This is a genomic window from Sagittula sp. P11, from assembly GCF_002814095.1.
In the GTDB taxonomy this organism is placed as follows: domain Bacteria; phylum Pseudomonadota; class Alphaproteobacteria; order Rhodobacterales; family Rhodobacteraceae; genus Sagittula.
Map to the genome: position 1 here is coordinate 1 of NZ_CP021919.1, position 49,149 is coordinate 49,149.

Annotated in this window: 50 protein-coding genes and 1 pseudogene; 19 read left to right on the forward strand and 32 right to left on the reverse strand. The window is 67.8% G+C overall.

Translation table 11 applies throughout. The features are described 5' to 3' along the window. Positions 1–131 precede the first annotated feature (131 nt). Positions 132–710, forward strand: coding sequence for a substrate binding domain-containing protein (locus CDO87_RS26365; RefSeq protein ID WP_254698532.1), 579 nt, complete (start codon positions 132–134; stop codon positions 708–710). A gap of 66 nt (positions 711–776) precedes the next feature. On the opposite strand, the gene CDO87_RS26370 is transcribed toward CDO87_RS26365, so the two are convergent. Further along, the gene (locus CDO87_RS26370) at positions 777–1,634 is read right to left on the reverse strand and encodes an SDR family oxidoreductase (protein WP_100931610.1); all 858 of its coding nucleotides are present in this window, start codon (positions 1,632–1,634) and stop codon (positions 777–779) included. 109 nt (positions 1,635–1,743) lie between these two features. Here CDO87_RS26370 and CDO87_RS26375 point away from each other — a divergent pair, with 109 nt between their 5' ends. The 3 genes from CDO87_RS26375 (at position 1,744) to CDO87_RS26385 (ending at position 3,589) form a co-directional block, all read left to right on the forward strand. Then, complete coding sequence (locus CDO87_RS26375; protein WP_100931611.1) at positions 1,744–2,133, forward strand: helix-turn-helix domain-containing protein; 390 nt, start codon at positions 1,744–1,746, stop codon at positions 2,131–2,133. A gap of 176 nt (positions 2,134–2,309) precedes the next feature. After that, on the forward strand, positions 2,310–2,474 hold the full coding sequence (gene hemP / locus CDO87_RS26380) for a hemin uptake protein HemP (protein WP_100931612.1): 165 nt from the start codon (positions 2,310–2,312) through the stop codon (positions 2,472–2,474). After that, on the forward strand, positions 2,471–3,589 hold the full coding sequence (locus CDO87_RS26385; protein ID WP_100931613.1) for an alpha-hydroxy acid oxidase: 1,119 nt from the start codon (positions 2,471–2,473) through the stop codon (positions 3,587–3,589). Before hemP ends, CDO87_RS26385 begins: the two co-directional genes overlap by 4 nt. Here the strand turns inward: CDO87_RS26385 and CDO87_RS26390 are convergent. The 13 genes from CDO87_RS26390 to CDO87_RS26445 all read right to left on the reverse strand — a co-directional run bounded on the left by CDO87_RS26390 (position 3,555) and on the right by CDO87_RS26445 (position 14,352). Next, complete coding sequence (locus CDO87_RS26390; RefSeq protein WP_100931614.1) at positions 3,555–4,409, reverse strand: energy transducer TonB; 855 nt, start codon at positions 4,407–4,409, stop codon at positions 3,555–3,557. The two genes, CDO87_RS26385 and CDO87_RS26390, sit on opposite strands and share 35 nt — an antisense overlap. Further along, positions 4,406–4,873, reverse strand: a complete 468-nt coding sequence (exbD, locus tag CDO87_RS26395; protein WP_100931615.1) for a TonB system transport protein ExbD — start codon at positions 4,871–4,873, stop codon at positions 4,406–4,408. Before exbD ends, CDO87_RS26390 begins: the two co-directional genes overlap by 4 nt. Positions 4,874–4,877: 4 nt before the next feature. After that, positions 4,878–5,669, reverse strand: a complete 792-nt coding sequence (gene exbB, locus CDO87_RS26400; protein ID WP_254698533.1) for a tonB-system energizer ExbB — start codon at positions 5,667–5,669, stop codon at positions 4,878–4,880. Positions 5,670–5,671: 2 nt separating this feature from the next. Further along, positions 5,672–6,355: a Fe2+-dependent dioxygenase gene (locus tag CDO87_RS26405; protein WP_100931617.1), complete on the reverse strand. Its 684-nt coding sequence runs from the start codon at positions 6,353–6,355 to the stop codon at positions 5,672–5,674. Positions 6,356–6,434: 79 nt separating this feature from the next. Next, positions 6,435–8,345 carry a TonB-dependent siderophore receptor gene (locus tag CDO87_RS26410; RefSeq protein WP_254698534.1) on the reverse strand — a complete coding sequence of 637 codons (1,911 nt, stop codon included), beginning with the start codon at positions 8,343–8,345 and terminating at the stop codon, positions 6,435–6,437. Next, positions 8,342–8,836 (reverse strand): hypothetical protein, encoded by a 495-nt coding sequence (locus CDO87_RS27425; protein ID WP_254698535.1) that lies wholly within the window; start codon positions 8,834–8,836, stop codon positions 8,342–8,344. Before CDO87_RS27425 ends, CDO87_RS26410 begins: the two co-directional genes overlap by 4 nt. 328 nt (positions 8,837–9,164) lie before the next feature. Next, positions 9,165–9,755: a zeta toxin family protein gene (locus CDO87_RS26415; RefSeq protein WP_100931618.1), complete on the reverse strand. Its 591-nt coding sequence runs from the start codon at positions 9,753–9,755 to the stop codon at positions 9,165–9,167. Continuing rightward, positions 9,752–10,111, reverse strand: coding sequence for a TA system antitoxin ParD family protein (locus CDO87_RS26420; protein WP_100931619.1), 360 nt, complete (start codon positions 10,109–10,111; stop codon positions 9,752–9,754). Before CDO87_RS26420 ends, CDO87_RS26415 begins: the two co-directional genes overlap by 4 nt. A gap of 57 nt (positions 10,112–10,168) precedes the next feature. Beyond that, positions 10,169–10,912, reverse strand: a complete 744-nt coding sequence (locus CDO87_RS26425) for an SDR family oxidoreductase (RefSeq protein WP_100931620.1) — start codon at positions 10,910–10,912, stop codon at positions 10,169–10,171. Beyond that, positions 10,899–11,834, reverse strand: a complete 936-nt coding sequence (locus CDO87_RS26430) for a 3-keto-5-aminohexanoate cleavage protein (protein WP_100931621.1) — start codon at positions 11,832–11,834, stop codon at positions 10,899–10,901. Before CDO87_RS26430 ends, CDO87_RS26425 begins: the two co-directional genes overlap by 14 nt. Before the next feature lie 23 nt (positions 11,835–11,857). Continuing rightward, entirely contained in the window at positions 11,858–12,802 is a 945-nt protein-coding gene (locus CDO87_RS26435) for a 3-hydroxyacyl-CoA dehydrogenase (protein ID WP_100931622.1), read from the reverse strand. After that, positions 12,802–13,581, reverse strand: a complete 780-nt coding sequence (locus CDO87_RS26440; protein ID WP_100931623.1) for an SDR family oxidoreductase — start codon at positions 13,579–13,581, stop codon at positions 12,802–12,804. Before CDO87_RS26440 ends, CDO87_RS26435 begins: the two co-directional genes overlap by 1 nt. A gap of 51 nt (positions 13,582–13,632) precedes the next feature. Next, positions 13,633–14,352: a GntR family transcriptional regulator gene (locus CDO87_RS26445; protein ID WP_100931624.1), complete on the reverse strand. Its 720-nt coding sequence runs from the start codon at positions 14,350–14,352 to the stop codon at positions 13,633–13,635. Between the two features lie 171 nt (positions 14,353–14,523). On the opposite strand from CDO87_RS26445, the gene CDO87_RS26450 reads away from it, so the two are divergent. Genes CDO87_RS26450 through CDO87_RS26470 form a run of 5 tightly spaced genes read left to right on the forward strand, consistent with a single transcriptional unit; the run spans position 14,524 to position 19,574 of the window. Further along, positions 14,524–15,558, forward strand: coding sequence for a TRAP transporter substrate-binding protein (locus CDO87_RS26450; protein WP_100931625.1), 1,035 nt, complete (start codon positions 14,524–14,526; stop codon positions 15,556–15,558). 7 nt (positions 15,559–15,565) lie between these two features. Continuing rightward, positions 15,566–16,165 carry a TRAP transporter small permease subunit gene (locus tag CDO87_RS26455; protein WP_100931626.1) on the forward strand — a complete coding sequence of 200 codons (600 nt, stop codon included), beginning with the start codon at positions 15,566–15,568 and terminating at the stop codon, positions 16,163–16,165. Further along, on the forward strand, positions 16,158–17,501 hold the full coding sequence (locus CDO87_RS26460) for a TRAP transporter large permease subunit (protein WP_100931627.1): 1,344 nt from the start codon (positions 16,158–16,160) through the stop codon (positions 17,499–17,501). The genes CDO87_RS26455 and CDO87_RS26460 overlap by 8 nt, the downstream gene beginning before the upstream one ends. A gap of 8 nt (positions 17,502–17,509) precedes the next feature. After that, positions 17,510–18,274, forward strand: a complete 765-nt coding sequence (locus CDO87_RS26465) for an SDR family NAD(P)-dependent oxidoreductase (RefSeq protein WP_100931628.1) — start codon at positions 17,510–17,512, stop codon at positions 18,272–18,274. 28 nt (positions 18,275–18,302) lie between these two features. Continuing rightward, complete coding sequence (locus CDO87_RS26470) at positions 18,303–19,574, forward strand: hydroxymethylglutaryl-CoA reductase, degradative (protein ID WP_100931629.1); 1,272 nt, start codon at positions 18,303–18,305, stop codon at positions 19,572–19,574. 48 nt (positions 19,575–19,622) lie between these two features. On the opposite strand, the gene CDO87_RS26475 is transcribed toward CDO87_RS26470, so the two are convergent. Genes CDO87_RS26475 through CDO87_RS26490 form a run of 4 tightly spaced genes read right to left on the reverse strand, consistent with a single transcriptional unit; the run spans position 19,623 to position 23,541 of the window. Then, the gene (locus CDO87_RS26475; RefSeq protein WP_100931630.1) at positions 19,623–20,465 is read right to left on the reverse strand and encodes a sugar phosphate isomerase/epimerase; all 843 of its coding nucleotides are present in this window, start codon (positions 20,463–20,465) and stop codon (positions 19,623–19,625) included. Further along, positions 20,465–21,616, reverse strand: coding sequence for a dihydrodipicolinate synthase family protein (locus tag CDO87_RS26480; RefSeq protein ID WP_100931631.1), 1,152 nt, complete (start codon positions 21,614–21,616; stop codon positions 20,465–20,467). Before CDO87_RS26480 ends, CDO87_RS26475 begins: the two co-directional genes overlap by 1 nt. Positions 21,617–21,628: 12 nt before the next feature. Then, the gene (locus CDO87_RS26485) at positions 21,629–22,399 is read right to left on the reverse strand and encodes a 3-ketoacyl-ACP reductase (protein ID WP_100931632.1); all 771 of its coding nucleotides are present in this window, start codon (positions 22,397–22,399) and stop codon (positions 21,629–21,631) included. Then, positions 22,396–23,541 (reverse strand): acyl-CoA dehydrogenase family protein, encoded by a 1,146-nt coding sequence (locus CDO87_RS26490; RefSeq protein ID WP_100931633.1) that lies wholly within the window; start codon positions 23,539–23,541, stop codon positions 22,396–22,398. The genes CDO87_RS26485 and CDO87_RS26490 overlap by 4 nt, the downstream gene beginning before the upstream one ends. 130 nt (positions 23,542–23,671) lie before the next feature. Between CDO87_RS26490 and CDO87_RS26495 the strand changes: the two genes are divergently transcribed. Together CDO87_RS26495 and CDO87_RS26500 are read left to right on the forward strand one after the other, a co-directional pair. Then, positions 23,672–24,685 carry an aldo/keto reductase gene (locus CDO87_RS26495; RefSeq protein WP_100931634.1) on the forward strand — a complete coding sequence of 338 codons (1,014 nt, stop codon included), beginning with the start codon at positions 23,672–23,674 and terminating at the stop codon, positions 24,683–24,685. After that, the gene (locus CDO87_RS26500; RefSeq protein WP_100931635.1) at positions 24,682–25,137 is read left to right on the forward strand and encodes a MaoC family dehydratase; all 456 of its coding nucleotides are present in this window, start codon (positions 24,682–24,684) and stop codon (positions 25,135–25,137) included. The genes CDO87_RS26495 and CDO87_RS26500 overlap by 4 nt, the downstream gene beginning before the upstream one ends. Before the next feature lie 21 nt (positions 25,138–25,158). On the opposite strand, the gene CDO87_RS26505 is transcribed toward CDO87_RS26500, so the two are convergent. The 3 genes from CDO87_RS26505 to CDO87_RS26515 are packed head-to-tail and all read right to left on the reverse strand — an operon-like array spanning position 25,159 to position 27,836. Beyond that, entirely contained in the window at positions 25,159–25,470 is a 312-nt protein-coding gene (locus tag CDO87_RS26505; protein WP_100931636.1) for a Dabb family protein, read from the reverse strand. A 3-nt stretch (positions 25,471–25,473) separates the two neighbouring features. Then, positions 25,474–26,259: an enoyl-CoA hydratase/isomerase family protein gene (locus tag CDO87_RS26510; protein ID WP_100931637.1), complete on the reverse strand. Its 786-nt coding sequence runs from the start codon at positions 26,257–26,259 to the stop codon at positions 25,474–25,476. Then, on the reverse strand, positions 26,256–27,836 hold the full coding sequence (locus CDO87_RS26515) for an acyl CoA:acetate/3-ketoacid CoA transferase (RefSeq protein WP_100931638.1): 1,581 nt from the start codon (positions 27,834–27,836) through the stop codon (positions 26,256–26,258). The genes CDO87_RS26510 and CDO87_RS26515 overlap by 4 nt, the downstream gene beginning before the upstream one ends. Before the next feature lie 123 nt (positions 27,837–27,959). On the opposite strand from CDO87_RS26515, the gene CDO87_RS26520 reads away from it, so the two are divergent. Continuing rightward, positions 27,960–28,778, forward strand: coding sequence for an aldo/keto reductase (locus tag CDO87_RS26520; protein WP_100931639.1), 819 nt, complete (start codon positions 27,960–27,962; stop codon positions 28,776–28,778). Between the two features lie 62 nt (positions 28,779–28,840). Here CDO87_RS26520 and CDO87_RS26525 read toward each other — a convergent pair whose 3' ends face one another. From CDO87_RS26525 to CDO87_RS26560, 8 genes and pseudogenes are all read right to left on the reverse strand, one after another. After that, positions 28,841–30,445: a GMC family oxidoreductase gene (locus CDO87_RS26525; protein WP_100931640.1), complete on the reverse strand. Its 1,605-nt coding sequence runs from the start codon at positions 30,443–30,445 to the stop codon at positions 28,841–28,843. Then, on the reverse strand, positions 30,429–31,958 hold the full coding sequence (locus tag CDO87_RS26530) for an aldehyde dehydrogenase family protein (RefSeq protein WP_100931641.1): 1,530 nt from the start codon (positions 31,956–31,958) through the stop codon (positions 30,429–30,431). The genes CDO87_RS26525 and CDO87_RS26530 overlap by 17 nt, the downstream gene beginning before the upstream one ends. A gap of 31 nt (positions 31,959–31,989) precedes the next feature. Continuing rightward, positions 31,990–32,559, reverse strand: coding sequence for a hypothetical protein (locus tag CDO87_RS26535; RefSeq protein ID WP_100931642.1), 570 nt, complete (start codon positions 32,557–32,559; stop codon positions 31,990–31,992). 19 nt (positions 32,560–32,578) lie between these two features. After that, positions 32,579–33,607, reverse strand: coding sequence for a zinc-binding dehydrogenase (locus tag CDO87_RS26540; protein WP_100931643.1), 1,029 nt, complete (start codon positions 33,605–33,607; stop codon positions 32,579–32,581). After that, entirely contained in the window at positions 33,604–34,545 is a 942-nt protein-coding gene (locus CDO87_RS26545; protein ID WP_100931644.1) for an ABC transporter permease, read from the reverse strand. The genes CDO87_RS26540 and CDO87_RS26545 overlap by 4 nt, the downstream gene beginning before the upstream one ends. A 10-nt stretch (positions 34,546–34,555) precedes the next feature. Next, positions 34,556–36,060 (reverse strand): annotated as a pseudogene (locus CDO87_RS26550) (sugar ABC transporter ATP-binding protein). An 11-nt stretch (positions 36,061–36,071) separates the two neighbouring features. Continuing rightward, on the reverse strand, positions 36,072–37,076 hold the full coding sequence (locus CDO87_RS26555) for an ABC transporter permease (protein ID WP_308213937.1): 1,005 nt from the start codon (positions 37,074–37,076) through the stop codon (positions 36,072–36,074). Between the two features lie 102 nt (positions 37,077–37,178). Beyond that, the gene (locus CDO87_RS26560) at positions 37,179–38,291 is read right to left on the reverse strand and encodes a sugar ABC transporter substrate-binding protein (protein ID WP_100931645.1); all 1,113 of its coding nucleotides are present in this window, start codon (positions 38,289–38,291) and stop codon (positions 37,179–37,181) included. A gap of 258 nt (positions 38,292–38,549) precedes the next feature. On the opposite strand from CDO87_RS26560, the gene CDO87_RS26565 reads away from it, so the two are divergent. Continuing rightward, positions 38,550–39,191: a TetR/AcrR family transcriptional regulator gene (locus tag CDO87_RS26565; protein WP_100931646.1), complete on the forward strand. Its 642-nt coding sequence runs from the start codon at positions 38,550–38,552 to the stop codon at positions 39,189–39,191. 3 nt (positions 39,192–39,194) lie between these two features. On the opposite strand, the gene CDO87_RS26570 is transcribed toward CDO87_RS26565, so the two are convergent. Next, on the reverse strand, positions 39,195–39,626 hold the full coding sequence (locus CDO87_RS26570; RefSeq protein WP_100931647.1) for a heme-binding protein: 432 nt from the start codon (positions 39,624–39,626) through the stop codon (positions 39,195–39,197). 422 nt (positions 39,627–40,048) lie between these two features. Here CDO87_RS26570 and repA point away from each other — a divergent pair, with 422 nt between their 5' ends. The 3 genes from repA to repC all read left to right on the forward strand — a co-directional run bounded on the left by repA (position 40,049) and on the right by repC (position 43,433). Then, positions 40,049–41,230 carry a plasmid partitioning protein RepA gene (gene repA, locus CDO87_RS26575; protein ID WP_100931656.1) on the forward strand — a complete coding sequence of 394 codons (1,182 nt, stop codon included), beginning with the start codon at positions 40,049–40,051 and terminating at the stop codon, positions 41,228–41,230. 1 nt (position 41,231) lies between these two features. Continuing rightward, a complete protein-coding gene (repB, locus tag CDO87_RS26580; protein WP_100931648.1) occupies positions 41,232–42,194 on the forward strand; it encodes a plasmid partitioning protein RepB in 963 nt (320 codons plus the stop codon). Between the two features lie 177 nt (positions 42,195–42,371). Continuing rightward, on the forward strand, positions 42,372–43,433 hold the full coding sequence (repC, locus tag CDO87_RS26585) for a replication initiation protein RepC (protein WP_100931649.1): 1,062 nt from the start codon (positions 42,372–42,374) through the stop codon (positions 43,431–43,433). 64 nt (positions 43,434–43,497) lie between these two features. On the opposite strand, the gene CDO87_RS26590 is transcribed toward repC, so the two are convergent. Together CDO87_RS26590 and CDO87_RS26595 are read right to left on the reverse strand one after the other, a co-directional pair. Then, on the reverse strand, positions 43,498–44,220 hold the full coding sequence (locus CDO87_RS26590) for a response regulator transcription factor (RefSeq protein WP_100931650.1): 723 nt from the start codon (positions 44,218–44,220) through the stop codon (positions 43,498–43,500). Then, positions 44,217–45,383, reverse strand: a complete 1,167-nt coding sequence (locus tag CDO87_RS26595; RefSeq protein WP_100931651.1) for a GAF domain-containing sensor histidine kinase — start codon at positions 45,381–45,383, stop codon at positions 44,217–44,219. Before CDO87_RS26595 ends, CDO87_RS26590 begins: the two co-directional genes overlap by 4 nt. Positions 45,384–45,623: 240 nt before the next feature. Here CDO87_RS26595 and CDO87_RS26600 point away from each other — a divergent pair, with 240 nt between their 5' ends. From CDO87_RS26600 to CDO87_RS26610, 3 genes are all read left to right on the forward strand, one after another. Beyond that, positions 45,624–46,643, forward strand: a complete 1,020-nt coding sequence (locus tag CDO87_RS26600; protein ID WP_100931652.1) for an ABC transporter substrate-binding protein — start codon at positions 45,624–45,626, stop codon at positions 46,641–46,643. A 79-nt stretch (positions 46,644–46,722) separates the two neighbouring features. Beyond that, complete coding sequence (locus tag CDO87_RS26605; protein ID WP_100931653.1) at positions 46,723–48,135, forward strand: sugar ABC transporter ATP-binding protein; 1,413 nt, start codon at positions 46,723–46,725, stop codon at positions 48,133–48,135. After that, complete coding sequence (locus tag CDO87_RS26610; RefSeq protein ID WP_100931654.1) at positions 48,135–49,058, forward strand: ABC transporter permease; 924 nt, start codon at positions 48,135–48,137, stop codon at positions 49,056–49,058. Before CDO87_RS26605 ends, CDO87_RS26610 begins: the two co-directional genes overlap by 1 nt. Positions 49,059–49,149: the final 91 nt, after the last annotated feature.

A 49,149-nucleotide genomic window follows, 5' to 3' on the forward strand; every position in this document is an offset into this window, starting at 1 on the left:
AGGACCTGCTGGCCCGCGCGCCCGCGCTGCTGGACGATCTCGACGCGCTTCTGGCCGAGGTCTCCGACAGCTCGCGCGGGTTCACCGGCGTCATCCGCATCTCGGCCCCCGTCACGTTCGGAGAGGTCTACGTGGCGGACATGCTGGCCCGCTTCGCCGCCCGCAATCCGGAGCTGACCTTCGACCTGCGCCTGCACGACGGGTTTGTCGACCTCGCCAGCGAGGGGATCGACCTGGCCTTCCGCGTCGGACAGTCGGACATGCGGTCGCTGAAATCCCGCAAGCTGGGAGAGATGCGTTCGGTCGTGGCGGCCAGCCCCGATTACATCGCCGCGCAGGGCGCCCCCGCAACCCCGGACGACTTGCGCCACCATGCCTGCATCCTCGACACGAACCGCCGTACGCCGCGCCGCTGGGTGTTCCTGAAGAATGGCAAGGAGCAGGCGGTGGACGTGCAGGGCCGGCTCCACGTCAACTCCGCCCGCGCGGCGGTGGAACTGGCGGCCGCCGGGCTGGGCATCTGCTACGTCCCGCGCTTCGCCGTGACGGAGGCGATGGCCGCGGGCCGCCTTGTGCCCGTCATGGAGGGCTACGACGGCAGCGCGATCCAGGTCAGCGCCGTCTACCTCGAAGGGCGCAGCCTGCCCCGCAAGATCCGCGCCCTGATCGACTTCGCGGTGGAGGACAGCCGCGCCGCCGCCCTTCTCTGACCGATCCCTGCATAAAAAGGGCGACCCCGCAGGGCCGCCCTTCGGACGTCGGAACAGGCCGGGCGTTCAGCCCAGCACGGCCTTCAGCGTGTCGCGCATCGGGGTTGTCGGGCGGCCGATCAGGCGGCTCAGGTCGCGGGACTGCGTGGCCAGAGCACCCTGCCCCGCCTTAGCGTCGCTGTCGGCCAGGATGCCGGCGAACCCTTCGGGCAGGCCCGCGCCCACCAGCGCGGCCGCATAACCCGCCTGGTCCATGTTCACATAGGCCACGTCCTTGCCGGAGACTTCGCTCAGCAGTGCTGCGTATTCGGTCAGGGAAAAGTCGCTGTCGCCGCCCAGTTCATAGACGTCACCGGCCTGCCCTTCGCCCGCCAGCACCACCGCCGCCGCTTCGGCATAGTCCTGCCGCGACGCGGTGTTGAAGCGTCCCTCGCCCGCGGCCCCGAAGTGCTGGCCCATGCCCACGGCCTGCGGTGCGGTCCCGGCGATGTTCTCCGAATACCAGCCATTGCGCAGAAGCGCGTGGGGAAGGCCGCTGTCACGCAGCATCGCCTCGGTCTGAAGGTGCTCTTCGGCGAGTGCCATGCCGCCCGTTTCGGCGTTCAGGATCGAGGTATAGGCGACGAACCCGACGCCCGCGGCCTTTGCCGCCTCGATCACGTTGCGGTGCTGCGCGGCACGTTTGCCGATCTCGGACGACGAGATCAGCAGCAGCCGGTCGATCCCGTCGAAGGCCGCGCGCAGCGCCTCGGGGTTTTCGTAGTCGGCCTGCCGTGCGGCAATGCCCTTCGCCTCGAACGCCTCGCGCGCAGAGTCGGAGCGCACCAGCACGACGATGTCGCTTGCGGGCACAAGCGTGGCGAGGTGATCGACCACCTTCTGCCCCAACTGCCCCGATGCGCCGGTCACCAGATACTTGGTCATGATCTTTCCTTTCAGGTATAGAATCGGATACAGGTCTCATTTAGAGACTTACCCCTTGCCCCGAAAGGAGGCAGTTTTTCGGGACAAGGTAACAGAAAGGGAACCGCCCATGGTATCGACCGTCACCGACCGGCTGCAGGACTGGAAAACACAGGGATTCGATCCCACCAACTGCCCGGTGCGGCAGGTGCTTGACCACGTGTCCGCCAAGTGGCCCGTCCTGATCCTGATGGAGCTGGAACCAGGGCCGGTGCGCTTCAACGCCCTGCTGCGCGCCCTGCCCGACATCTCGAAACGGATGCTGACCCAGTCGCTGCGCAATCTCGAACGCGATGGAATCATCCGGCGCGAGGTCTTTGACACCAAGCCGCCCAGCGTCTGCTACAGCCTGACCGAGCTGGGAGAGGGCCTGCTGCCCCACATCATGGCCATGGTGGACTGGGCTACGCAGGGCATGCCCCACATCGCAGCCGCGCGCGCCGCCTTCGACCGCGCCTGAGGTCCGGCGCCCGTTCTTTCGGCACGCAGGCCGGGCGCGGCGGCGTCAAAGGTGACTGCGCGACAAATTAATTGACAATTTTTGTCGAGTTAGGCTATCCGGGTCGGGACAAGCCCGCCAACCCGTGGTGAGGCATTTGAAAAGACGGCACAAAAGACCTGTCGAAGGATCGTGACATGCCCCAGGGCCAACTTCCGCAACCCGAGATCACAGACGATGGAACCACCCGCTACGATGCCCGCAGCCTGATCCCCGGAGGCGTCAAGGCCGAGATCGAGCTGAACGGTCAGGTCTACACCCTCCGCATCACACGGGCCGGCAAGCTCATCCTGACGAAATGACCGATCAGGCCCGTGCCCTGCCCGGCGGGCTGGCCGGTTACGCCACCCGGGCCGAGGCCCTCCTGCCGCCCGCAACCGCCGCTTATTTCCTGCGCGGCGCCGGGCGCGAGGAAACCTGCCGGGCCAACCTGCGCGACCTCGAACAGATCCGCATCTGGCCCCGTGCGCTGGCGCCTCTGGCCGGGGGGCACACGCAGCGGACCCTGCTCGGACGACGCCTCGACGTGCCGATGCTGATCGCGCCCATGGCCTACCTGCCGGTGCTGGACGCAGAGGGCGAGGCAGGCGTCGCGGCGGCCGCCACCGCGCAGGGTGTCGGCATGTGCCTCAGCGCCCAGGCCGGCCAGCCGATGGAGACGGTGCGCGAAGCAGGCACCGCCTGCCAGTGGATGCAGCTTTACTGGCAGGCCGGGCGCGCGCCCACCATGGCGCTGGCCGAACGTGCCGCCCGCGCCGGGTTTGCAGCTCTGGTCCTGACCGTCGATGCGCCGGTGAACGGCATCCGCGACGCGGAGATCGCCAGCGGCTTCACCCTGCCCGCGGGCATCCGCGCCGTGAACCTCGACGGTCTGCCGCGGCCCCAGTTCGCCCCTTTGAAGGACGGCGAGTCGGTGCTTTTCGACCGGGTCGCCCATGTTCTGCCCGACTGGGAGGACGTGGCGTGGTTCTGCGCCAATGCCCCCCTGCCCGTCCTGCTGAAAGGACTCCTGCACCCTGCCGACGCGGCACAGGCTGTCGTTGCCGGGGCGGCGGGCGTCATCGTCTCCAACCACGGCGGGCGGGTGCTGGACGGTGCGCCCTCGGCGATCTCCGCCCTGCCCGGCGTCGTGGCGCAGGTGTGTGGCGCGGTGCCGGTGCTGATGGACGGCGGCATAAGGCGCGGCGCCGACGTGTTCAGGGCGCTGGCGCTCGGCGCCTCTGCGGTGCTGATCGGCCGCCCGGTGTGTCACGGTCTGGCCGTGGCGGGCGCGCTGGGGGTCAGCCATGTGCTGCGCCTTTTGAGGGATGAGCTTGAAGTGACCATGGCGCTGGCGGGATGCCGGACGCTGGAGGACATCTCCCCCGCCTGCGTCCAGCCCCCTACCCTTTCCGGATCGTGTAGTTCAGAGGGATGACCAGCGTGAAGCTGTCGCCCGTCAGGTGGTTCGGCGGCGTCGGCAGCCGGTCGAGCTTGTCGAAGACCTCGAGCGCCGCTTCGTCCAGCACGGCCGCCCCGGACGACTGCTCCACCTCCCGCGCGGTCACGGCGCCGTAGCGGTCGATGGTGAACTTCACGCGCACCTCGCCTTCCAGCCCCTTCTTGCGCGCGGACGGCGGGTAGGCCTTGGCCTTGGCGATGCGCAGCACGACGGCTTTCTGCCATTCGGTGATCTCGGCCATCTGTTCGGCAGTCAGGCCCTCGCTCTCGGCCTGCGCGGTTTCGGCCTGCGCCTCCGCATCGACGCCGGAGACGGAGGCCTCCGACGCCTCCGCCTCTACCGCGCCGGTCTGGCTGGCCTGGTCGATCTGCTCTTCCTCGAACTCCTGCGCGACCTCTTCGGCGATCTCTTCGGTTTCCTGCTCCGGCTCGGGCGTGGCGATGCCGAATTTCAGCTCCTCGTCCTGCACCTCGTAGGGCGTCTGGTTGAGGATCGGCTCGTCCGCCGCGCGCGCCGCATGGACGGCCTCGGGCGATTCCGTGACGGTCGGGGCTTCAACCGCTTCCTCGACGGCGGTGCTGTCCTCGCCCGCGTCGGAGGGGGCGGCGATGATGTCGGAGAGGTCGAACATGATCGCGCCCTGCACGCCGGTGTCCTCGCGCCGCACCTCTGGCTCCGGCTCCGGCGCGCGGGCCAGGAGGCTCGCGGGCAAGGCGACATGCACGGCCAGGCTGACCGCCACGCCCGCCACCACCATCGGCAGAAGGCCCGCCGCCCCGCGGTAGGCTAGGCTCATTCCACGGCCTCCCCTGCGCCGCCGGCCTCTGTCCCCTCGGGCGCCGCGGCCTCGTCCAGACCCACCAGCCCGACCTTCAGGTATCCGTCGGCGCGCAGCACGTTCATCACGCGGATCAGCTCTCCGTAGGGCACCGCCTTGTCGGCGCGGATATAGAGCCGCTCGTCGCGGTTCAGCATGGTGGCGATGCCGATCTCCATCACCAGCGCGTCGAGCGTGGTTTCCACCTCGCCCACGGCAAGCGACAGGTCTTCCTTCAGGGTGATGAACACCGGCTCGGACGGGCGCTGCGGCGCTTCCGCCACGGCGACCGGCAGTTCAACCGGAATGTCCACGGTCGACAGCGGCGCCGCCACCATGAAGATGATCAGCAACACCAGCATGACGTCGATGAAGGGCGTGATGTTGATGTCGGCGTTTTCCGCCATGTCATCGTCATCGCCACCCGAAAGCCTTGCCCCCATCGGATCACTCCGCCGCCTGATGCTGCGCCACGTCGCCGAAGGTCTCGGGCCGCGCCATCCTTGGCCGCATGGCCAGATCCAGATCGCGGGACAGGGTCCGCTGCACCAGCGCCGAGGCATCGCCCAGCATGACCTTGTACCCGCCCAGCATCCGCGCCAGCAGGTTGTAGAAGATCACGGCGGGTATTGCCGCGACAAGGCCGATGGCCGTGGCCAGCAGTGCCTCTGCGATGCCGGGGGCGACGACGGCCAGGTTCGTCGTGTTGGTCTCGGCGATCGAGATGAAGCTGTTCATGATCCCCCAGACCGTCCCGAAGAGGCCGATGAAAGGCGCGGTGGAGCCGGTGATCGCCAGGAGGGCCGAGCCGCGCTGCTGGCTGCGCGCCGCTCCGACCTCGACCCGCGACAGCGCGCTTTCGGCCCGTTCCTTGATGCCGGCACCGGGCGCATTGCCTGAGCGCTGACGTTCTGCCAGAGCCGCCCGGACCATGGCGCCCATGACGCCGCGCCGCTTGCGGAACCGCGCTGCGGCGGTTTCAAGCGTTCCGGCCCGGTCGAGCGCGCGGTAGTTCCGCGCCAGCCGCCGCCGCGCCAGCATCAGCAGCACGACCCGGGCCAGGAAGATCGCCCAGACCAGTACCGAGGCCACGGCCAGCGCCACCATCACCGATTTCACGACGATGTCGGCGGCAAGGTACATGCCGACCGGCGACATGTGGTCCTGACCGGCCTCCGACAGCCAGGCAAGCAGCTCTGCACGCAGAGCGTATACATACGGTATGTTCAGAAAATCCATGGTCAGACGTCCGTCCATTGGCGGATCATGTTGTGGTAGATGCCGGTCAGGGTGACGACCTCCGGGTCATCGACACCGACCCGCCCGGCCAGCGCCTGGATCGCCTGGTCCATATCGAAGAGGATCGTGCGCTGCTCGTTCGAGCGGACCATGCTTTGCAGCCAGAAGAAGGACGACACCCGCGCGCCCTTTGTCACCGGCGTCACCTCGTGCAGAGAGGTCGAGGGATAGAGCACCATGTCGCCCGCAGGCAGCTTCACCTCCTGCGTGCCGTAGTGGTCCTCGACGATCAGTTCGCCGCCCTCGTATTCCTCCGGTTCCGAGAAGAAGATCGTCATCGACAGGTCGGTGCGCAGCCGCTCGCCGCTGAAGGGGTTCACCCGGATGGCGTTGTCGACATGCACGCCGAAGGTCTCGCCGCTTTCGTAGCGGTTGAACATCGGTGGCAGGATGCGCAGCGGCAGCGCGGCGGACAGGAACAGCGGCGTCTGGTGCAGCCGCTCCATGATGCGCTGGCCGATGGCCTGCCCCGCCTGCGACCGAGGGTCGAGCTGGCGGTTGCGCTTCACGCCCTGCGACTGTGCCCCGGCAGAGGCGCGCCCGTCCTGCCAGTCGGCGGCGTCCAGCTCTGCCCGGATCGCCTGCACCTCGTCCTTGGCGAAGAGCTCGGGGATGGTGATGAGCATGTCGTCCTCTTCGATGAATGGCCCCGATGAGTGGCGGGGACGGCGCAAACGCCGCCCCCGCCGGTGAAAGTCCCGTGCCTCAGAACTTCATGTCGATGGCGACCCATGCCTCGCGCCCGGGGGCGACGTAGGTGAAGGGTTCACCCGAACGGTAGGCGGTGTCGTAGTAGACCTCGTCGCCCGCGTTCTTCACGCCGAACCGCACGTCCATCCGGTCGTTGATGTCGTAGGAGCCGACAAGGTCGAACGACCAGTAGGACGGAAGCCGGTTGTCGTTGGGCGCCAGGGAGCCCAGCTTGACCTCGCCCTTCCAGTTCGACTGCACGCCCAGCATCAGCCTGTCGGTGACATCGTAGGTGGTCAGCAGGTTGAACTGCTGGTGCGCGATGGTGGCCAGTTCCTTGCCGACGACGCTGGAGTCCGCGGAGTCGAGGATTTCGCTCTCCATGAACACCGCGCCACCGTACAGGCCGAACCGGTCGACCTTGCCCGCAACGCCCAGCTCGATCCCGCGCAGGCGGTATTCAAGCGTGTCCTGCGTGACCGCGGACCCGCGCGGACCAACGTCCTCGCGCGCGTTCTGCTTGGTGGTCTGGAACAGCGCCGCCGTCAGAAGCAGATCGTCCATGAGCTCGTATTTCGCGCCAAGCTCGTAGGCGATGTTGCGTTCCGGCTTCAGCGTTTCGCCGCCGGTGTCGAGACCGCCGTAGAACCCGCCGCCCGCGGCGACCTCTGCCCCCATCGGGGTGGTGGACGTGGCCGCGCTGCCGTACAGCGTCAGCGCCTCGGTCGGCTTGTAGGTCAGGCCGAGGTTGCCGTTCCACATCACGTCGTTCCGGCTGAGCGTCGAGCCGGAACTGGTCCGCTCGATGTCATAGGAGTCCACACGCACGCCCGCATCCAGCGCCCACTGCGGCGAGAACTCGATCCGGTCGACGAAGTAGGCCGACAAGGTCTGAACCTCGGTGACGGTCTTGTCGTGGTTGCGCGACGGCATGTTGCCGTCCCAGCATGGTGAGGTGTCCGGGTCCTCGACGTCGACCGTGCATCCGCGTCCGCCCCCCGGGAAGTCTTCGGTGGAGCCGGGGTAGCGGTCGGCCATCACCTCCTCCTTCTGCACCATCACGCCGGCGACGAAGTTGTGCCCCACTCCGAACCATCCGGCCTCGCCCGTCACTTCGGTGGTGTTCGAGATCACGTCCGTCACCTGGTAACGCGACTTGTCGCTGATCCCGGTCGTCCAGTCGGACGGATCGTTCGACCCGTTTTCCGTCGTGCTCGACGGTGCGGTCAGGATGTAGTCGTTGATCGTCTCCGAGGCCCGCAGAGTGTTGGTCAGCGTCAACCCGTTGCCCATGTCCCAGGTCACGCGCCCTGTCGCGACGTGGCGGGTGGCTTCCTGGTAATCGCGATCCGCGATGCCGTAGAAGGTGTCCCGGTCGACACCGAACTCCGTCACCGGGCCGGTCTTGCCGTCCGGACGTCCGGTGGTGAAGGGCACACCCCAGTCCGGTGTCTGGTCGAAGCGGGTGAAGGAGTAGGACGCATCCACCGTCACGTCGTCGGTCAGCTTGTAGCGCAGCGCCACTGCCGCCCCCTGCCGGTCGTCACGCACGTCGTCGCGCCCGGCCACCCAGCCTTCCTGCAGCATGGTGTTGAACCGCAGTTGCAGACGGTCGTTGGTGGCAAGGTTGATGTCCGCCGTCGCCCGCACGGTGCCCGCGCTGGTCGCCTCGAACGAGTAGTGCTGGAAGTCCACGTCCTGCGGCTGCTTCGTGGTCAGGTTGATGGTGCCGCCCGTGGCGCCCCGCCCGCCGACCGACCCGGACGGGCCTTTCATGATCTCGACCTGCTCGGTGTCGAAGGTCTCACGGACCGAGGTGCCTGGATCGCGCACGCCGTCGACGTACACGTCGTTGTTCGCCTTGAAGCCGCGGATGTAGATGTTGTCGCCAAAGGCATTGCCGCCCTCGCCGAAGCCGAGGCTCATCCCGGCGTGTTGCGCGCCAGTTGCCGGACGGAGGTGGTGTTGGTGGTTTCCAGCACCTCTTTCGTGACGGCTGTCACGGTGCGCGGCATGTCCGCGATCTCGCCCCTGAGCTTGGAGTTCGCGCTGGTCACGGCGCGGAACGGCGCGTCTGGGTCGGCGTTCGGGTTGGTGCCTGCGGTGGCCTGACGTGCGGCCTCTGCTGCGGCCGCGGCTTCGGCGGCTGCCTGTGCAGCGGCAGCTTCTGCGGCCTCCTGCTCGGCACAGACCGGGGTGCCCGCCAGTTCCGGCGTGCAGACCTGCGGCGCGGGTGCGCGGCGCGGGGCCGAAGCGGTACGGCGCGGTGCGGGCGCCACACGGGCCGGAGCCGGTGCCGGCTCTGCCGTCGTCTCCACCTCGAGCGTCGGCAGGACGATCGTGGCTCCGTCAGCGGCGGTGTCCTGGGCATAGGCGAAACCGGCCAGGCAGGCGGCGGTCAGGGAGGTCCCGACCATCAGGTTTCTTTGCCCCACGGAAGTTCGGGCGGCCGCAGCGGGCCGCTGTCTCAGACTGCGCATTTCCAATGTCCCTCAGGTTCGTGATTTTTTGACGCTGCGAAGCTGTCTGGACACGGAAATCTGGATGGCGCAGCAAGTAGCTGTCTCTTATCCGAGTGATTTAATCAGTTAAAGATGCGAAAGGATTGCCGGGATTTCTGTGTCGCAAATACCACGCGCGTCCCCTGCATCGTCCGGACGCTAACCGGTGCCAGCGAACGGGGCATCGTGCGTTCGAGGTGGACCGCAGGGAATGCGGACGTCCGCAAACCGTTGAAAACCCGCACTAGCACCTCGTCAGGTCCGCCGCATAGGTCCCGCGAATCCAGCTCGGAGGGTTCGGGCGCACGGTCTCCAGCGCGCCGCGCCGGAAGGTCAGGACCAGCTTCGGCGGCTGCCCGGCCACCGAGTTGTCGTAGACCAGCCCGGTGTCGGCCATGCGCACGGCCTCGCGGATCAGCGGCGCCGACCGGTCGTAGCGGGCGCGGATCTTGTCCTCCGGCACGCAGTGACCGCCCTGTTCCACGCGGAAGGCCACGCGCGCGACGGAGAGGTCGGCGCTGTCGACGCCCACGTGCATCACCCAGACGTCATATCCCCGCGCCTGCGCATCCCGCAGGAGGTCGAGCTTGGAGGGATGGGAAAACACCGTCTCGGTCACGAGGTCACCACCCCGGGCGATGATCTCGGCCCGCCGGGTGTCGGCGATGCGGGCGGCTTCGTAGGAGGCCTCGGGGCCGGGATCGCGCAGTTCGTCGCGCTGGATCAGGTCGGCATTGACGAAGGGACCCGCGAAGGCCGGCGCCACGCGGGTCTGGTAGAGGGTCGACTTGCCCGCCCCGTTGGGGCCGGCCAGCAGGATCATCGTTGGGGTCATTCGCCGGGCGACGGTTCCGCCCGGACAATGGTGCCCGATGCATCAAGGCCCACGGCCCCGCCGGTGTTGCGCAGCGCGTCGAAGTGCGCCTCTTCCCCGGGGCCGGGCGCGTCCATCCGCGCAAGGAAGCGTTCGGTCCAGACGGCCTTTTCCTCGGCGGTGAGGGTCGAGGTCTCCGCCTCTCCGGCCAGGACCCGCGACAAACGCGCGTGATCGAAGGTTCCGGAGCGTTCGATGGCGCGGCCGATGCGGGCCCAATGGGTGATCTGGCCGGCCAGCGAGCGGCTTTGCAGTTCGGATTCGACGCGGGCGTCTTCCACCAGCGTTTCGTCTGCGAATTTCACGGATCTGGCCATGGGGCACCTCCTGCACCTAAAGGTGGCAATTTGCCACCCCGTTGTCAAGACAGCCGCTCAGCGCCCGCCGCTGATGTCTACAATCGTTCCGGAGATATAGGAGGCGTCGTCGGACATAAGCCAGACCACTGTGCGCGCGACCTCCTCCGCCGTGCCGGTCCGGCCCAGCGGCACGGCAGTTCCGGCGGTCTTCAGCCGGTCGCCCCGGCCTGCGGCGGCGTGGATCTCCGTCTCGATCAGGCCGGGCGCCACGGCGTTCACGCGGAAGCCCTTCGGTCCGGCCTCCTGCGCGAGCCCGACGCAGAGCGTGTCGATGGCGCCCTTGCTGGCGGCGTAATGCAGCCATTCGCCCGCGCCGCCCAACCGGCCCGCGCGGCTCGACATCAGGACGATGGCGCCGCCGTCGGGCATGGTGCGCAGGGCCGCCTGCGCTGTCAGGAAGGTGCCCGCGACGTTCACATCCAGCACCCGGCGCAGATCGTCGGCGGAGAGGTCGCCCAGACCGCAGGCCGGGCCGGTGATGCCGGCGTTGGCAAAGACGCCGCCGGGCGCGCCGAAGCGGTCGACGCAGGTGGCGAAGAGCGCGGCAACCGCGCCCTCGGCCGCCGCATCGCCCTTGCAGGCGACGGCGTGACCGCCCTCCTCCGCTACACGGTCGCACAGCGCCCGAGCGGCAGCGTCGTTGGAGGCGTAGGAGAACACGACCGGATGGCCGCGTCCTGCGAGCAGGGCGACCGTGGCCGCCCCGATGCCCCGGCTGCCGCCCGTGACGACAACCGGGAAGGCTTCAGAACGCGACATTGTCGGCGCCCTTGAGGTCCAGCATGCCGCGCGCCTCGTCCGGTGTCGCGACCTCCAGACCCAGCCCTTCCAGCAGGAGCCGCGCCTTGCGCACCTGGTCGGCGTTGCTTTCCGCCAGCTTGCCCTTCGAGATCCAGAGCGAATCCTCCAGCCCGACGCGGACGTTGCCGCCCTGTGCCGCAGCCTGCGCCGCGACGTTCATCTGGTTGCGGCCCGCGCCCAGCACCGACCACACGTAGTCGTCGCCGAACAGCCGGTCTGCGGTGCGCTTCATGTGCGCCACATCCTCGGGGTGCGCGCCGATGCCGCCCAGCAGGCCAAAGACCGTCTGGACGAGGAACGGCGCCTTCACCAGCCCACGGTCCACGAAATGCGCCAGGTTGTAGAGATGCGAAGTGTCGTAGCACTCGAATTCGAAGCGCGTGCCATTGGCGTTGCCGACCTCGAGGATGTGCTGGATGTCCGCGAAGGTGTTCTTGAACACCAGGTCGCGGCTGTTCTCGAGGTGCTGGCGTTCCCACTCGTGCTTGAACTCGGTGAAGCGGTTCAGCATCGGGTAGAGGCCGAAGTTCATCGAACCCATGTTCAGGCTCGCCACCTCGGGCTTCAGCTCGGCCGCCGGGCGCATCCGTTCGGCCACGGTCATGTGGGGCGAGCCGCCGGTGGTCAGGTTCAGCACCGCGCCGGTCGCCTGCTTGAGCTGCGGCAGGAAGGCGCGGAAGGCGTCCGGGTCCTGCGTGGGCTTGCCGGTTTCCGGGTCGCGCGCGTGCAGGTGCAGAATCGTCGCGCCCGCCTCGGCGGCGGCGAGGCTGTCGGTGATGATCTCCTGCGGTGTCACCGGCAGATGCGGCGACATCGAGGGGGTATGGATCGCGCCGGTGACGGCGCAGCTGATGATGATCTTGTTGCTGGTTCTGGGCATGCCCGTTCTCCTCCGGGGAAATCTCAGGCGCGGCTCTGGCCGCGCAGGAATTGCATAAGGGCCGTCAGGCGGCTGTCGCGCCGGGCTTGGGCCTTCGGGATATCTTCGAGCGGCACGGACGCGCGCCGGGCGGCGTCGATCTGGTCGAGCGCGGGACCGGACCAGTCGGCAGGCTCGCGCTGGCTGGGCGCCATGTTGGTATACATACCGGCATAGCGGGCGACGTAGTCGCGCACGCCGCCGGGCGCGTTCAGGTCGATGGTCTCGAATGGACCCACCACAGCCCACCGCGGCGCCAGCCCCTCGCGGATGCCGATGTCCACGTCCTCCGGCGCGGCGATGCCCTGATCAACAAGGCGAAACGCCTCCTGCAGGAGCGCGCCCTGAAGGCGGTTCATCAGGAAGCCGTCGACCTCGCGCTTCATGCGGATGGGCTTCTGCCCGACCCGCTCCATGAGCTGCGCGGTGCGTTCGACCACCTCCGGATCGGTCCAGGGCGCCGGGACAACCTCGACCGCAGGGATCAGGCTGGGCGGGTTGATCGGATGGGCCACGACGCAGCGGTGCCGCCCGGCCAGCCCCTCGGTGAAGGCGGAAGGCAGCAGCGCGGAGGTGGAGCTGGCAAGCACCGCATCCTCGGGCGCCAGCCGGTCGAGTTCGGCCCACACGGCCTGCTTGATCTCCAGCTTCTCCGGGACGTTTTCCTGCACGTGGGACACGCCCTTCAGCGCGTCGGCAAGGTCGGTCGCCACGCGGATGCGGGAAGCGACCGCATCCGGTGTCTCTCCCATCAGCAGGTCGGCTGCGGCCATCTCCTCGGCCATGGCGCGGATGCGGTCGGGGGCTGCCGCGGCCACCCCCTCCGTCGCATCGTACATCGCGACGGAGCAGCCGCCGCGGGCGAAGGTCACGGCCCAGGCGCAGCCGATCAGGCCGCTGCCGACGATCGCGATCGAAGGCTCCGCCATCACAGCGTCTCCACGTTGCCGCAGACGCTGAGCGCCTGCCCCGAGACGTTGCTGCCGCCCGGGCTGGCGAGGAAGAGACACATGGCCGCGATGTCCTCCGCCGTCACCATCCGGCGGAGCGAAACCTTGGCGAGGTACTGCTCGCGCATCTCCTCGAAGGACACGCCCACCTGGTCGGCGCGGGCCTGGATCACCTTGTCGATGCGCGGTCCCTTCACGATGCCGGGCAGGATCGCGTTGGCGCGCACGCCGTCGGGGCCCATCTCGGTGGCGAGGCTCTTGGCCAGGCCGATCACGCCCCACTTCGACGCGGCATAAGGTGTGCGGAAGGCGTAGGGCAGGCGCCCGGCGACAGAGGCCATGGCGATGAACAGGCCCTTGTTGGCCTTCAGCTCGGCCTCGCCGAAGCGGGCGGCCAGGTAGGCGCCGCGCAGGTTGATCTCGAGGCATTCGTCCCAGTCGGCCTGGCTGATCTCTCCCACGCGGGAGGTCGGCCCGGCGACACCGGCATTGGCGATGACCACGTCTAGGCCGCCCATCTGCTCGCGCGCCTCCTCGAACAGCGCCTTGGTCTGCGCCTCGTCGGCGGCGTTGGCCACGCTGCCGGTGATCGCGCCGCCGGTCGCGGCACTGACCGTCGCCTCGTCGATGTCCGAGATATGGACGCGGGCGCCGGTTTCGACAAAGCCGCGGGCGATGGCCTGGCCGATGCCCCCTGCCCCGGCGGTGATCAGGACGCGCAGGCCCTTCGCAGGCGTCAATGATCCGAGAATGCTCATGATGTTGGTGTCCTCCCTGTGGTGATGTTCGGCGCGATGGCCGGGACGGCGTCAGCCGCCCTGATGGCCCGGCGCCGGGCGGGCCTCTTCCTCAAGCCGGGCGCGTATGTCGATGGCCGCGGTGCGGATGTCCTCGACGATGGCGGTCCTGAGCCCCTCCGGATCGCGCGCTTCGAGCGCGGTCAGCGCGGCGTCGTGAAACGTCATCGAGGTCGCCATGTGATGGTGATCCGGCACGCTGACCCGGATCGAGGGGCCGACCGCCAGCCACAGCCGCTTGATGATGTCCATCAGAAGCGGCCAGTGCGCGGCGCGGTAGATCCCGCCGTGAAAGGCGGCGTTGGCGGCAAGGTAGCGGTCGGTCTCCTGCCCTTCCGCGGCGCGCGACAGCTCCTTGTGGAGGGCGCGCACCCGGGCGATGTCGCCCGCGGTGACCTGCCGCGCGGCGCGTTCGGCGGCCATGCCTTCGTTGGCGATGCGGATGGCGGTGACCTCGTCGAAATTCTCCGGCGTGAGCGTGCGGACCTGCAATGTCCGGCTGCTTGTCAGTTCCAGCGCACCTTCGGCGGTGAGCCGTGTGAGCGCCTCGCGCACCGGCATCGCGCTGACCCCAAGCTGCTGCGCCATCCGCCGCGAAGAGATGACCTCACCCGGCAGGTAGGCGCCTGTCACAAGCCCGTTGAAGAGCCTGTTGTAGATCTGTTGCTGAAGACTGTCGCGCTGGAGGGGCGTTGAAATGGAGTCGAGGCCGGTGACGGAATCGCCTTGCATCGTGGCGCCCTTTGGTTATCGTTGATCTGTGATCGCAGTTTGCCGAGCGCCTCGGACAAAGTCAAGCGGGGCAAGGAAAACCTGCGATGCCAGCGCCCTTTTCGGAGGGCGAATCAGATCTGTCCGACCCGGGGAGGAGACACCGGGCGGACCCATTTGGGAGGACACGACTTGAAAACTGTTGCGACACTGACTGCAGCGCTCGCCATTTCCACTGCCGGCTTCGTGCAGGCCGAGACGCTCGACGTAGCCAGCACCTTCCCCAAGAACATGCCGTTCCTCGGTGAGGGCGCGGAAGTTCTGGCGAAGAACATCGACATTGCCACGCATGGCGAGGTGAAACTGCGCGTCCACGGTGCAGGCGACCTCGTCCCGGCGCTGGAAGTGCTGAACCAGGTCAGCTCGGGCGCGATCCCGGCGGGCTGGGACTTCATCGGCTATTGGGGCGGCACGATCCCGGTTGCCGCGCTGGCGGGCGCCATGCCCTTCGGCCCCGGCCCGGACCTGTTCACCGGCTGGATGTGGGAAGGCGGCGGCATGGAGATCGTCCAGAAGGCCTACACGCCGCTGAACGTCAAACTGCTGCCCTGCCACGTCACCGCGCCCGAGCCGGGCGGCTGGTTCAACAAGGAGATCAACACCGTCGAGGACCTGCAGGGCCTTCGCATGCGGATTTCCGGCATGGGCGGCCAGGTGCTGAACAAGCTGGGCGCATCGACCCAGCTGATCCCCGGCGGCGAGCTTTACGTCGCGCTCGAGCGCGGCCGCATCGACGCGACCGAGTTCTCGCTGCCCGTGGTGGACAAGTCGCTCGGCTTTGCCGAGATCGCGAAGTACTACTACTTCCCGGGCTGGCACCAGCCGGCAAGCTGGAACTCCCTGATCGTCAACATGGACGTCTGGAACGGCTTCGGCGAGGAAGTGCAGGAGCAGATCCTGACCGCCTGCAAGGCGACCGTGACCTGGTCGCTGGCCGCCGCACCGGAACCGCAGGGCGAGATCATCGAGGAGTTCCGCGCGATGGGCGTCGAGACCAAGCGCTTCCCGGACGAGGTTCTGGCCGCGCTGCGCGAAGCCTCCACCGAAGTTCTGGAAGAGGCAGCCGCCGCCGACCCGATCGTCGCCGAGGCGTACCAGTCCATCCAGGACTACATGGCCAAGGCACAGGTCTGGAACGACCTGCAGCAGATCCCCGCAGCGGACTGATCCTGCCATGACTTCGCGTTCCAGACTGGAGCGCGTCGGCCATGCGCTCGTGCAAACGGGCGCATGGCCAGGACGCGCCGCGGCGTGGCTGTTGCTGCCGATGATCGCGCTGGTGCTCGTGGCCGTGATCGGATCGCTCATGCACGTGGGCCAGATCGCCACGTGGCAGACCGACCTGCCGCTCTTCGGCACAGAGCTGACCCTGACCGGCCTTGCCGAGCTGCAATGGCATCTGCTGGCCATCATCATCATGCTGGGCATGTCCTATGCCCTCGCACGGGATCAGCACGTCCGGGTGGACCTTGTCTACGACAAGCTCTCGACGCGCGGCCGGGCGGTGCTCGACCTCTTGGGCGACGTGATCTTCCTGCTGCCCTTCTGCGTCATCATCGGCTGGCTGAGCCTCAGCTTCGTCGAGTTTTCCTTCAACACCGGCGAACGCTCCGACTACGGCGGGCTGACCGACCGTTACCTGATCAAGGCGTTCCTGCCGCTCGGGTTCGTCTTTCTCGGGATCACCGGGATCGGCCGCATCCTGATCCATCTCGGGCGCATCTTCTCGCCCGCACCGGCAGAACACCCAGAACACGAGGACCGGAATGGCTGAATATGCGCTTCCCCTTGCCATGGTCGGGGTGCTGATCGCCGGCATCTTCTCCGGCTACCCGGTCGCCTTTGTGCTGGCGGGTGTCGGCATTCTCTTCACCTTCATCGGCGACGTGCCGCTCTTGTTCCTGAACACGGTCTCGTCACGCATCTTCACCGGCACGCTCACAAACTGGCTGATGCTGGCGGTGCCGCTCTTCGTGTTCATGGGCCTGATGCTGGAGAAATCCGACATCGCCAAGAACCTCCTGCTGTCGCTGGAAAAGATGTTCGCACAAAGGCCGGGCGGGCTTGCCCTGTCGGTGACCATCGTGGGCGTCGTCATGGCGGCCTCCACCGGGATCATCGGGGCCTCCGTCGTCATGCTGGGCCTGATGGCGCTGCCGGTGATGATCAAGCAGAACTACTCCATGTCGCTGGCCGCCGGGACGATCTGTTCCGCCGGGACGCTGGGCATCCTCATCCCGCCCTCCATCATGCTGGTCCTCGTGGGCGACATCCTGTCGATCTCCATCGGTGACCTGTTCATGGGGGCGGTGATCCCGGGCGTCGTGCTGGGCGGGCTCTATGCCGCCTACATTCTCGTGACCACCTGGCTCGACCCGTCGAAGGCGCCCCCGGCACCGAAGTCCGAGGCCACCCCGATCGGCGAACTGATCGTCACGCTGGCCAAGCACCTCGTGGCGCCGGTCCTGCTGATCCTCGGCGTGCTTGGGTCCATCGTCGCGGGTGTCGCCACCCCGACCGAAGCCGCCGCCATCGGTGCGCTGGGGGCCACGCTGCTCGCCGCGTTCATGGGGCAACTCACCCGAAAGAACCTTGTGGAATGCGTGCAGGAGACCGCGCTCACCAGCGCCATGATCCTGTCGGTCGCCATCGGCGCCACCGTCTTCTCGGCGATCTTCAAGCGCGTGGGCGGCGACTACATGATCGAGGACGCGGTGATGGCCATCGCTTCCGGTCCCTACCAGACCCTGTTCCTCATCATGGCGCTGATCTTCGTGCTGGGCTTCTTCCTCGAATGGATCGAGATCTCCTACGTGGTGCTGCCGCTCTTTGCGCCGATCATCGCGGGGCTGGATTTCGGGCTGGGCAACTCCGGCATCACCCTGACGTGGTTCGCGGTGCTCGTGGCGGTCAACCTCCAGACATCGTTCCTGACGCCCCCTTTCGGATACGCACTGTTCTACCTGAGGGGCATCGCGCCGCCGGAACTGAGCATCGGCCAGATCTACCGCGGCATCGTGCCCTTCGTGCTGATCCAGATCTTCGGGCTGATGCTCTGCATCCTGTTCCCCTCGCTTGTGCTGTGGCTGCCCGCGGCGCTCGGTAACTGAGGACATCCATGTCAGACCTGTTCGACCTGAAAGGCCGCCGTGCCGTCGTGACCGGCGGCACCAGCGGCATCGGCCTCGCCATCGCGCGGGCCTTTCTCGAGGCCGGTGTGGAAGTGATCATCACCGGCCGGTCAGAGGCGCGCGGTGCCGAGGCCCTCGCTGCCCTGACGCCCCACGGCACGGTGCATTTCGTCGCCGGGGATGCCGGTTCCGAAGACGACGCGGCGCGGCTTGAAATGGCCGTGACCGAGCTTCTGGGCGGCTTCGACACGCTTGTCTGCGCTGCCGGGACCAACCGCCGGATGCGGCCCGAGGACCTGACCCTCGACGACTGGGAAGCGGTGATCGACACCAACCTGACCTCGGTCTTCCTGACCTGCCGCGCGCTCTATCCCCTGCTGAAGGAAAGCGGCGACGGCTGCATCGTGACCGTGGGTTCCATGATGTCCGTGCTCGCGAACGAGGCCACCAGCGCCTATGCCGCTGCCAAGGGCGGGGTGGTGCAGTTCACCCGCAGCCTCGCCGTGTCCTGGGCGTCGGAAGGCATCCGCGCCAACACCATCCTGCCGGGCTGGATCGACACGCCGCTGACCCGGCAGGCCCGCAAGGACATGCCCGGGCTCGACGCCCGCGTCACCTCCCGCACGCCGCTGGGTCGCTGGGGCCTGCCGGAGGAAATGGCCGGCACGGTGCTTTTCCTCGCCTCGCCGGCGGCTCGTTTCATCACGGGGGCGGCGATCCCCGTGGACGGCGGCTATCTCATTCGCGGCTGACCCCGCCTTTCCCTCGCAGGAGACTCCCATGACAGACCACACGTCCCGCCTGCCCGGTTTCGCTCAGGCCAGCCGCGAAGAGCGCATCGGCATCCTCGCCGAACGGCTTGGCGGCAATGCCGAGGCGCTGCAGCTTTTCGACAACCTGGGCCCTATCGAAGGCGGCCTCGTCGACCGGCTGATCGAGAACGCCATCGGGGTGATGCCGGTGCCGCTCGGGCTCGCCACCAACATGATCGTCGACGGGGAAGAGATGCTCGTGCCCATGGCGACCGAGGAAAGCTCCGTCATCGCGGCGGTCTGCAATTCGGCGAAGCGCTGCCGGGACACCGGCGGGTTCTTCACCTCCTACTCCGGTTCGCTGACCATCGCGCAGGTTCAGCTTTGCGGCCTGAGCGATCCTCGCAACGCCCGCGCGCAGATCCTCGGCCGCACCGACGAGATCCGTGCCATCTGCGACGAGGTCGACCCGCAGCTCACCTCGCTCGGCGGCGGCCTGCGCGAGGTCGACGTGCGGCTGGTGGAGGCGCGCTCCGGCACGATGGTGATCGTGCATCTGGTGGTCGACACGCTGGACGCGATGGGCGCCAACGCGGTCAACTCCATGGCCGAACGGGTGGCGCCCATGCTGGCCGGCTGGACGGGCGCGCGGCCCCTGCTGCGCATCCTGTCGAACCTTGCCGACCGCCGTCTGACCCGCGCCCGCGCCGTCTGGCCCGCCGACCAGATCGGCGGCCCGGAGGTGGTGGAGGCGATGCTCTTGGGGGCCGAGTTCGCGGAAGCCGATCCCTACCGCGCGACGACCCACAACAAGGGCATCATGAACGGCATCTCTGCCGTGGTGCTGGCCACCGGCAACGACACCCGCGCCATCGAATCCGGCGCCCATGCCTATGCCGCGCAGTGCGGGCAGTACGGCCCGCTCACCCATTGGGAGAAGACCGCCGAGGGCGATCTGGCCGGGACCATCGAGCTGCCGCTGTCGCTGGGCATCGTCGGGGGCGCGACCCGCGTGCACCCGGTGGCACAGCTCTGCCTGAAGGTCCTCGGCGCCGACAGTGCCGAGAAGCTGGCGCGCATCACCGCTGCCGTCGGGCTGGCGCAGAACTTCGGCGCGCTGCGGGCGCTGGCGACGGACGGCATCCAGAAGGGTCACATGGCGCTGCACGCGCAGAACGTGGCCATCGCCGCCGGTGCGGAGGGCGACGAGATCGAGTCCGTCGCGGCGGGCCTGCGCGCCCATGGCCGCGTGACGGAGGCCGAAGCCCGCAAGCTGCTGGACGACCTGCGCAAGGGCTGATCCACGGATCGCCGGGAGACGGATCGGACCGCCCCCGGCATATCCCCGTCAGCAGACGGTCCGGAAACGGTCGACGATAACGTCCAGAACCTCAGCGGGCGGGCGCTTCCACCAGTTGTCGACCGAGAACACCTCGACCTCGCAGAACCCGTCATAGCCCGCCGCCTCGACCATCCGCCGCAGCGGCTTCAGATCGGCGACCCCGTCCCCCATCATCCCGCGATCCAGCAGCATGTGGCGGGTGTCCTCCAGCCAGTCGCAAAGGTGGTAGCCGAAGATCTTCCCCGCCGCCCCGGGCAGGACCTCCGGCAGCGTCCGGTCCCACCAGACGTGGTAGACATCGACGGCGATGCCGACATGCGGCAGGTCGAGCGCCCGACAGACCTCCAGCGCATCCCTGACCGTGAACACGCAGGTGCGGTTGCCACCGAACATCGGGTTCAGCGGTTCCAGCGCAAGCCGCACATTGCAGGCGGCGGCATGGTCGGCATGGCGGGCGATGCGTTCGGCCAACCGCCTGCGGCTGTCCTCCAGCCCCTTTGTCCCCGGCTCCGTTCCGCCGGTCACGATGGTCAGCACCGGGGCGCCCAGCCCCGCCGCCATGTCGATGGAGGCCGTCACCTCGTCGTCGCTGCCCGCGTCCCGCCCGGTCAGGTACGGCGTGCGGCACAGCCCCGCCACCTGCATCCCGGCGGCGCGGACCCGTTCCCCGATCCGCACTGCATCGCCACTGATCTCGCGCCGCCAGAAGACGATGCCGCCAAAACCGCGTTCGGCGCAGGCGTCGGTCACCTGCTCGGGCGACCAGCCCGCGCCATGGCCGTCGAGGATGTGGCCCAGCGTCGCCGTGTTCAGCGCCAGCGCCGAGGTGTCGCGCGAGAAATCCCGCATCACGCCACGCCGTAGACCGCCAGCAGGCGCTTCATGCGGGTCACCGCCATGTCCGGGTCGCGCAGCAGCCCGCAGCGGTCGGCCTGCCGGAAGACTTCGGTGAAATACGGCAGGGGGCGCATCGCCTGCGCGCCGTTCAGCATGACGAAGTGATCCTGGAAGCCGTTCAGCCACCCAAGGAAGACCACGCCGGTCTTGTAGTACCGCGTCGGCGCGCGGAAGATCAGCCGCGCCAGCGGCACGGTCGGGTCCAGCGTGGCCCGGAAGCCCGCCGCGTCCCCCTGCCCCAGAAGGTTTATCGCATGCGCCGCCGCGGGGGCCAGCGGGTCGAAGATCCCGAGCAGCGCGTGCGAGAACCCCTGCCCGTCGCCTTCGATCAGTTCGGGATAGTTGAAGTCGTCGCCGGTATACATCCGCACGCCCGATGGCAGGCGGCGGCGCAGGACGACCTCCTTCTCCTTGTCCAGAAGCGAGATCTTGATCCCGTCGACCTTGGCGGCGTTCGCCTCGATGATCGCGACGACCGTCTCCAGCGCGTCCTCGAACCGGTCACTGCCCCAGTAACCGGCAAGCTGCGGATCGAACATGTCGCCCAGCCAGTGCAGGATAGCCGGGTGATCGCAGGCCGACAGAAGCTCCGTATAAAGCCGGATGTAATCGTCGGGGCCGCGGGCGACACGCGCCATGGCGCGGCTCGCCATCAGGATCACGCGGGCGTCCAGCGCCTGGATCGCACCGAGCTGCTCCATGTAGGCGCGCTTCACGTCGTCGAGGCCCCGCGCCCCGGACGGGTCGAGGTGATCGGTCCCGCAGCCGTTGGCGACCAGCGCCTCGGGCAGCTCGGCCCGCGTGCGGCGGATCAGCTCCAGCGCGCCGGGCCAGTCGAGGCCCATGCCCCGCTGCGCGGTGTCCATCGCCTCGGCAATGCCCAAGCCCAGCCCGTGCAGGTGGTGGCGAAAGCGCATCGTTGCCGCCCAGTCCACCGCCGCCAGACCGGAGGGGTCGCTGGCGGTGAACGGATCGGCCACCACGTGGGCGGCGGAATAGACCACGCGCGCCGGGTTGGCGGGCAGCGGGGTCTCGGGCATCGGCGTGCCGGTCAGGCGGTAGTCCTCAAGCGCGCCGGTCTCGTCGGGCAAGGCGATCTTCATGGGTGTGGTCCTTCAGAAGCGCGGCACCAGCATCCCGGCATCGGCCGAGATCGCCTGTCCGGTGGTGTACGGCAGCTTGCCGCTGGCGAGCGCGGCGATGATCCCGCCCATGTCCCCGGGCTGGCCGACGCGCGGAAAGAGGGTCAGGCCCGCCTGCGCGCGCGCTTCGTACTGCGCGATCACGGGGGCAGTCATTTCCGTGGCGATGAGGCCGGGCTGCACGTCGTAGACCGCGATGTTCTCGCGCCCCAGCCGCACCGCCCAGACCTTCGACGACATGGCGGCGGCGGCTTTCGAGACGCAGTATTCCGCCCGCGGCTCCGCCACCGCGACGGCGTTGGACGAGGTGACGTTGACCACCGCGTGAAACAGCGCCGGATCGCGGTCGCGCGCCAGAAGACGCCGGGCAAAGGCCGCGGTCAGGAAGAACGGCGCCTTGGCGTTGATCGCAAGGCAGCGGTCGTAGCTGTCCTCGGTGACGTCCAGCGGATCGCCCCGCTGCATCACGCCCACCCCGGCGTTGTTGACCAGCGTCGTCAGCGGGCCGAGCGCCGCCTCCACCCGGTCCAGCGCCGCACCATGCGCGTCGAGGTCGGCGACGTCGAAGGGCGCGGCCACGATTGGTATGCCCTCCGCCTGCACCGTCCTGACGGCGGTCTGCAACTCGTCGTCGTCGAAAGGGCCGTTGAGCGCGATGGCAAACCCCTCGCGCGCCAGCGCCACCGCGGCGGCCAGCCCGATGCCCCGGCTCGACCCGGTGATCAGCGCGACCTGTCCGCTCATGCCGCGGCCCCCTTCGCCAGCAGTTCGCGGGCGATGATCATCCGCTGGATCTGGTTCGTGCCCTCGTAGATCTGCGTGATCTTGGCGTCGCGATACAGCCGCTCCACCTCGAACCCGCGGATGTAGCCCGAGCCGCCGAAGACCTGCACCGCATCCGCCGTGCGCGCCACGGCCATGTCCCCGGCAAAGCACTTCGCCATCGAACAATAGCGCGTGGCATCCGCACCTGTGTCGATCTTGTAGGCGGCGTTCAGCACGAGAAGGCGCGCCGCCTCCACGTCCTTTGCGATGTCCGCCAGAAGCCACTGGACCCCCTGGAACTCCGCGATGGCCTTCTTGAACTGCTTGCGCTGCGCGGCGTAGTCCACCGCCGCCTCGAGCCCCGCCTGACCGATCCCCACGGCCAGCGCGGCAATCCCCACGCGGCCCTTGTCGAGCACGCTCATCATCATGTGAAACCCGCGTCCCTCGACGCCCAGCAGGGCCTCTGCCGGCAGCCGGACGTTGTCGAAGTTCAGCGCGCCCACCTGGCTGGCGCGCTGGCCCATCTTGTGTTCCTTCGGCCCGCGCGACACGCCCTCGGCATGCAGGTCGACGATGAAGATCGACATGCCGCGGTGCCCGGCCTCCGGATCGGTCCGCGCGAGGACAAAGCCCACGTCCGCCACCGGCGCGTTGTGGATCCAGATCTTGCCGCCGTTCAGCACCCAGCCGTCGCCGTCCTTCACGGCGGTCGATCGGATGCCGGACACGTCGGTCCCCGCCTCGGCTTCGGTGATGCAGTAGGCGCCCCGCTTCTGCGCCGTCAGAAGCGGCGCCAGCCACCGGGCGCGCTGCGCATCGGTGCCGTGCTGTACCAGCAGCGTAGAAAGCAGCTCCACCAGCCCGCATTGATCGGCGACGCTGGCATAGCCGCGCGACAACTCCTCCATCACCAGCGCATAGGTCACCGTGTCGAATCCCGGTCCGCCCATCTCTTCCGGCACGCTGATGCCGAACAGGCCGAGCTCCGCCATCTGGTCGTAGATCTCGCCGGGAAAGCGTTCCTCGTCGTCCAGCGCCTCCGCCGCGGGGCGAATGACGTCCTGCGCAAATTGCCGGGTCATGTCGCGCACCTGAACGTGCATCTCTGTCAGAAACATCTCGCCTCCCGCAGTAACTAGATGGTTACTTTTAGGCAGGCGCGGCAGTTTGGTCAAGTCCCTCATGAGGGTTGATTTGCCGCCGCCGATCTGCGCTATATAACCATGCAGTTACTTATGGGAGGACGGCATGAAACCCGATGAGAAGGTGAAATTCGGACGCGTCGATCTGGAGGTGACCCCCTTCGGATTCGGCACTGCCCCGATCGGCAACATCTTTCGCGAGATCGACGAGGACACCTCGGACGCGATGATCCGGGAGGCGTGGGATCAGGGCGTGCGCTACTTCGACACCGCGCCGATGTACGGCCACGGGCTGGCCGAACTGCGCACCGGCCACGGGCTGCGCTGGAAGGACCGCGACGATTTCGTGCTGTCCTCGAAGGTCGGGCGCATCCTGAAACCGGCGCGGAAGGCCGACATCGACTACGCGCCATGGACCAACGCCGGGCGCTTCACGATGCACTTCGACTACAGCTACGACGGCACCATGCGCAGCTTCGAGGACAGCCTGCAGCGGCTGAACCTCGAACGGATGGACATCTGCTTCATCCACGACATCGACGTCTTCACCCGCGGGACCGAGCAGCCGGAAGTGTTCCGGCAGGCGATGGATGGCGCGTGGAAGGCTCTGTCGGAGCTGCGCGACCAGGGTGTGGTCAAGGCAATCGGTGTCGGCGTCAACGAGTGGGAAGTCTGCCACGCCGCCCTGCAACAGCGCGACTTCGACTGCTTCCTGCTGGCCGGGCGCTACACCCTGCTGGAACAGGAATCGCTCAACGAATTCCTGCCGCTCTGCGAGGAACGCGGTGCGGCAGTCGTGGTCGGCGGCGGCTTCAACTCCGGCATCCTCGCCACCGGGGCGAAGGAGGGCGCAAAGTACAACTACGCCCCCGCCCCGGCAGAGATCATGGATCGCGTCCGCCGGATCGAGGCGGTCTGCGCAGACTACGACGTGCCCCTGCCCGCCGCCGCGCTGCAGTTCGTCGTGGCGCACCCCGCGGTGCCGACCTTCATGGCGGGCACGCGGACGGTGGAGCAGTTGCAGCAGAACCTCGCGTGGTTCAGCCACCCGATCCCCGATGCGTTCTGGGCGGACCTGAAAGCCAAGGGACTGCTGCGAGAAGACGCCCCCACACCATGAGCGGCAGGACACTCGGGCCGGGCCAGTATGGCCTGGCCGACCTCCGGACCGGCGACGTGATCGAAACCGGGCAATGCACGGTGACACCTGCGCTGATCGACGCCTTCGCCGCCATGACCGGCGACCGGTTCAAGATCCACATGGACCGCGACGCCGCCCTGCGCCACGGGTTCCGCGACCGGGTGGCACACGGGCTGTTGGTACTGTCTCTGGTCGATGGGCTGAAAAACCAGGCTCCGGCGCAGTTCGCGGCGCTGGCCTCGCTCGGCTGGGACTGGAGCTTTTCCGCCCCGGTCCTCGCCGGGGACAGCATCGCCGCGACGATCACCGTCACCGGCCTGCGCGCCACCTCTGACGGAAAGCGCGCGGTCGCCACTCTGGACTTCGACGTGACGAACCAGCGCGGCGAAACCGTGCAGCGCGGGGTGAACCGGCTGATGATCTACGCCTGACCGCCCCCGACAAGGGGCGCGTCAGAGCTCGATATCGCAAACGAAGACACCCTCCGCGCCACCCTCGACGCAGGCAACGATATCGGCGCCGATGGCCTGATGCACCTCGTCGACAAGGTAGGCGTCACGCACCTCCGCGTCGCGGAAATCGAACCAGAACATGTCGAGGAAACCGCGCACCAGCGGCGTCTCGACCGAGACGTTCTGCCGGTGTTGGAAATCCTCGATGCCGTCGATCCGGTCGGCCAGCCCGGCCAGCCGGTCGTACAGCGCCTGTTTCGTCGCCGCGTCCACGTCCCCGCGGAACCGCAGGTGCACAAGATGTCGGATCATCGTTTACTCTCCCCTGCCGCCGAAATCCGGCGGTCGTTTCTCCCTGAAGGCCGCGACGCCCTCCTGCAACTCGTCGCTGGCCGCCGCAATCCGCCCGGCGAGGGCGTCGAGAACACGCTCCCGCTCCTCGCCCTCGGCGGCATTGACCAGCATCTTGGTCAGCTCGGTCGCCAGCGGCCCGCGTTTCAACAGCGCCTGCGCCAGATCGCGGGCCGCCCCAAGGCTCTCGCCCTGCGGCACCACCCGGTCGGCCAGACCCGCGCGCAAGGCCTCCTCCGCCGACAACACCTCTCCGAACAGTGCCATGCGGCGGACCACCTGCGCGCCAAAGCGGCGCACGGCCCGCTGCGTCCCCGACCACCCCGCGATGATCCCCAGCCCGGTTTCCGGCTGGCCGAAGCGCACATGGTCCTCGGCGATTCGGTAGTCGGCGCAGGCGGCCAGCTCCAGCCCGCCGCCCAGCACCGGGCCGTTCAGCGCGGCGATCACCGGCTGCCGCAGCCGGGCCAGACGGTCGAGGACCGCGTGGCCGTCGCGCACCCAGTGGCGCCCGAACGCGGCGGGGCCTTCCGCGCTCCACGCGGCAATGTCGCCCCCGGCACAGAAACTGCGCCCGCTGCCCGTCAGGATCAGGACGCCAATGTCCTCGCGCCGCTCGACCTGCCGGCAGAGATCGGCAAGCGCCTCCATCATCGCCGCGTCCAGCGCATTGCGCTTGTCCTCGCGCGTCAGGCGCAGCACGCCGATTCCGCCCCCGGCTTCCAGCGAAAGATGGGGCCAGCCGGTCATGCCCGGGCAAGCTCCAGCGCCATCGTCCCCGGCTGGAACAGACACGCGTCCATGGTCTTCAGATCGTTGGCAACCCGCAGCTCCGTGGCCGCCTGATCCAGGATGTCCTGCTGCACGTCCAGTCCCGGCGCCACCTCCGTCACGACCAGCGCGCCCTCGACCAGCCGGATCACGCAGCGCTCCGTCACGTAGGTCACGTCCTGACCCAGCTCCCGCGCCCGCGCGCCCGAAAAGGACACCTGGTCGACCGCATCGACGAACTTCGCGACCTTGCCCTCGCTGTCGATCACCAGTTGCCCGTCCTCCACCCGCATCTTCGCCCCGGCGTTGAAGTTGCCGGAGAACACGATCTTGCGGGCGCGCGCCGTGATGTCGACGAATCCCCCGGCCCCGGCGGTGCGATGCGGCACGCCGCGCAGCCGCGAGACGTTGACCGACCCGTCCCGCCCGACCTCGAGGAAGGACAGCAGCGAGGCATCGAATCCCCCCGCCTGAAAATAGGTGAACTGGTGCGGCGAGGCGACGAAGGCCTCCGCGTTGGCGGCGCAGCCGAACTTGAAGTCCAGGAGCGGCACGCCGCCCACCGCGCCCTGCTCGATCATCCAGGTGACCGCACCGTGCAGCCCCTCCTCGACAAGGATCCGCGGCACGTTGGCCGAGATGCCGAAGCCGATGTTCACCGCCCAGCCTTCGCGCAACTCCTGCGCCACGCGGCGGGCGATGACCTTGCCCACGTTGAAATCCGCCGGGCGGAACGTGTGCAGCGGGCGGATCAGCTCGCCGGAGATGGCGGGGTCGTAGTCGGTCGCGGTGGTCTGCAACTGCCCGGGCGCCTCGACGACCACGTCCACCAGGATGCCCGGCACGCGCACGTCATGCGGCCGGATGGAGCCGTTCTGCGCCACCCGCTTGACCTGCGCGATGACCAGCCCGCCGGAGTTGCGCGCGGCCAGCGCCAGCTCCATCGCGCCGAGGTAGGCGCCCTCCTGTTCGAAGCTCAGGTTGCCGCGCTCGTCCGCCGTGGTGGCGCGGATGATTGCCACATCCGGCCGGATCGCCGGGAAATAAAGCCAGTCCTCGCCCTCGAACTCCCGGTGGAAGACCAGCGGTTCGGCCCGCGCGGCGTCGTTCATCGCGCAGCCTTCCAGATCGGGATCGACGAAGGTCTGCAGCCCCACCTTGGTCAGCACGCCGGGCCGCTTGGCCGCCCCCTCGCGCAGCATGTCGAAGACGATGCCCGAGGGCACGTTGTAGGCCTTCACCTGCCCGGCGGTAATCATCTGCCAGATCTTCGGCGGCTCCGCCTTCGTCGGGCCCGAGGGGTAGGACCCGCCGATGATCTTCGTCAGCATCCCCGGCTTGGCGATGTGATCCACACCCGGCGTGCCGAACATGTCCCCGGCCGCGATCGGATGAACCGAGGTCAGGTTGCGCGGCGATCCCGTCGCGTCGAACCGCGCGCCAAGCGCGGCCAGCACGGCGTCGGGACAGCACAGCCCGCTCGACGCGTTCACGGCGACGATCGCACCATCCCCGATCCGGCGGACGGCCTCCTCTGCGGTCGCGGTCTTGGACATATCCGGTTGCCTCTTAGTAACTAACTGGTTATTTGCAATATGCCGCCAAGTCGTGCCACGATCAAGCCCGATATTGCCGCCCGTCACGCGGATCACGCGGCCCATTCACAGGGAGAGCCAACCGTGACCATCTATTTCGAAAAGACCTATCAACGCTCGTTCGGCACGTTTCCCCTGACGGGGCAGGAACTGCACGATGCCGTTCTCGCCGCCGCCGAGGTGGGCTATCGCGCCTTCGACACCGCGCAAATGTACGGCAACGAGGCCGACACCGGCGCGGCGCTCAGGGCCACCGGCCTCAGCCGAGATGAGCTGTGCATCACCACCAAGGTCGACATCGCCAACTTCAGCGAGGAGGCGTTCCTGCCCTCGGTCGAGGAAAGCCTGAAGAAGCTGATGATCGACCAGGCGGATGTGCTGCTCCTGCACTGGCCGACTCCGGGCGGCGACATCCGCCTGTCGCTGGAGCTGCTGCAGCAGGCGCACGACCGGGGGCTGGCCCGGCACATCGGGGTGTCGAACTACACCGCCCAGATGATGCACGACGCCCGCGCCATCGTGGACGCGCCGCTGGTCACCAACCAGGTCGAATTCCACCCGCTGCTCAATCAGGACAAGCTGCTGACCGCCGCGACCGAGACCGGCATCCCGCTTGCCTCCTATTGCTCCGTGGCGCGCGGCGAGGTGTTCAAGCACGCGATCTTCGGCGAGATCGGCGAAACCTACGGCAAGAGCGCCGCGCAAGTCGTGCTGCGCTGGATCCTGCAGAAGGGCGTCAGCATCAACACCATGTCCACGAATCCCGCCAACATCGCCGCGAACTTCGACGTGATGGACTTCACCCTCTCGTCCATCGACATGGCGCGGATCGAGGACATGACCCGCACCGGCTACCGGATCGTCGGCAAGGACCTCGTGCCCTACGCACCGGATTTCGACTGAGGCGCGGCTGAACGGAAAAGGGGGCGGCGCTCAGGCCGCCCCAGGCCTGACAGGGAGGTGCGTCAGCGGTTTCCCCGCACCAGGTCGGCGGCCTTCTCGCCGATCATGATGGTGGGGGCATTGGTGTTGGACCCGATCAGGCTCGGCATGGCCGAACTGTCGCAGATCCGCAGGCCGTCCACGCCGCGCACCCTGAGCTGCGGATCGACAACCGCCATGGGATCGCTCTCCGGCCCCATCTTGCAGGTGCAGGTCGGGTGGTAGGACGTGCGCCCGAACTGTCGGGCATAGGCTTCGTAATCGGCCTGCGTCCTGACACTGTCGTCGGGAAAGCAGATCCTGCGGAAATGTTTCTGCAGCGCCGCCTGTTCAAAGATCTCGCGGCTGATCTTCACCCCCTCGACCGAGGTCTTCAGATCCTCCGGGTCGCCCAGGAAATTCGGATCGACCACGGGCAGCGCCGCAGGGTCGGAGGACCGCAGCCGCACCGTCCCGCGCGACCTGGGGCGCACCGCGTAGCTGTTCAGCGTGACGCCCGACGACCCCTTCGGCACCGAAGGCACCCCCGCCTCCGCCCCCGCGCCCGCAAGGAAATGAAACTGCAGGTCGGGGATCGGCAGGGAGCGGTCGGCATACCAGAAGGCCCCGCCCTCCACCACGTTCGAGGTGACCGGCCCGGACCCGAACAGCAGGTATTGCGCCCCAGCCCAGGCCATCCAGTGCGGCTTGTTGTACTTGTCGAGGCTCTGGTGCCCGTTCAGCTCCGCCACGATGTCGATGCCGAAATGGTCGGTCAGGTTCTCGCCCACGCCGGGCAGGTCGGCCACCACGTCGATGCCATGCTCCCGCAGGTGCGCCGCCGGTCCCATCCCCGACAGCATCATCAGCCGCGGCGATCCGATGGCCCCGGCAGTCAGCAGCACCTCCGATGCGGCGCGCGCCGTCGTCCGCGTCCCCTTCTGCGCATAGTCGACGCCAACCGCGCGGCCCCGCACCACCACGATCCGGTGCACCAGGCACCCGGTCCGGACGGTCAGGTTGGGCCGCTTCATCGCCGGGCGCAGGTACCCCACCGCCGCCGAACAGCGCCGGCCGTTCTTCGTGGTGGTCTGGTAGATGCCCGAACCTTCCTGCACCGCGCCGTTGAAATCCGGGTTGTAGGGAATGCCGCGCTGCTGGCAGGCCTGCAGGAAGGCGCGGGTCATCGGCTGCGGCTCCTTCAGGTTCGACACGCCCAGCTCGCCCTCCGTCCCGTGCCACTCCCCGGCCAGGAAGGTGTTGCCCTCGGAGCGCAGGAAGTAGCGTTTCACCTCGGCAAAGGACCAGCCTTCGCAGCCTTCGTCGTTGGCCCAGCGGTCGTAGTCCGCGGGATGGCCGCGGGTGAACACCTCGGCGTTGATCGACGACCCGCCGCCGATCACGCGCGCCTGCGCATAGGGAATCTCGCGGTTGTTGGCGTGCTTCTGCGGCGCCGTCACCATCCCCCAGGTGAGCGGCCCGGTGGTCATCTTGGCAAAGCCCACCGGCATGTGGATCAGCGGATGGGTGTCCTTGCCCCCGGCCTCCAGCAGCAGGACGCGGGCGGAGGCGTCTTCGGTCAGCCGGTTGGCCAGCACGCAGCCTGACGACCCGCCGCCCACGATGATGTAGTCATACTCCTCCGACATGATCCCCCCTCACGCGATCCAGGGCGTGCGTTTTCCCGATCTCGACATGCACCGACTTCACCTGGGTGTATTCCTCGACCCCGTACATGCCCGCCTCCCGGCCCCAGCCGGACTGCTTGAACCCGCCAAGCGGCAGCTCCGGCCCGCCGGCCAGCGTGGTGTTCACCCAGAAACGACCCGCCTGCACCCGGCGCGTGACCATCAGCGCCTTGTCGATGTTCTTTGTCCAGACGCTCGCCGCAAGCCCGTAGTCGGTGTCGTTGGCCATGGAGATCGCCTCCTCCACCGTGTCGAAGGGCATGACCGTCAGAACGGGGCCAAAGATCTCCTCGCGCGCGATGGCCATGTCGGCGGTCACGTCGCCGAAGACGGTCGGCGCGATATACTGGCCGCGCCCGAAATCCAGCGCCGTTCCGCCGCAGATCAGCCGCGCACCCTCCGCCTGCCCCTTCTCGATGTAGGACAGGATCGTGGCGTTCTGGGCATCGGTGGTGATCGCGCCGATCTGGGTCGCCTCGTCCAGCGGATCGCCCACCACTGCCCGGGCCAGCTTGTCCCGCACCTTCTGGGCGAATGCGTCCGCGACAGAACGTTCGACGATCAGCCGCGACCCGGACACGCAGCATTGCCCGGTGTTGAAGGCGATGCCGAAGGCCACCCCGTCCGCCGCGTCGTCGAGGTCCGCGTCGGCAAAGACGATCTGCGGGTTCTTCCCGCCCAGCTCCAGCCCCAGCTTCTTGAAGTTCGTCCGGCCCGCCGCCTCGACCACGCGCCGCCCCACGGCAGTCGAGCCGGTGAAGGACAGCATGTCGACCTTCGGATGCTCGATCAGCGCCTGCCCGATGGTGGACCCCGATCCGGTGACCACGTTCATGCAGCCGTCGGGCAGCCCCGCCTCCGTCAGGATTTCCGCAAGAATCAGCGTCGTGGCGCTCGTCACCTCCGAAGGCTTCGCAACGATGGTGCAGCCGGAGGCCAGCACATAGGGCACCCGCTCGCACAGGATGAGGAAGGGGAAGTTCCACGGCGTGATGATGCCCACCACCCCCACCGGCTCGCGCGTGACAAGGCCCAGCATCCCGTCGCCGAGGTTGTTGAAGCTGTCGCCGTGCAGGCTCCGCGCAAGGCCAGAGGCATAATCGAACATGTCCGCGCAGCCCGCCACCTCGCCGCGCGCCTGGCTGATCGGCTTGCCGTTCTCCAGCGTCTCGAAATAGGCGATTTCCTCGGCGCGTTCGCGGATCAGCGCCCCGGCCTTCAGCAGCACGGCGGCCCGCGCCTGCCCGCCATGGCCCGACCACCGCCGGTCGTCGAAGGCGGCGCGCGCCGCATCCACCGCCCTGTCGAGATCCCGGGTCGTGCATTTCGGAATCCGGGTCACCGGCACGTCATGCCCGGGCGAGCGGCGCTCGAACACCTCGCGGGGTCCGGCGGGCACAAAGGCGCCGTCGACGAAAAAGCCGAACGCGCGCGGTTCGGACGGCAGCGAAAGCCGTGTGCTGCTGGTATCCATCTGTCTCTCCTGATGTGGGTTCGGGCGCGGCTCAGCTGCGCCTGTCCAATGCGTGCCGCCAGTCGTTCCACCCGCCATCGACGGAGGACGGCGCGGCGTGCCAATGCGGCATGGCCTCGCCGGTGGCAGGGTCGCGGGCGGGAATGGGCAGCATCATGATCCGCTTGCAGGCGTGGACGTAATCCTCCTGCGTGAGGAACTGCTCCTGGATGTCGTCCCAGTCGCGCCCGTCGGGATAGCCGCCGCACATGTGGATGTTCTCGGACTGGGCCGTCATCTCGTGGCTGACGCCCGCCGGCATGACGATCACGTCCCCCGCCTCGATCCGGACCTTTGTCCATCCGCCCTCGCCCACGGAAAGCGAGAACTCCATCCAGCCCTGCGCACAGCCAAGGCATTCATGCGTCGTCGAATGGAAATGCGCGTATTCGTAGATGCCGGGGTAATCCCAGTTGTTCGACCAGCCGTTGCTGCGGAACCGTTCCTTCAGCGCCTCTGCCCCGCCGCCCGGCACCGCGCCGCGATGCACCAGAAGCGGAAAGCGGCTGTTGGGGATCAGCCCCTGCGGCTGCGAGGTGTAGGCTTCGGTGGTGATGGCCATGTCCGTGTCTCCTCCTGCATCATTCACTCATCACGATCTGGGTCTTCAGGTCCCCGGACCGGTCGCCGAGCGTGTCGAACGCCAACTGAATGTCGTCGAGGGCAAAGCTGGCGCGGGTAAACGGCTCCGTCTTCAGCCGCCCGTGCACCAGCAGCGTCAGCGCGTCGTGCATGTCCTGTCCCATTCCCGCGACCGACCCCTTGACCGAATTCTCCTGCAGGATCGTGTCGAGGATCGGCAGCGCCAGCGTCTCGTCCGGGCCCGTCAGCCCGAAGGCGGCAAGGTGCCCGCCCCGGCGCACCAGCCGCAGGGCAGCGGCGTAAAGCGCGGGGTTGCCCACGCTCTCGATCACCAGGTCGGCGCCACGCCCGTCGGTCGCCTCCATCACCGCCTGCCTCAACTGCCCCGGATCGGACACACCGATGTCCGCGCCGCAGTCCAGCGCCATGCGCACACGATCCGGGGAGAGGTCAGTGACGATGATCGGGGCAACCCCGATGGTCCGCAGAAGCTGGACATGCAGGTTGCCGATCGGCCCCGCGCCGATCACCAGCGCCGACTGCCCGAAGGTCACCTGCGCCTTGCGCGCCGCGCGCACCACGCATGACAGCGGCTCGGTCAGGGCCAGCACCTCGAAGGGCACATGCTCCGGCGCGGGCATCACCAGCCGCGCGGGCACCGTCATGTAGTCGGCAAAGGCGCCGTCCATGGTGATGCCCATCTGCTGCATCCCGGGGCAGTTCAGGATCTCGTTGCGGCGGCACCAGTAGCAGCGCCCGCAGCCGATGTTCATGTCGACCACGGCCTTTGTCCCGACCTCCGGCCCGTCGACCCCCGCCCCCAGCGCCGCGACGGTGCCGGTGAACTCGTGACCCGGCACCATGGGCAGGCTCTCTGCCGCGTAATGTCCGTTGAAGATGTGCAGGTCGGTGCCGCAGATGCCGACCCGCGCGATCCGGATCAGGATCTCGCCGCGCCCGGGTTTCGGGATCGGCCGCTCCTCGATCTCGAACCGCCCGGGTTCCTTCAGCACTGCCGCACGCATCATTTCACGATCCTCATCTTCGACCGGTCGATGGTCATCGCGATGGCAGCGATCAGGATGATGCCGAAGATCATCTGCTGCATGGTCGCATCCACCTCGAGGTAGACCATGGCCGAGCGTATCACGACAACGATCAATGTCCCGACCAGAGTGTTGATGACCCCGCCGACCCCGCCGGTCAGCGGCGTGCCCCCGACCAGCACCGCCACGATGGCGAGGATCAGGAACCCGTTCGCCAGGTTCGCGTCGCCCCCCGACAGCTTGACCGAGAACATCAGCCCGGCAATCGCGGCAAACGTCCCCGACAGCGCAAAGGCAAGGATCTTGATCCGGTCGACCTTCAGGCCCGAGGCCACGGCGGCCAGCTCCCCTGCCCCCACCGCCTTCAGCGCGCGGCCAAAGGTTGTGCGGGTCTGCAGGAACCACGCCACCGCCAGCAGCACGCCCGCGATGATCAGCTCATGCGGGACGCCCGCGGTGTTGCCGAACATCCAGCCAAAGCTCGCGTCCCGTATCTCCGCATCCATCGACAGCGCGCGTTCGCCCGACAGGTAGCGCGCGCCGGAAAGCGCGATGAACCCCATGGCCAGCGTCGCAACGAAGGAGGGCACGAACTGCCGCGTGGTGATCCAGCCCGACAGCGCGCCGATGCCGAAGCCCGCCACGATACAGACCACCGCGACCAGCACCCCGAACTGGGCCAGGTAGACGGTCGCCACCACGGTCACGAGGTTCGCCACCTGCTGCACCGACAGGTCGATCCCGCCGATGTAGATCGCGAAGGTCATCCCCAGCGCCATGATGAACAGCGGCACGATATCGGCCACCAGCGCCACCATGCCCGACGGGTTGAAGAAGGCCGGGTTGACCACGCCCACCAGGATCACCAGCACCGCCAGCGTGAACCACGGGAACCAGGGTTTCAGTTTCTCCAGTGACATGCCGTCCCCCTCAGATCATGTGATGCACGAGGTCATAAAGCGACGGCTTGTCGCCCGGTGACCCGTCAAAGCGTTTCTGGAACGCCCCGTCCTTCAGGACGAGGATCGTGTGGCTGAGGCCGATGGCCTCCTCCAGCGTGTCGGCCACCAGCACGATGCCCGCACCGGCGGCGCTCATCTCGCGCACCATGTCGTAGACGTCTTCCTTGGCCCCGATATCCAGCCCCCGCGTGGGGTGGTCGAGAAGGATGATATCCGACCCGCCGACCGCCACTTCGCCAGCACGACCTTCTGCTGGTTGCCGCCCGACAGCCCGCCGCAATCCTTGTAGATATCCGGCGTCTTGATCGACAAGCGCTTGATCCATTCCTCGGCCAGCGCCTTTTCCCGGTCGATGCGCAGCACCCCGCCCGAGGCGTAGTTGCCCATCTGGCTGAGGGTCATGTTCTCGTAGACGTTCATGCCGGTCACGATGCCTTCGACCTTGCGCTCGCGCGGGACGTAGCCCACCCCGCGGGCCACCGCCTCCTGCGCGCTCGTCCGGTGGTAGGGCTTGCCCTTCACCTCCACCCGGCCCGAGGTCGGCCGTTCGAGGCCGAAGACCGTGCGCAGGATCGCCTCCCGCCCGGAGCCTTCGGTGCCCACAAGGCAAAGCACCTCGCCCGGGTGCAGGTCAAAGGAGATGTCGCTGAACTTGCCCGCGACGCTCACCCGGTCGAACTGCACCAGCACGCGCGAGGGATCGTAGGGTTTCTGCTTCTGCTCGCGGTAATACTCCTTGTCGACGTCCCGGCCGACCATCTTGTGCTGGATCTCCTCGACCCGGGCTGTGTCGTGATCGACCACGTCCACCACCTCGCCGTCCTTCATCACGTAGATTCGGTCCGACAGTTCCAGCACCTCGTCCATGCGGTGACTGACGAAGATGAAGGACGCCCGGCTCGTCAGTTCGCGCACCAGCCTGAACAGCAGTTCCACCTCCTCGCGCGCCAGGACGCTGGTCGGTTCGTCCAGCAGGATCACGAGGTCGCCCTCGATGCGTTCCTCCAGGGTCAGGACCTTGGCCAGCTCCACCAGCTGCCGCTGCGCGAAGGACAGCTTCGACGTGACCGTGGCCGGGTCGATCTCCAGCCGCACCTTGGCAAGCTGCCGTTTCGCCGCCGCCGCCATCGCCTTCCAGTCGATGACGCCCCAGCGCACGAACTGCTGCTCGAACCCGAGGAAGATGTTCTCCATCACCGTCAGGTTGGTGATCAGCGACTGCTCCTGGAACACCATGCCGATGCCATGGTCCATCGCCTGCCGCGGGTTCTGGAAGCGGACGGTCCTGCCGTCGATGGTGATCGTGCCGCCGTCGGGCTGATAGGTGCCGTAGATCACCTTCATCAGCGTCGATTTCCCGGCGCCGTTCTCCCCCACGAGGCCCACGATCTCGCCGCGCCCGATGCGGAAATCCACCGCCTTCAGCGCATGCACGCCGGGAAATTTCTTGTCGACCTTGTTCAGCTGATACATCGACCCGCCCCCTATTTCACGAAGCTGATGGTTTTGCGGTTGGTCGACAGGATCACGGCAAGGATCACGAGGATGCCCAGCACACCGTCCTGCACGTAGCCGGGCAGCCCGATCACCACCATGCCGTTGCCGATGACAAAGACGATCAGCACGCCGACCAGCGTGTTCCACACGCCGCCGATCCCGCCCCAAAGCGCGGTGCCCCCGACCACGACCGCGGTGATCGACAGGAACATGAAGTTGTTGCCGGTGGCGGTCTCGGCGATGCCGATGCGGCCCACCGCCAGCAGCGCGCCCACCGAAAAGAACACGCCCGCCAGCGTGAACCCCATGATCCGCACCCGGTTGACGTTCAGGCCGGAGGCAATCGCCAGGTCCTCGCCCCCGCCCACCGCGTAGAAGTTGCGGCCCAGCGTGGTGCGCGTCTGGATGAACCAGGCGATCAGCAGGAAGACCGCAGCGACATAGACCATCAGAGGAAAGTTCAGGATGCGCTGGGTCAGGAGCGCGCGGAACAGCTCGTCCTCGATGCGGATGCGGTCGCCGCCGGTCATCACCATGGCAAGCCCCGTCCCCACGAACCCCATGGCGAGCGAGGCCATGAACGACGGGATCTTCAGCTTGACGTGGATCAGCCCGTTGACGAACCCCAGCGCCGCACCGACCAGCATGGCGATAGGGATGGCAAGCCAGGCCCAGCTAGCCAGCGTGCCCCCCAGCCACAGGAAACAGAAGGCGAAGGACACCGCGCAGACCGACACCGTCCCCTCCATCGACAGGTCGATGGACCCCATGATGATGATGAAGGTCACGCCGATCGCCACCATCAGCGCGGGCGAGGCGGCGATCAGGATGCGCGCGAAGTTGCGTGTCGACAAGAAGCGCGGCTCCATCACGGCGAAGACCGCGCAGAGCACCAGCAGCACCAGAAGCGGCGCCCATTTCGCCAGCGTCTCGCGCCCGATCCCGGCACCGGCCCGGCGCGCGCCTTCTGTCCTGCCCGTGGTTTCAGTGATGGCCAAGATGTGTCCTCCCCAAAGCGGCCGGCGCGGTCCTCTGACCGTCATCCGGCGCATGGGCCAGCCGGGAACGCGCCCGGCTGGCCCGGTCCTCCCGGATCAGTTGTAGGCGATGGGTCCGTTCGACGGGCCCCAGAAGTCGTTCCAGTCGTAGCTCGGCACGCTGTCGAGGTAGTTCGCCTTGAACTCCAGCGCGTCCTCCGGCTGCACCATGATGGTCGGGCCGTAGAATTCGCGGTGCTCGTTGGGTTCCTCGGACGGTTTGAAGGTGCCGATGGCCGCGTGATAGGCCAGCGCCGCGGTGATGCCGCCGCCCCAGTGCGGGTTGGTGAACACGGTGGCCAGGATCTTGCGGTCCGCGACCAGCTGCACCGCCTGCGGGTTGCCGTCATAGGACACGATGGGCATGTCCTCGATCCCCTCGGCCCGCAGCGCCTCGAGCACGCCATAGGCGATGGTGTCGTTTGCGCAATGCACGCCGGTGATCTCGTCGCCATAGCGCGTCAGGAAGGCGGACATCACCTGGTTGGCCTTCTGGGTGTCCCAGTCCGCCGGTTCCGCCGCCAGCAGTTCCACATCCGGGTAATCCTCCAGCGCGTTCTTCAGGCCCTGAAGCCGCTCGATGGCCGGGTTGTTCGACGCGATCCCGCCCAGGTGCACGACGCCACCCTTGCCGCCCATCGCCTCAAGCAGGATGCGCGCGGTCTCTTCCGCCGGGCCCTCGTCCGACCAGCTCATGTGGCTGACGTAGTTGTCGCCGAAATCCCACGGGTGCAGGTCGTCGGTCTTGTTCCACAGGGTCGAGACATAGGCGTTCGCCTCCGCCACCGCCTCCACCACCGGACGCGCGTTCGGCGCGTCGTTGGTGTCGATGGCAAGCGCGAGGTTGCCGCCCGTCTTCGCCAGAATCGCCTTCACGTCGGCCAGCGACTTCTCCGACGACCCTTCGTTGATGAGGTGCGTGAGCGCGTCCTTCGACATGCCGAGGCTTTGCACGAAGGCCTCGCCGCCCGACACGATCTCGTTCCAGTAGGGGTTGGTGCGGTTGCGGTAGGACCACGCGATGGTCGGGTCGGTCAGCGCAGCCCGCGCCATGTTCGGACCCAGCGCGCCAAGTGCCGCCGCCCCGCCCAGCCCGTAGGCCGACGCGAACAGGAAGTTCCGGCGGTTGATTTTCTCTTTCTCGATGAAGCCCTTGATGAAATTCGACATGGTTTTCCTCCCTCAACGGCGCTGTGCCGTCCTCCTGAAACACGCGTGATGTCCCGGCCCCTCCGGGGTGCCGCACCGCCCTTCATCGCGGACGGTCGCCAGATAACGCACTAACTGGTTACTTCCTTGTTCATCGAATCGTCAAGCCCCATGAAAGCTTTGGGGCGAAAACGGCCCATGGCAGCGAGCGGAAGCTTTTGACCGCGCCCCGCGAAGTGAGGTAGGGGCATGGGAACCACGCCGGGGCGAAGGGAAGAGATGGCAGACGACACAACCAGGAAGACCCGCGATGCCGACGCGACGCGCGCGCGCATCCTTGCCGCCGCGAAGAAGGAATTCGCCAAGAGCGGTCTGGGCGGCGCCCGTGTCGACGAGATCGCCGACCGCGCCAAGGCCAACAAGCGGATGATCTACCACTACTTCGGCAACAAGGAGGACCTGTTCCGCATCGTGCTGGAGGAGGCCTACACCGACATCCGGACCGCCGAGCAGTCGCTGGAACTGGAACACCTGCCCGCCCGCGACGCGCTGGAAAAGCTGATCCGCTTCACCTGGGATTACTACCTGAAGAACCCGGAATTCATCACGCTGGTGAACAGCGAGAACCTGCACAAGGCCCGCCACCTGAAGAAGTCCGAAAAGATTGACGTCCTGTTCCAGCGCTTCGTCGGCATGGTCGGCGGCCTTCTGGAACGCGGCGTCGAGGAAGGCGTCTTCCGCCCCGGCATCGACCCCGTGCAGCTCAACATCACCATCGCCGCCATCGGCTACTACTACCTGACCAACCGCTTCACCGGCTCCATCGTCTTCCGGCGCGACCTGATGTCCGCCGAGGCCCTCGAAGAGCGTCTGGCCTTCAACATCGAAACGATCATGCGGCTGGTCTGCATCGAGCCCTGAACGTCACCCCTGCGTCAGCCCAAGCGCCCGGATCGCCGCCTCGGCGCAGGCGATGTCCTCGTGCTCCTGCGCGCCCGACACGCCAAGCCCGCCGATGCAGGCCCCCTCCTCGAAGACCGCGAGTCCCCCGCCCCAGGCGATGAACCTTTGCCGCGTGGCAAGGCCCAGCGACAGGGTCGGGCTGGCGGCCATGCGTTCGCCGAAGGCCCGCGTCGATTTCCGCAGCGTGCCGGCGGTATAGGCCTTGTCCACCGCGAAGGCCGCGACGGGCGGCGCGGCACCGTCCGTCCGGCCGAAGGCAACGAGCGTGCCGAAGGGATCGGTGACCGCCGCCGCAACCTCCCAGCCGTTGTCCCGCGCGTGGGTCATCGCCGCCTCCACAAGGGCAAGCGCCGCTGCATAGGTGATCTGGGGTCGGGTCTGGCTGATCTGCATGGTCGTTGGGTCCTTCGAGAGGGCGGGCGACGCCGGGATGGCCGCCGCACCATGTAACCATTCGGTTACGGCGACCGTGTCACCGACAAGGCCCCCCTGTCAACGCCAACCGGCGCCGCCACCAGCCGCCATTCCCGGGCCCGTCACCCCTGCCCCGCCGATTCTCTGCCCGGCACAGCCAAGCCTTTGACCGCAAAGCCCTCCCTGCTAAGCTGTGAAAACTCGCTTTTCCGCCATAACTCAATTTTTCCAAATTATTTCATAGCCTTGCAGCGGGATCTTCACCCAACGCGCGAAACGGCGGACCGGCGCCTTCGCCCCTCGGCGCAAGAAACAGTTGCCAACACCCCTTTCGCTTGCGTAAAGAAACGGAAAATAAAGCGCTGGCGAAAAACAGCGTTCCTGACGAGGCGGTGAAACAGATGGCGGGAACTGAGCCCATCCATATCAATACCCGTATCCGCGAAAACGCGGGGAACCTGGCAGGTGCGCTCGAACAGCACCTCCTGAAAAGCTTTGCCCCCGACGCGCGCAAGCAGCTCCGCCTGTTCTCCGCCGGAGAGGCCGCCGACCTGCTCGGCATTTCCCCCAGCTTCCTGCGCAAGCTCCATTTCGAGGAACGCGTGCCCGAGGTCCAGACCTCTGCCGGCGGCCGCCGCTCCTACTCCGCCGACGACCTGCTGACAATCCGCCGCATTCTCGAGGACAACTCCCGCACCACCGGCACGTACCTCAAGGGCCGGCGCGAGGGCGACAAGGTGCAGGTGCTCAGCTTCCTGAACTTCAAGGGCGGCTCGGGCAAGACGACCTCCTCGATCCACGCCGCGCAGCGCCTCGCGCTCAAGGGCTACCGGGTGCTCGCCGTCGACATCGACCCGCAGGCCTCGCTTACCTCGCTCTTCGGGTTCCAGCCGGAATACGACTTCCTGCACTCCGGGTCGATCTACGACGCGATCCGCTACGAGGACCCCCTGCCCTTCTCCGAGATCATCCAGGAAACCTATTTCCCCGGTCTCCACCTCGCCCCGGGCGGGCTGATCCTGCAGGAGTTCGAGCACGAGACGCCGACTGCGCTGCGCAACAACATCCAGCCCGCCTTCTACGCCCGCATGGCCGCCGCCCTGCAGGAGGTCGAGGACCGCTACGACGTCATCATCTTCGACTGCCCGCCGCAGCTTGGCTACCTGACCATGTCCGCGCTCTGCGCCTCCACCGGGATCCTGATCACCGTGGTGCCGAACATGCTCGACGTCGCCTCCATGTCGCAGTTCCTGCAGATGAGCGCCGACCTGCTCGACGTGGTGTCGAACGCCGGTGCGCGGATGGAGTTCGACTTCCTCCGCTTCCTCATCAACCGCTACGAACCGCAGGACGGCCCGCAGCAGCAGGTGGTCGCCTTCCTCCGCAACCTCTTCGGCAGCGAGGTCATGGTCGCGCCCATGCTGAAATCCACCGCGATTTCCGACGCAGGACTGACCCAGCAGACCATCTACGAGGTCGAGCGCAGCGCCTTCCACCGGTCCACCTACGACCGCGCGATAGAGTCGCTGAACGCCGTGAACGACGAGATCGAGGCACTGATGCAGCAGGCATGGGGACGCTGACATGGCACGCAAGGGGATTCTGACCACCGGCAACGCAACCGAGACCGCGCAGCCTTCGCGGCGTCCCAGCCCCACCGCCCCGCGCGGCACCGTGGGCGCGCTGCAAAGCTCGCTCACCCGCCTGCAGGAAAGCGCCGTGCAGGAGATCGAGGCCGAGCGCATCGTCGATGCGGGTGTGGCCGACCGCCTGGGCGACGATCCCGTGGCGGACGAGGCGCTGCAAGACAGCCTGAAGACCTACGGCCAGCAGGTGCCGGTGCTGGTGCGCCCCCATGCCGGGCAGCCGGGCCAGTTCGAGATCGTCTATGGCCGCCGCCGGGTCCGCGCGCTGCGCGCGCTCGGCCTGCCGGTCAAGGCCATGGTGCGGCACCTCGACGACCAGGCGCTGGTGCTGGCCCAGGGCCAGGAGAACACCGCCCGCAAGGATCTGTCGTTCATCGAAAAGGCCAGCTTTGCCGCCCAGCTCGACGCGCTGGATTACGACCGGCAGACAATCGCCGCGGCGCTGTCGATCGACCTGCCCATGGTCAGCCGGATGCTGCGCGTGGGCCGGGCCTTCGACATCGGCTTCCTGCGCCACATCGGTTCGGCCCCGGGGATCGGGCGCGAACGCTGGCTGAAGCTGGAGGAGGCGATGCAGCGCCCCGCCATGGCCGACAAGGTGGAGGCCTGCCTGCCGCTTCTGGCCGACATCGCCGACAGCGACACCCGGTTCGAACAGGTGCTGGCCTGGGCCAGCGACGCCCCCAGCCCGCTGAAACCCCGCGCTGCCACGGGCCGTGCGCGCAAGGTCGTCAGCGAGGCCGGATATGAAATCGGCAAGATCCGGCATGGCGACAAGGGGCTGGTGCTGACCGTGCCGCACGGCGACGCGCCGGAGTTCGCCCGCTGGGTCGACGCCCAGGCAGAAGACATCGTCAAGGATCTTTACGACCGCTGGATCAAGTCGCGGTCGGAAGACTGAACCGAAACCCGAGCAGACAACAAAGGAGGCACGAGCCCGGACAAAAGAAAAGCCCCCCAGGACAAATCCCGGAGAGCTCTCTCATTTCTCGCACTCTTGAGATAGCCGTTCCCCCCTGATCCTGTCAACGCCACCGATTCGGTGGAGCGGTCTTTTTTTGTCTTTCGTGAACTGAAAATGACGGAACTGTCCCGAATCCGCTTCGGGCAGCCTGTCGGGATGTGCCCGGAGGCCGGCCCTGCGCCCGCCGACAAGTGGGCCATCCTCGACGCGCTGACCCATGCCGCCGAGGACTTCGGCCTCAATCACCGGACACTGGGTGTGCTGCGCGCGCTCCTGACCTTCTTCCCCGACCGCGCCCTGCCCGCCGATCGCGGCGCCGGGGTGGTCTACCCGTCGAACCGCGTGCTCGCAGAGCGGCTGAACGGTATGCCGGAAAGCACGCTGCGCCGGCACCTTGCCACGCTGGTCCGCTCCGGGCTGGTGGACCGCCACGACAGCGCCAACCGCAAGAGGTTCGCGCGGTTCGGCGGTGTGGCCTTCGGCTTCGACCTGAGCCCCCTCGCCCGCTATGCAGAGGCGCTGCAGGCCGCCGCCGACCGCGCGCTGGCACGTCGTGCCCAGGCGGACGCCTTGCGCGCCCGGATCGCCGCCGTCCGGCAACGGCTGCTGGAGGACGGCTGCGACGCGGCCGATCCGCTGATCGAGGATGCCCGCCTCTGCCAGCGCCGCAAGCTGCCCTTGGAAGAGCTGGAGGCGCTTGCGCAGGCCCTGGACAACCGGCTGACAACCGCCCTGCCCGCAGCCGGAATGAGCGCCAGCGACAGCCGGAATGAGCGGCACATACAGACTACAGATCAATCCGAATCTGTATCTTCCGTGGACATCCGCGACAGTGACGAGACGCCTGCCCTGTCGGAGGTGCTGGACAGTTGCCATGAATACCAGAGCTTCTTTCCAACGCGGAACCCGGACTGGCCGACGCTGGTCTCCGTGGCGGAGCGGTTGCATCCGATGATGGGCATAGACACCCAAGTCTTTGCCGAAGCACGGCAGAGGATGGGCGCAGAGCGGGCCGCAACGGTGCTGCTCTGCATGCTGGAGACGATGGACAGGATCCGGAAACCGGGGGCCTATCTGAGGGCGCTGTGCCAGCGGGCGGACCGGGGTCTGCTGAACCTTGGCGGGATGCTGAAGGCCGCAAGCGGCGCGCGATTGTCAGCTGACAATTTCGGATGACACCGGCGCGCCTCCGGCTGAATTGTCAGCTGACAATTTCCATGGCGCACACCTGTGCCCCATGTCAGCGGCGGTCGCGCCCCTGTTGCCAGCGTTCGAAATCGCGCTGTGCGGTTTCCAGCGTCTCGATGTTGAGGGTTCGTGTCACCAGCGCACGGTTCAGCGCCCGCACCCGTTTGTTCAGCGGCATGTCGTCAGAGGCCTCGTCGTCCACGCCGAGCTTTTCGTAAAGCGACAGGAGCCGGTTCTGCACGGTGCGCAGGGACATGCCGCGGCGTTCGGCGATGATGCGGTCCTGAAGCCCGATGGCGAGGTCCAAGAGCACCGCGAACTCGCTGTCGTCGAGCGTGTTCCGGGGAGAGGCGGCGCGGCGTTGCAGCCGGTGGATTTCCCGGTCGACCATGATCTGCCCTTCGACCAGCACGGCGCGCAGGGCCAGCTTCAGCCGGTCGCGGGGCGCGGTCTTCAGCAGGTAGCCGTAGGCGCTGTCCTCCGGCACGATGGCGGCAATGCCGCGCAGGTAGGCCTCGTCCGCGTAGTTCGACCAGAAGAGGATGCGGGTCTCGGGCCGTTCGGTCCAGAGGGTGCGGGCCGCCTCGATCCCGTTGCGGCGGGACATGCGCAGGTCCATGACCACGGCGTCGATGGCCAAGGCGCGGGCCTCGTGCTCGGCCTCTTCGCCGTTCACCGCGTGGAAGATTTCGGTGACTTCGGGGAGGGTCTCGGCCAGCACGTCCTCCATGTAGGAGGCGTGGAACTGGTCGTCCTCGACAAGCAGAACCCTCATGGCCCGGTCCTCAGAGTGACGCGGACGACGGTGCCGTGATCGGCCTCGATATCCAGCCCGGCCGAGATCAGCCGCGCCCGGGTGCGCATGTGCATGAGGCCGGACTGGCGGGCGGGCGCGGCGGGTATGCCGCAGCCGTCGTCGCGCACGGTGATTGTCAGCAGGGCAGGGGCCGGATGCTCGACCGTCACGGAGATCCGGCTGGCGCCGGCGTGTCGGGTGGCGTTGTTGATCGCTTCCTGCGTGATGTGGAACAGCGCGGTGCGCACGGTGGGGTCGAGCGCGTCCGGCACCCCGTCCGTCAGGTCGTCAACCTCAAGTTGCGCCCCGGATTCGCCCGAGGCGCGTTCCAGGTGGACGCGGACGGCATGGGCGAAGCCGAACAGTTCCAGCAGGGTGGGCACGGCGGTGTCGATGATCCGGCGCAGGTCGTCGATTGTCTGCCGGAGGCGCGAGGCCAGCACGTCGCGGGGCAGGGGGCGGTCGCCGGTCGCCTCGCGCAGGAGGCGGGACAGGTCGGCGAGCGTCTGGTCGTGCAGGTCCATGCCGACGCGCTGGCGCTCTGCCTCGAGCGCGCGGGTCAGTTCCAGCGCGCCGCGGCGCAGCCCCTCGTCGCCGGTGGCGGAGCGGGGCAGGCGCCGCGCCCGGTCCGAGCGGTGCAGGATGTGGAACCACGGCGAGAGCACGTCGGCGATCTGCTGCGCCAGCGCGACCGTCTGTGCGTCGTAGAGCCCTCGGGTCGAATGGGAGAGGTTCAGCGTGCCGATGATCTCGCCGCGGACGCGCATCAGCACGTTCACCCGGGCGCGCAGCTTGTGGTTCAGGATCGGCTCGCAGGTGGCGCCGGGAAAGGTGTAGCGCGGGTCCTGCGTGGCGTCCTCGGTCAGCATGACCTCGCACTGGCCGAGCAGCAGGTCACGGATCGGCGCGTGGTCGATCCGGCCAGAGGCGCGGGACCAGCGGGTGCGGATGCCGACCTCGTGGCTGACCACCCAGCCGGGGCGGTCCAGCAGGCAGATGTCGCAATGCGTGAAGGGGATCAGCGCGGCGATGTCACCGGCCACGGCCCCGAGCGCGCCGGTGATGTCCGTCACGCCGGTGAGCCGCCGCGCGATGTCGAGCAGCGCCACGCCGGTGCGCGGTTCGCCGAGGGTGTCGGCCATGTGTCCTCCCTTGTCCGCGCGGCGCGTAATGGCGCTGCCTTGCGCGGTTCCGCAAGTCTGCCCCCGTTGCGGGGGAAATGGAACACCCGAACCCGCAAGTTCGTTGCGGGTTCCCGCAACAGGTCTGCGGGCGACAGCCTTTACAGGGGCGGTGGGTATGGCCACCATTCCTCTCGCCGGCCGGGTGGAGAGAACCGGGCGGTCAAAGGTAGTGCGGCACACGCACAGGGAGGAAAATTCATGAAGACGTTTCTGACGGGCGCGGCGACGCTGGCCCTACTGGCTGGCGCGGCGCATGCGGAAAGCCATCTGGCGGACACTTCGGACAAGCGCATCGCGCTGTCCAACAACTACGCGGGCAACTCGTGGCGGCAAGCCATGCTGCAGACCTTCGAGGAGACAGCCGAGGCCGCCGTGGCCGATGGCGTGGTGGCGGCGGCGGATGCCTTCACCACATCCGAGAACCAGGCCACCGAGCAGGCCGCGCAGATCCAGAACATGATCCTGCAGGGCTACGACGCCATCGTGCTGAACGCCGCCTCGCCGACCGCCCTGAACGGTGCGGTTGCCGAGGCCTGCGGCGCCGGGCTGATCGTGGTAAGCTTCGACGGGATCGTGACGGAGCCCTGCGCCTGGCGGATCGCGGTGGATTTCGCGGCGATGGGCAAGGAAGAGGTCGACTACCTCGCCGGCCGTCTGCCCGACGGCGGCAACCTGCTGGAGATCCGCGGCCTGGCCGGTGTCTTCGTCGATGACGAGATTTCCAAGGGCATCCACGAGGGTGTGGCGGAACACGACCAGTTCGAGATCGTCGGTTCGGTCCACGGTGACTGGGCGCAGGACGTGGCGCAGAAGGCGGTTGCGGGCATCCTGCCCTCGCTGCCCGAGATCGTGGGCGTCGTGACCCAGGGCGGTGACGGCTACGGTGCGGCGCAGGCCTTCGAGGCCGCGGGCCGTGATACGCCGCTGATCGTGCTGGGCAACCGCCAGGACGAGCTGAAGTGGTGGGCTGAGCAGCGCGACGCCAACGGCTACGAGACGCTGTCGCTGTCGATCGCGCCCGGTGTCGCCTCGCTGGCGTTCTGGGTGGCGCAGCAGATCCTCGCGGGTGAAGAGGTGCCGAAGGACCTGACCGTGCCGTTCCTGAAGATCACGCAGGACGATCTGGACAGCGCGCTGGAAACCACGCCCGAGGGCTCTGTGGCGAATGTCAGCTACACGCTGGAAGACGCGCAGGCGGTGATTTCCGAAGCAAAGTGACGTAAGGGCATGCGCGCCCCGCACCGTCGTCCGGCGGGGGCGGGGCGCGTTTCCCGGCACGTCCTGACATGGGGACCGGATGACCGACCAAGACCATACGCCTGTCGTCGCGCTGACGCAGGCGGCGAAACATTTCGGCCCGGTGCGGGCCCTCGACGGGGTCAGCCTGCGGGTCGGTCCGGGGGATTGCCTCGGGCTCGTGGGGCACAACGGCGCGGGCAAGTCGACGCTGGTGAACCTGATCAACGGCACCTTCGGGCCGAGTTCCGGCGAGGTGGCGTTTCCGTCCGGGACGGAGGGCGTCCGCTCGGTCTTTCAGGAGCTGTCGCTGTGTCCGAACCTGACGGTGGCGGAGAATCTGCGGGTGTCGCATCCCGGCCTGAAGGGCCTCGCGTGGCGACGGCAGGCGCGGGCGGAGATCCTCGCCAGCCTCGACAGGGTGTTTCCCGGCCATGGCATCGACGCCGACGCGGAGGTCGACCGGCTGAGCATCGCGGAGCGGCAGATGGTGGAGATCGCCATCGGCTTTGCCCCGCGCGGCGGTGAGGCGCGGCTGGTGATCCTGGACGAGCCGACCTCGTCGCTGGACGAGGGCATCGCGCGGCAGCTTCTGGACCACGTGAAGGGCTTCTGCGCGGCGGGCGGGGCGGTGATCTTCATCAGCCACATGCTGGGCGAGATCTTTGCCGTGGCGAGCCGCATCGTGGTGCTGAAGGACGGCCGTGTCGTGGCGGACAGGCCCGCGGCGGAATTCACGCGCGCCGGGCTGGTGGATGCCATGGGCCACGTCGCGACGGAGGCGGTGGCCCAGCAGGCGGCGCGGTCGGCCCCGGGCGATGTGGTGATCCGTACGCCCGAGGGGCTGGAAGCGCGCCGCGGCGAGGTCGTGGGGCTGTCGGGCCTCGCGGGGCACGGGCAGGCGGCGGCGCTGGCGCGGCTGTACCTGTCGCAGTCCTCGGACTGGCGGGCGGGCCGGGCCTCGAAGGCCGTGTTCGTCGCGGGCGACCGGGCGCGCGACGGCGTGCTGCCCTTGTGGTCGATCCTGCGCAACATCTCGATTTCCGTGCTGCAGCGCGACGCGCGGCGGGGGCTGGTGAACCGTGGCGCCGAACGCGCGCTGGCGGAGGACTGGCAGCGGCGCATCGGCATCCGCACCGACGACCTGACGAACCCGATCCTGTCGCTGTCGGGCGGCAACCAGCAGAAGGTGCTGTTCGCCCGTGCGCTGGCCTCCGACGCGGAGGTGGTGGTGATGGACGATCCCATGCGCGGGGTCGACGTGGGCACGAAGCAGGACGTCTATGCCATGATCCGCGCAGAGGCCGCGAAGGGCCGCACCTTCCTGTGGTATTCGACCGAGACCGAAGAGGTCTGCCAGTGCGACCGCGTCTTCGTCTTCCGCGACGGACGGATCAGCGCCGAGCTGACCGGCGACCAGATCACCGAGGAGCGCATCCTCGAGGCGTCCTTCGAAATGCAGGAGGCGTCCTGATGCCACAGCGTTACCGGATCCTGTTGCCGGTCGTGTCGCTGGCCGTGCTGCTGGCGCTGACCTTCTGGATGCAGCCGCGGGCGATGAGCTACTTCGGCCTGAACCTGCTGTTCAACCTGGCGGTGCCGATCGCGCTGGCGACCATCGCGCAGATGATGATCATCATGGTGAACGACATCGACCTGAGCCTTGGCGCCTTCGTGAGCCTCGTGGCCTGCGTGACCGCCACATGGCTGAACGACGCGCCGCTGACCGGGGTGCTGATCCTCATGCTGCTGGTGGTGTCCTATGCGGCGATGGGGGCGGTGATCCACGTGCTGGAACTGCCCGCCATCGTGGTGACGCTGGGCATGTCCTTCGTCTGGGGCGGGCTGGCGCTGTTCATCCTGCCAACGCCGGGCGGGGCCGCGCCGGGCTGGCTGAGGACGCTGATGACGGTGAAACCGCCGCTGATGCCCATGGCCGTGGTGGCTGCCATCCTGATCGCTGTCGTGACGCATCTGATGGTCATGCGCTCCGGCCTTGGCACGGTGCTGCGCGGGCTTGGCGGCAACGCCCGGTCGGTCGCCCGTGCCGGGTGGAACGTCACCCTGCTGAAGGCCACGGCCTACGGGCTTGCCGGGCTGTTCGGCGTGCTTGCCGGCATGGCGCTGGTCGGGCTGACGACCTCCGCCGATGCCAATATCGCGCTGCGCTACACGCTTCTGAGCATCGCGGGCGTGATCCTGGGCGGCGGTGAGTTCATCGGCGGCAAGGTGAGCCCGGTGGGCGCGGTGATCGGTGCGCTGACGCTGACGCTCGCGGCCTCCTTCCTGTCCTTCCTGCGGCTGTCGCCGGACTGGCAGATCGGCGCGCAGGGCGCGATCCTGATCCTTGTCCTGACCGCACGGCTGCTGTTCTCGCGGCGGGGGGCTGCGGCATGAACCTGAACATGAACGTGAAACCGTGGCTTTGGGCGTGGCTGGCGGCCGCACTGGCCTTTGCTGCGACGCTGGGGCTGACCTCGGGCGCGGG

Excerpts from the sequence above, each read along its gene's own strand:
- CDO87_RS26370 (WP_100931610.1), bottom strand. The coding sequence starts at position 1,634 with ATGACCAAGTATCTGGTGACCGGCGCATCGGGGCAGTTGGGGCAGAAG.
- CDO87_RS26375 (WP_100931611.1), top strand. The coding sequence starts at position 1,744 with ATGGTATCGACCGTCACCGACCGGCTGCAGGACTGGAAAACACAGGGA.
- hemP (WP_100931612.1), top strand. The coding sequence starts at position 2,310 with ATGCCCCAGGGCCAACTTCCGCAACCCGAGATCACAGACGATGGAACC.
- CDO87_RS26385 (WP_100931613.1), top strand. The coding sequence starts at position 2,471 with ATGACCGATCAGGCCCGTGCCCTGCCCGGCGGGCTGGCCGGTTACGCC.
- CDO87_RS26390 (WP_100931614.1), bottom strand. The coding sequence starts at position 4,409 with ATGAGCCTAGCCTACCGCGGGGCGGCGGGCCTTCTGCCGATGGTGGTG.
- exbD (WP_100931615.1), bottom strand. The coding sequence starts at position 4,873 with ATGGGGGCAAGGCTTTCGGGTGGCGATGACGATGACATGGCGGAAAAC.
- exbB (WP_254698533.1), bottom strand. The coding sequence starts at position 5,669 with ATGGATTTTCTGAACATACCGTATGTATACGCTCTGCGTGCAGAGCTG.
- CDO87_RS26405 (WP_100931617.1), bottom strand. The coding sequence starts at position 6,355 with ATGCTCATCACCATCCCCGAGCTCTTCGCCAAGGACGAGGTGCAGGCG.
- CDO87_RS26410 (WP_254698534.1), bottom strand. The coding sequence starts at position 8,345 with ATGAGCCTCGGCTTCGGCGAGGGCGGCAATGCCTTTGGCGACAACATC.
- CDO87_RS27425 (WP_254698535.1), bottom strand. The coding sequence starts at position 8,836 with ATGGTCGGGACCTCCCTGACCGCCGCCTGCCTGGCCGGTTTCGCCTAT.
- CDO87_RS26415 (WP_100931618.1), bottom strand. The coding sequence starts at position 9,755 with ATGACCCCAACGATGATCCTGCTGGCCGGCCCCAACGGGGCGGGCAAG.
- CDO87_RS26420 (WP_100931619.1), bottom strand. The coding sequence starts at position 10,111 with ATGGCCAGATCCGTGAAATTCGCAGACGAAACGCTGGTGGAAGACGCC.
- CDO87_RS26425 (WP_100931620.1), bottom strand. The coding sequence starts at position 10,912 with ATGTCGCGTTCTGAAGCCTTCCCGGTTGTCGTCACGGGCGGCAGCCGG.
- CDO87_RS26430 (WP_100931621.1), bottom strand. The coding sequence starts at position 11,834 with ATGCCCAGAACCAGCAACAAGATCATCATCAGCTGCGCCGTCACCGGC.
- CDO87_RS26435 (WP_100931622.1), bottom strand. The coding sequence starts at position 12,802 with ATGGCGGAGCCTTCGATCGCGATCGTCGGCAGCGGCCTGATCGGCTGC.
- CDO87_RS26440 (WP_100931623.1), bottom strand. The coding sequence starts at position 13,581 with ATGAGCATTCTCGGATCATTGACGCCTGCGAAGGGCCTGCGCGTCCTG.
- CDO87_RS26445 (WP_100931624.1), bottom strand. The coding sequence starts at position 14,352 with ATGCAAGGCGATTCCGTCACCGGCCTCGACTCCATTTCAACGCCCCTC.
- CDO87_RS26455 (WP_100931626.1), top strand. The coding sequence starts at position 15,566 with ATGACTTCGCGTTCCAGACTGGAGCGCGTCGGCCATGCGCTCGTGCAA.
- CDO87_RS26460 (WP_100931627.1), top strand. The coding sequence starts at position 16,158 with ATGGCTGAATATGCGCTTCCCCTTGCCATGGTCGGGGTGCTGATCGCC.
- CDO87_RS26465 (WP_100931628.1), top strand. The coding sequence starts at position 17,510 with ATGTCAGACCTGTTCGACCTGAAAGGCCGCCGTGCCGTCGTGACCGGC.
- CDO87_RS26470 (WP_100931629.1), top strand. The coding sequence starts at position 18,303 with ATGACAGACCACACGTCCCGCCTGCCCGGTTTCGCTCAGGCCAGCCGC.
- CDO87_RS26475 (WP_100931630.1), bottom strand. The coding sequence starts at position 20,465 with ATGCGGGATTTCTCGCGCGACACCTCGGCGCTGGCGCTGAACACGGCG.
- CDO87_RS26480 (WP_100931631.1), bottom strand. The coding sequence starts at position 21,616 with ATGAAGATCGCCTTGCCCGACGAGACCGGCGCGCTTGAGGACTACCGC.
- CDO87_RS26485 (WP_100931632.1), bottom strand. The coding sequence starts at position 22,399 with ATGAGCGGACAGGTCGCGCTGATCACCGGGTCGAGCCGGGGCATCGGG.
- CDO87_RS26490 (WP_100931633.1), bottom strand. The coding sequence starts at position 23,541 with ATGTTTCTGACAGAGATGCACGTTCAGGTGCGCGACATGACCCGGCAA.
- CDO87_RS26495 (WP_100931634.1), top strand. The coding sequence starts at position 23,672 with ATGAAACCCGATGAGAAGGTGAAATTCGGACGCGTCGATCTGGAGGTG.
- CDO87_RS26500 (WP_100931635.1), top strand. The coding sequence starts at position 24,682 with ATGAGCGGCAGGACACTCGGGCCGGGCCAGTATGGCCTGGCCGACCTC.
- CDO87_RS26505 (WP_100931636.1), bottom strand. The coding sequence starts at position 25,470 with ATGATCCGACATCTTGTGCACCTGCGGTTCCGCGGGGACGTGGACGCG.
- CDO87_RS26510 (WP_100931637.1), bottom strand. The coding sequence starts at position 26,259 with ATGACCGGCTGGCCCCATCTTTCGCTGGAAGCCGGGGGCGGAATCGGC.
- CDO87_RS26515 (WP_100931638.1), bottom strand. The coding sequence starts at position 27,836 with ATGTCCAAGACCGCGACCGCAGAGGAGGCCGTCCGCCGGATCGGGGAT.
- CDO87_RS26525 (WP_100931640.1), bottom strand. The coding sequence starts at position 30,445 with ATGTCGGAGGAGTATGACTACATCATCGTGGGCGGCGGGTCGTCAGGC.
- CDO87_RS26530 (WP_100931641.1), bottom strand. The coding sequence starts at position 31,958 with ATGGATACCAGCAGCACACGGCTTTCGCTGCCGTCCGAACCGCGCGCG.
- CDO87_RS26535 (WP_100931642.1), bottom strand. The coding sequence starts at position 32,559 with ATGGCCATCACCACCGAAGCCTACACCTCGCAGCCGCAGGGGCTGATC.
- CDO87_RS26540 (WP_100931643.1), bottom strand. The coding sequence starts at position 33,607 with ATGATGCGTGCGGCAGTGCTGAAGGAACCCGGGCGGTTCGAGATCGAG.
- CDO87_RS26545 (WP_100931644.1), bottom strand. The coding sequence starts at position 34,545 with ATGTCACTGGAGAAACTGAAACCCTGGTTCCCGTGGTTCACGCTGGCG.
- CDO87_RS26560 (WP_100931645.1), bottom strand. The coding sequence starts at position 38,291 with ATGTCGAATTTCATCAAGGGCTTCATCGAGAAAGAGAAAATCAACCGC.
- CDO87_RS26565 (WP_100931646.1), top strand. The coding sequence starts at position 38,550 with ATGGCAGACGACACAACCAGGAAGACCCGCGATGCCGACGCGACGCGC.
- CDO87_RS26570 (WP_100931647.1), bottom strand. The coding sequence starts at position 39,626 with ATGCAGATCAGCCAGACCCGACCCCAGATCACCTATGCAGCGGCGCTT.
- repA (WP_100931656.1), top strand. The coding sequence starts at position 40,049 with ATGGCGGGAACTGAGCCCATCCATATCAATACCCGTATCCGCGAAAAC.
- repB (WP_100931648.1), top strand. The coding sequence starts at position 41,232 with ATGGCACGCAAGGGGATTCTGACCACCGGCAACGCAACCGAGACCGCG.
- repC (WP_100931649.1), top strand. The coding sequence starts at position 42,372 with ATGACGGAACTGTCCCGAATCCGCTTCGGGCAGCCTGTCGGGATGTGC.
- CDO87_RS26590 (WP_100931650.1), bottom strand. The coding sequence starts at position 44,220 with ATGAGGGTTCTGCTTGTCGAGGACGACCAGTTCCACGCCTCCTACATG.
- CDO87_RS26595 (WP_100931651.1), bottom strand. The coding sequence starts at position 45,383 with ATGGCCGACACCCTCGGCGAACCGCGCACCGGCGTGGCGCTGCTCGAC.
- CDO87_RS26600 (WP_100931652.1), top strand. The coding sequence starts at position 45,624 with ATGAAGACGTTTCTGACGGGCGCGGCGACGCTGGCCCTACTGGCTGGC.
- CDO87_RS26605 (WP_100931653.1), top strand. The coding sequence starts at position 46,723 with ATGACCGACCAAGACCATACGCCTGTCGTCGCGCTGACGCAGGCGGCG.
- CDO87_RS26610 (WP_100931654.1), top strand. The coding sequence starts at position 48,135 with ATGCCACAGCGTTACCGGATCCTGTTGCCGGTCGTGTCGCTGGCCGTG.